52 protein-coding genes and 1 pseudogene (1 of these 53 running past the window's edge) are annotated in these 57,671 nt (G+C 46.3%); 28 read left to right on the top strand and 25 right to left on the bottom strand.

Features of this window, described 5'->3' with window-relative positions; translation table 11 throughout:
- From ltrA to QUA78_RS10890, 4 genes are all read left to right on the top strand, one after another.
- Positions 1-1,563: group II intron reverse transcriptase/maturase (gene ltrA, locus QUA78_RS10875; RefSeq protein WP_333301142.1), on the top strand; the 1,563-nt coding region annotated here is incomplete at its 5' end.
- Positions 1,564-1,611: 48 nt separating this feature from the next.
- Positions 1,612-1,824, top strand: a complete 213-nt coding sequence (locus tag QUA78_RS10880; RefSeq protein WP_333301140.1) for a hypothetical protein — start codon at positions 1,612-1,614, stop codon at positions 1,822-1,824.
- Between the two features lie 25 nt (positions 1,825-1,849).
- The gene (locus QUA78_RS10885) at positions 1,850-2,575 is read left to right on the top strand and encodes a lysophospholipid acyltransferase family protein (protein WP_333301138.1); all 726 of its coding nucleotides are present in this window, start codon (positions 1,850-1,852) and stop codon (positions 2,573-2,575) included.
- Between the two features lie 112 nt (positions 2,576-2,687).
- Positions 2,688-3,068, top strand: a complete 381-nt coding sequence (locus tag QUA78_RS10890; protein ID WP_333301136.1) for a hypothetical protein — start codon at positions 2,688-2,690, stop codon at positions 3,066-3,068.
- A gap of 171 nt (positions 3,069-3,239) precedes the next feature.
- On the opposite strand, the gene QUA78_RS10895 is transcribed toward QUA78_RS10890, so the two are convergent.
- Positions 3,240-4,004, bottom strand: coding sequence for an ABC transporter ATP-binding protein (locus tag QUA78_RS10895; protein ID WP_333301135.1), 765 nt, complete (start codon positions 4,002-4,004; stop codon positions 3,240-3,242).
- A 570-nt stretch (positions 4,005-4,574) separates the two neighbouring features.
- Here QUA78_RS10895 and QUA78_RS10900 point away from each other — a divergent pair.
- The 8 genes from QUA78_RS10900 to QUA78_RS10935 all read left to right on the top strand — a co-directional run bounded on the left by QUA78_RS10900 (position 4,575) and on the right by QUA78_RS10935 (position 11,369).
- A complete protein-coding gene (locus QUA78_RS10900) occupies positions 4,575-5,417 on the top strand; it encodes a DUF4231 domain-containing protein (protein ID WP_333301133.1) in 843 nt (280 codons plus the stop codon).
- A gap of 183 nt (positions 5,418-5,600) precedes the next feature.
- Positions 5,601-6,944 carry a glutathione-disulfide reductase gene (gene gor, locus QUA78_RS10905; RefSeq protein ID WP_333301131.1) on the top strand — a complete coding sequence of 448 codons (1,344 nt, stop codon included), beginning with the start codon at positions 5,601-5,603 and terminating at the stop codon, positions 6,942-6,944.
- Between the two features lie 159 nt (positions 6,945-7,103).
- Positions 7,104-7,640 (top strand): opioid growth factor receptor-related protein, encoded by a 537-nt coding sequence (locus QUA78_RS10910; protein ID WP_333301129.1) that lies wholly within the window; start codon positions 7,104-7,106, stop codon positions 7,638-7,640.
- 394 nt (positions 7,641-8,034) lie between these two features.
- Positions 8,035-8,625 (top strand): sigma-70 family RNA polymerase sigma factor, encoded by a 591-nt coding sequence (locus QUA78_RS10915; protein WP_333301146.1) that lies wholly within the window; start codon positions 8,035-8,037, stop codon positions 8,623-8,625.
- A complete protein-coding gene (locus tag QUA78_RS10920) occupies positions 8,622-9,068 on the top strand; it encodes a hypothetical protein (protein WP_333301128.1) in 447 nt (148 codons plus the stop codon). The genes QUA78_RS10915 and QUA78_RS10920 overlap by 4 nt, the downstream gene beginning before the upstream one ends.
- Before the next feature lie 19 nt (positions 9,069-9,087).
- Complete coding sequence (locus tag QUA78_RS10925) at positions 9,088-9,573, top strand: Spy/CpxP family protein refolding chaperone (protein WP_333301126.1); 486 nt, start codon at positions 9,088-9,090, stop codon at positions 9,571-9,573.
- Between the two features lie 363 nt (positions 9,574-9,936).
- The gene (locus QUA78_RS10930) at positions 9,937-10,629 is read left to right on the top strand and encodes a YqiA/YcfP family alpha/beta fold hydrolase (RefSeq protein WP_333301124.1); all 693 of its coding nucleotides are present in this window, start codon (positions 9,937-9,939) and stop codon (positions 10,627-10,629) included.
- A gap of 32 nt (positions 10,630-10,661) precedes the next feature.
- Positions 10,662-11,369, top strand: coding sequence for an ROK family protein (locus QUA78_RS10935; RefSeq protein ID WP_333301122.1), 708 nt, complete (start codon positions 10,662-10,664; stop codon positions 11,367-11,369).
- 154 nt (positions 11,370-11,523) lie between these two features.
- On the opposite strand, the gene QUA78_RS10940 is transcribed toward QUA78_RS10935, so the two are convergent.
- On the bottom strand, positions 11,524-11,808 hold the full coding sequence (locus QUA78_RS10940; RefSeq protein ID WP_333301120.1) for a WGxxGxxG family protein: 285 nt from the start codon (positions 11,806-11,808) through the stop codon (positions 11,524-11,526).
- Positions 11,809-11,991: 183 nt separating this feature from the next.
- Here QUA78_RS10940 and QUA78_RS10945 point away from each other — a divergent pair, with 183 nt between their 5' ends.
- The gene (locus QUA78_RS10945) at positions 11,992-13,194 is read left to right on the top strand and encodes a histidinol-phosphate transaminase (RefSeq protein ID WP_333301118.1); all 1,203 of its coding nucleotides are present in this window, start codon (positions 11,992-11,994) and stop codon (positions 13,192-13,194) included.
- A gap of 49 nt (positions 13,195-13,243) precedes the next feature.
- Here QUA78_RS10945 and QUA78_RS10950 read toward each other — a convergent pair whose 3' ends face one another.
- The gene (locus tag QUA78_RS10950; RefSeq protein ID WP_333301116.1) at positions 13,244-13,780 is read right to left on the bottom strand and encodes a hypothetical protein; all 537 of its coding nucleotides are present in this window, start codon (positions 13,778-13,780) and stop codon (positions 13,244-13,246) included.
- Positions 13,781-13,871: 91 nt separating this feature from the next.
- Between QUA78_RS10950 and QUA78_RS10955 the strand changes: the two genes are divergently transcribed.
- Both QUA78_RS10955 and QUA78_RS10960 read left to right on the top strand, forming a co-directional pair.
- A complete protein-coding gene (locus QUA78_RS10955) occupies positions 13,872-14,297 on the top strand; it encodes a DUF2358 domain-containing protein (RefSeq protein WP_333301145.1) in 426 nt (141 codons plus the stop codon).
- Positions 14,298-14,462: 165 nt separating this feature from the next.
- Positions 14,463-14,879, top strand: a complete 417-nt coding sequence (locus QUA78_RS10960; protein WP_333301115.1) for a fasciclin domain-containing protein — start codon at positions 14,463-14,465, stop codon at positions 14,877-14,879.
- 130 nt (positions 14,880-15,009) lie between these two features.
- On the opposite strand, the gene QUA78_RS10965 is transcribed toward QUA78_RS10960, so the two are convergent.
- Positions 15,010-16,476, bottom strand: coding sequence for a glycoside hydrolase family 13 protein (locus QUA78_RS10965; protein WP_333301113.1), 1,467 nt, complete (start codon positions 16,474-16,476; stop codon positions 15,010-15,012).
- Between the two features lie 282 nt (positions 16,477-16,758).
- Here QUA78_RS10965 and QUA78_RS10970 point away from each other — a divergent pair, with 282 nt between their 5' ends.
- From QUA78_RS10970 to QUA78_RS10985, 4 genes are all read left to right on the top strand, one after another.
- A complete protein-coding gene (locus QUA78_RS10970) occupies positions 16,759-16,962 on the top strand; it encodes a hypothetical protein (RefSeq protein ID WP_333301111.1) in 204 nt (67 codons plus the stop codon).
- A gap of 253 nt (positions 16,963-17,215) precedes the next feature.
- Positions 17,216-18,505 carry a glucose-1-phosphate adenylyltransferase gene (locus QUA78_RS10975; RefSeq protein ID WP_333301109.1) on the top strand — a complete coding sequence of 430 codons (1,290 nt, stop codon included), beginning with the start codon at positions 17,216-17,218 and terminating at the stop codon, positions 18,503-18,505.
- A gap of 715 nt (positions 18,506-19,220) precedes the next feature.
- A complete protein-coding gene (locus QUA78_RS10980) occupies positions 19,221-19,370 on the top strand; it encodes a hypothetical protein (RefSeq protein ID WP_333398785.1) in 150 nt (49 codons plus the stop codon).
- Between the two features lie 427 nt (positions 19,371-19,797).
- Entirely contained in the window at positions 19,798-20,808 is a 1,011-nt protein-coding gene (locus QUA78_RS10985) for a J domain-containing protein (protein WP_333301106.1), read from the top strand.
- A 168-nt stretch (positions 20,809-20,976) separates the two neighbouring features.
- Here QUA78_RS10985 and QUA78_RS10990 read toward each other — a convergent pair whose 3' ends face one another.
- The 5 genes from QUA78_RS10990 to QUA78_RS11010 all read right to left on the bottom strand — a co-directional run bounded on the left by QUA78_RS10990 (position 20,977) and on the right by QUA78_RS11010 (position 25,043).
- Positions 20,977-21,252 (bottom strand): DUF1816 domain-containing protein, encoded by a 276-nt coding sequence (locus QUA78_RS10990; protein ID WP_333301104.1) that lies wholly within the window; start codon positions 21,250-21,252, stop codon positions 20,977-20,979.
- Positions 21,253-21,533: 281 nt separating this feature from the next.
- Positions 21,534-21,824: a DUF1816 domain-containing protein gene (locus QUA78_RS10995; protein WP_333301102.1), complete on the bottom strand. Its 291-nt coding sequence runs from the start codon at positions 21,822-21,824 to the stop codon at positions 21,534-21,536.
- A gap of 241 nt (positions 21,825-22,065) precedes the next feature.
- Positions 22,066-22,821, bottom strand: coding sequence for a DUF2993 domain-containing protein (locus QUA78_RS11000; protein ID WP_333301100.1), 756 nt, complete (start codon positions 22,819-22,821; stop codon positions 22,066-22,068).
- A 128-nt stretch (positions 22,822-22,949) separates the two neighbouring features.
- Positions 22,950-23,543, bottom strand: coding sequence for a pentapeptide repeat-containing protein (locus QUA78_RS11005; RefSeq protein ID WP_333301098.1), 594 nt, complete (start codon positions 23,541-23,543; stop codon positions 22,950-22,952).
- 87 nt (positions 23,544-23,630) lie between these two features.
- On the bottom strand, positions 23,631-25,043 hold the full coding sequence (locus tag QUA78_RS11010; RefSeq protein ID WP_333301096.1) for a DICT sensory domain-containing protein: 1,413 nt from the start codon (positions 25,041-25,043) through the stop codon (positions 23,631-23,633).
- A gap of 273 nt (positions 25,044-25,316) precedes the next feature.
- Here QUA78_RS11010 and QUA78_RS11015 point away from each other — a divergent pair, with 273 nt between their 5' ends.
- A complete protein-coding gene (locus QUA78_RS11015; protein WP_333301095.1) occupies positions 25,317-26,057 on the top strand; it encodes a DUF2993 domain-containing protein in 741 nt (246 codons plus the stop codon).
- A gap of 219 nt (positions 26,058-26,276) precedes the next feature.
- On the opposite strand, the gene QUA78_RS11020 is transcribed toward QUA78_RS11015, so the two are convergent.
- Entirely contained in the window at positions 26,277-26,501 is a 225-nt protein-coding gene (locus QUA78_RS11020; RefSeq protein WP_333301093.1) for a hypothetical protein, read from the bottom strand.
- A 53-nt stretch (positions 26,502-26,554) separates the two neighbouring features.
- Between QUA78_RS11020 and QUA78_RS11025 the strand changes: the two genes are divergently transcribed.
- Both QUA78_RS11025 and QUA78_RS11030 read left to right on the top strand, forming a co-directional pair.
- Positions 26,555-26,860 carry a DUF6658 family protein gene (locus QUA78_RS11025; RefSeq protein WP_333301091.1) on the top strand — a complete coding sequence of 102 codons (306 nt, stop codon included), beginning with the start codon at positions 26,555-26,557 and terminating at the stop codon, positions 26,858-26,860.
- Between the two features lie 51 nt (positions 26,861-26,911).
- Positions 26,912-27,139, top strand: a complete 228-nt coding sequence (locus tag QUA78_RS11030) for a hypothetical protein (protein WP_333301089.1) — start codon at positions 26,912-26,914, stop codon at positions 27,137-27,139.
- 354 nt (positions 27,140-27,493) lie between these two features.
- On the opposite strand, the gene psb35 is transcribed toward QUA78_RS11030, so the two are convergent.
- Entirely contained in the window at positions 27,494-27,706 is a 213-nt protein-coding gene (gene psb35, locus QUA78_RS11035) for a photosystem II assembly protein Psb35 (RefSeq protein WP_333301143.1), read from the bottom strand.
- 211 nt (positions 27,707-27,917) lie between these two features.
- Between psb35 and QUA78_RS11040 the strand changes: the two genes are divergently transcribed.
- Entirely contained in the window at positions 27,918-30,887 is a 2,970-nt protein-coding gene (locus tag QUA78_RS11040; protein ID WP_333301087.1) for a glycerol-3-phosphate acyltransferase, read from the top strand.
- Between the two features lie 301 nt (positions 30,888-31,188).
- Here the strand turns inward: QUA78_RS11040 and QUA78_RS11045 are convergent, their stop codons facing one another.
- The 4 genes from QUA78_RS11045 to QUA78_RS11060 form a co-directional block, all read right to left on the bottom strand.
- On the bottom strand, positions 31,189-32,916 hold the full coding sequence (locus tag QUA78_RS11045) for a chemotaxis protein CheB (RefSeq protein WP_333301086.1): 1,728 nt from the start codon (positions 32,914-32,916) through the stop codon (positions 31,189-31,191).
- A 426-nt stretch (positions 32,917-33,342) separates the two neighbouring features.
- Positions 33,343-34,563, bottom strand: coding sequence for an ABC transporter permease (locus tag QUA78_RS11050; RefSeq protein WP_333301084.1), 1,221 nt, complete (start codon positions 34,561-34,563; stop codon positions 33,343-33,345).
- A gap of 110 nt (positions 34,564-34,673) precedes the next feature.
- Positions 34,674-35,891, bottom strand: coding sequence for an ABC transporter permease (locus QUA78_RS11055; RefSeq protein ID WP_333301082.1), 1,218 nt, complete (start codon positions 35,889-35,891; stop codon positions 34,674-34,676).
- Positions 35,892-36,306: 415 nt separating this feature from the next.
- Positions 36,307-38,175, bottom strand: coding sequence for an efflux RND transporter periplasmic adaptor subunit (locus tag QUA78_RS11060; RefSeq protein ID WP_333301080.1), 1,869 nt, complete (start codon positions 38,173-38,175; stop codon positions 36,307-36,309).
- 574 nt (positions 38,176-38,749) lie between these two features.
- Between QUA78_RS11060 and QUA78_RS11065 the strand changes: the two genes are divergently transcribed.
- Positions 38,750-39,160 carry a hypothetical protein gene (locus tag QUA78_RS11065; protein ID WP_172191115.1) on the top strand — a complete coding sequence of 137 codons (411 nt, stop codon included), beginning with the start codon at positions 38,750-38,752 and terminating at the stop codon, positions 39,158-39,160.
- Positions 39,161-39,171: 11 nt separating this feature from the next.
- On the opposite strand, the gene QUA78_RS11070 is transcribed toward QUA78_RS11065, so the two are convergent.
- Complete coding sequence (locus QUA78_RS11070; protein WP_333301078.1) at positions 39,172-40,182, bottom strand: ABC transporter permease; 1,011 nt, start codon at positions 40,180-40,182, stop codon at positions 39,172-39,174.
- A 274-nt stretch (positions 40,183-40,456) separates the two neighbouring features.
- On the opposite strand from QUA78_RS11070, the gene QUA78_RS11075 reads away from it, so the two are divergent.
- Positions 40,457-44,308, top strand: a complete 3,852-nt coding sequence (locus QUA78_RS11075) for a DUF4347 domain-containing protein (protein ID WP_333398786.1) — start codon at positions 40,457-40,459, stop codon at positions 44,306-44,308.
- A 52-nt stretch (positions 44,309-44,360) separates the two neighbouring features.
- On the opposite strand, the gene QUA78_RS11080 is transcribed toward QUA78_RS11075, so the two are convergent.
- A complete protein-coding gene (locus QUA78_RS11080) occupies positions 44,361-46,019 on the bottom strand; it encodes an ABC transporter substrate-binding protein (protein WP_333301074.1) in 1,659 nt (552 codons plus the stop codon).
- A 164-nt stretch (positions 46,020-46,183) separates the two neighbouring features.
- Between QUA78_RS11080 and QUA78_RS11085 the strand changes: the two are divergent.
- Positions 46,184-46,354 (top strand): annotated as a pseudogene (locus QUA78_RS11085) (saccharopine dehydrogenase-like oxidoreductase); the annotation flags it as partial.
- Positions 46,355-46,429: 75 nt separating this feature from the next.
- Here the strand turns inward: QUA78_RS11085 and QUA78_RS11090 are convergent.
- From QUA78_RS11090 to QUA78_RS11125, 8 genes are all read right to left on the bottom strand, one after another.
- Positions 46,430-47,080 carry an NAD(P)-dependent oxidoreductase gene (locus tag QUA78_RS11090; protein WP_333301073.1) on the bottom strand — a complete coding sequence of 217 codons (651 nt, stop codon included), beginning with the start codon at positions 47,078-47,080 and terminating at the stop codon, positions 46,430-46,432.
- Between the two features lie 167 nt (positions 47,081-47,247).
- Positions 47,248-48,327 (bottom strand): alpha/beta hydrolase, encoded by a 1,080-nt coding sequence (locus tag QUA78_RS11095; protein ID WP_333301071.1) that lies wholly within the window; start codon positions 48,325-48,327, stop codon positions 47,248-47,250.
- Positions 48,328-48,436: 109 nt separating this feature from the next.
- Positions 48,437-49,327, bottom strand: coding sequence for an AraC family transcriptional regulator (locus tag QUA78_RS11100; RefSeq protein WP_333301069.1), 891 nt, complete (start codon positions 49,325-49,327; stop codon positions 48,437-48,439).
- 113 nt (positions 49,328-49,440) lie between these two features.
- On the bottom strand, positions 49,441-50,055 hold the full coding sequence (locus QUA78_RS11105; protein ID WP_333301068.1) for a hypothetical protein: 615 nt from the start codon (positions 50,053-50,055) through the stop codon (positions 49,441-49,443).
- 36 nt (positions 50,056-50,091) lie between these two features.
- On the bottom strand, positions 50,092-50,244 hold the full coding sequence (locus tag QUA78_RS11110; RefSeq protein ID WP_333301066.1) for a hypothetical protein: 153 nt from the start codon (positions 50,242-50,244) through the stop codon (positions 50,092-50,094).
- A gap of 53 nt (positions 50,245-50,297) precedes the next feature.
- Positions 50,298-51,425 (bottom strand): type II secretion system F family protein, encoded by a 1,128-nt coding sequence (locus QUA78_RS11115; RefSeq protein WP_333301065.1) that lies wholly within the window; start codon positions 51,423-51,425, stop codon positions 50,298-50,300.
- A 168-nt stretch (positions 51,426-51,593) separates the two neighbouring features.
- Positions 51,594-52,691, bottom strand: a complete 1,098-nt coding sequence (locus tag QUA78_RS11120) for a type IV pilus twitching motility protein PilT (RefSeq protein ID WP_333398787.1) — start codon at positions 52,689-52,691, stop codon at positions 51,594-51,596.
- Positions 52,692-52,780: 89 nt separating this feature from the next.
- Complete coding sequence (locus QUA78_RS11125) at positions 52,781-54,790, bottom strand: GspE/PulE family protein (RefSeq protein ID WP_333398789.1); 2,010 nt, start codon at positions 54,788-54,790, stop codon at positions 52,781-52,783.
- A 1,449-nt stretch (positions 54,791-56,239) separates the two neighbouring features.
- Between QUA78_RS11125 and grpE the strand changes: the two genes are divergently transcribed.
- Entirely contained in the window at positions 56,240-57,031 is a 792-nt protein-coding gene (gene grpE / locus QUA78_RS11130) for a nucleotide exchange factor GrpE (RefSeq protein ID WP_333302551.1), read from the top strand.
- A gap of 290 nt (positions 57,032-57,321) precedes the next feature.
- Positions 57,322-57,671: the beginning of a molecular chaperone DnaK gene (dnaK, locus tag QUA78_RS11135; protein ID WP_333302552.1), read on the top strand. The gene runs 1,825 nt beyond the window's last position; the window shows 350 of its 2,175 coding nt (coding positions 1-350); the start codon lies at positions 57,322-57,324; its stop codon lies off the right edge, out of view.

A 57,671-nucleotide genomic window follows, 5' to 3' on the forward strand; every position in this document is an offset into this window, starting at 1 on the left:
GAACTAAAACTAACTGGAAAATCCAAACCGACTAGAAGAGTTTGGATACCAAAACCAGGAAGTAATGAAAAACGCCCACTGGGTATACCTGTAATGTACGACAGAGCCTTACAATCCGTAGTAAAATCCGCACTTGAGCCTTCAGGGGAGGCGAATTTTGAGCCAAACAGCTATGGTTTTAGACCCGGCAGGTCATGCCACGATGCGATTACACAGATTAAAATCTGTATTCAACATAAAGCGAAGTTTGTATTAGATGCAGACATAGCCAAGTGTTTTGACCGCATCAACCATTATGAACTACTCCAAAAGTTGAACATAAAAGGCAAAGTCAGGAGACAAGTAAAATCCTGCCTAAAATCTGGAGTAATTGACGATGGAATGTTCACTGCAACATCTGAGGGTACGCCACAGGGTGGGGTCATTTCCCCGCTACTAGCAAACATTGCCCTCCACGGTTTGGAGCAACGCATAGAAAAAGAATTTCCACATGATAAGGCAAACCACATAAGAATGTCAGTTATCAAATTTGGAAAAAAAGTAGGCAGCCCGAGCATAATTCGATATGCCGACGATTTTGTGATTCTGTGTGAAGGAAAAGCCGTAGTCCAAAGATGCCGAGATATAATCTCGGAATGGTTAGCTGGCATGGGTTTAGAATTAAAATCTGAGAAAACGAGGCTCACTCACACTTTCAAGAATGAATTAAGTGAGCAGGGTATTGCTGGTTTTGACTTTCTAGGTCATCACATCCAGCAATATCCGGCTGGAAAGCATCGGAGCAGTTTAAATCCGCACGGTGAGATATTAGGTTTTAACACACTCATTACCCCAAATAAAAAGTCAAGTAAGGCACACCAAGAGGAAATCGGAAGAATCATCAAAAAACATAGGTCATCGCCACAATGGGCGTTAATCAAAGACTTAAATCCTGTAATAAGGGGATGGACTTCTTTCTATACAAACTCTGACGCCAAAACTGTTGGAGAACTTCAAAAACAAGATTACCTCACATACCTGAAACTTCGACGTTGGGCAAAACGCCGTTGTGGAAACATCAACGCAGGACACCAACTGTATTGGCATACCATTGGCGGTAATAACTGGGTATTCTCAACCAGGGCAGAGGGAGCGAACCCCCTTCGGTTACTAACACATAGAGAATTCGAGTGTGGCAGCAACGACTATGTGAAAGTTAAAGGTGATAAAAGTCCCTACGATGGCGACCTAGTTTATTGGAGTTCAAGAATGGGAAAAAATCCTGATTTGCCGAGTAGGATATCAAAACTCCTAAAAAGGCAGAAAGGGAAATGCCCTCATTGCGAATTTATTTTCAGAAATGAAGATGTAATAGAAGTTGACCACATCGTCCCCAGAGCCATTGGAGGTAAGGATGAGTACAAAAATCTTCAACTATTGCATCGGCATTGTCACGATGTCAAAACTAAAACCGACTTGGAATTAATCAAGAAACATAACCTGGAACTTGTATCTTCAGGAAAGAAACTTCAAACAAGTCGGAAGAAGAAGAAGCCCTCAACTGACAAGAGTACACCCGAGTAGCCGTGTGCCGGGAAACTGGCAAGCACGGTTCCGAATGGGAGGGAGAAGATGGTAACATCTTCTCTCGACCCTAACTTGCCCGCTCAAGCTTTCGAGGTGGCCGACTGGTCTGTATTAATTAATGCTGTCCGGTTGGCTGAGGTTTTACCTGTTAGAGATTATCTCTTGCGGGCGCGATCGCTCGATCGGCACAATGCCAATAGCAAAACTGTCCCGATCCAAAAACTAAAGATTTGTCCAACAACTTACTTTAGACTTTAGATCTCGATAAAGCAGCTTAATTGCTATGCGCCACACCGCCACGATCGCCGTTGAGTCCAGTAAATCATCTCTAGTGAAGCCAATGCCTGCCAAGGTAGCATTTAATACCTCTCGCGTTTCTCCTTGGTTAACCTCCTTGCTCTATCCGCTAGGTCACTATGTTGTCCTACCGTTTCATTTTGGCAAGATTGAGATAACCGGACAGGAGCACTTGCCGAAAGACGGGCCTGTCATCTTAGCCCCTACGCACCGTTCCCGGTGGGATGCCCTGATGATGCCCTATTCAACCGGACAGATGGTGACTGGACGCGATTTGCGGTTTATGGTAACTGCTGATGAAGTGAAAGGACTGCAAGGTTGGTTCATCAGAAATTTGGGAGGGTTTGCTGTGGATATCAAGCATCCAGCAATTAGCAGTCTTCGTTACGGCGTGGAACTACTCCTCGACAAGCAGATGTTGGTGATTTTTCCCGAAGGCGGCATTTTTCAGGATGGCGAAGTTCACCCGATCAAGCCTGGATTGGCGCGTTTGGCAATTCAAGCAGAGTTGAGCAAACCGGGTTTAGGGGTGAAAATTGTACCGATGAGTATCCGCTATCGCCCGCGCATTCCTCAATGGGGTTCTGAGGTGAAAATTGCGATCGGTTCTCCGATTTCCGTGGCGGATTATGCCAATGGCGGCGGTAAAAAAGAAGCACCATTGTTGACGGCTCAACTCGAAAAGGCTCTTAAAAATCTTGATGAAAGTTGAGAATAAGAACCAAGAAGCAAGAAGGAATTATGATATAATGTTTTCTGGTGCTGTCGAGAGATGCAGCACTTATTTGCCTGCTTTCTTATGTCTGTATTAAGTGTGAGCATTAATGGATTGTGCTTTGAACTTTAAGCCGGGTCAAATTGTCAGTTTAGAATGTGGAGATGCGTGCCTGCATTCAGAGGTGATCCAAGTGGTTGAGGCACGTCAAGTTTGTTGGGTGCGCCCTTTAATGTTAGTTGTATTACTGTCAGGGCAGGATTTATCGGCGCAATGGTCGGAAGAATACACTTTATCCGATTTGCGGGATGGTGCTGATTTGCTTTGGCCGGGGAGTTTGTTTCGGGCGGCGCTGGATACCGAGGTAATTTCGCTGTTGAGTCAGTTGCAGTCTCTGGACTCTGAAAAAAAGGATGGTGCGATCGCATCTCGGCAACTTAGAGATTTTGTCGATCGAGTTTGGGAAGCTTTTCCGAGTGCTTTTCATTAAGCAGATATGTGGCGTTTTGTCTATTAGTCCGCCAGGGGTTTTCAACCCCTGTCTAATAGGTAAAGTCCTCTTGTATAGGAGTAATACCCTCTTGATTCTTCAGTCTCTTAGAGAAAGACGAAAGTTTGACAAAAAGCCATTGAAATCGCCGAATTTTCGGCGACTATTATACTAAAATACAGCGTGTGAAAGCTCTTCGGGGTTAAGATTATTGTGAATAACTTGACCGTCGCGGAACCAGACAACACGGCGAGTTTGGCGCGCTACTTCCGGTTCGTGCGTTACCATCACCACAGTCATGCCACTTTCGTTGAATTCGGTAAAAATATCCATTACTTCTTGAGTAGTTTTTGTATCTAATGCACCTGTAGGTTCGTCAGCCAGCAGCAACACGGGACGGTTGACAATTGCCCTGGCGATGGCTACCCGCTGCTGCTGTCCTCCTGATAGTTGATTTGGTCTGTTTTGCAGCCGACTTTCCAGGCCTACTTTCGTTAAAGCATCTACTCCCCGTTCGCGTCTTTCTGCTGCGGGAATGCCGGCATAAACCATCGGTAACATGACATTTTCTAATGCTGTCAATTGAGGCAACAGGTGAAATTGTTGGAATACAAACCCCAATTTTAAATTGCGAATTCCGGCTAATTCTGCTTCGGGCATTTGGGCGACATCTACGCCGTCTAAGTAGTAACTGCCGCTCGTAGGTCGATCGAGACAGCCGATAATATTCATAGCTGTAGATTTGCCCGAACCCGATGCGCCCATAATCGAGCAATATTCTCCTTGTCTTACCGTCAAGCTGACGCCGTTTAAGGCGCGAACTTCGAGGTCGCCAATTCCGTAAACTTTTGTTACCTCTTCCAGACCGACAACAACGGGCTTTGAGAGGACTTGCGGGTCGAAGTCTTGGTAGGTATCGGTTTGTAGTTCAGGCATTTTTTTCTGTGCGATCGACACAACTAACTACTAAGCTAACACTTCCCATCAGTATTCGCGTTCGGGGTGACCGCTGTTTCGATGCTAATGAACAGAACATCTATATTCAAGTCAGAGTGAATACTTTGACACCGACCTGGAGGTAAAGTCGGAGTGGAAAAAAAAATCGGCGTTGCTCAATTGGGTATGAAATTTGTAGGGCAATCCCCCTCGTGATTGCCCCACCGCTGACGGTGTAAGGACTTAGAATTACCCTTACAGGCAAAATCATACTTTAATTCAGCAGCGCCAAAAAATTTATACTATTTATGCACCGACTCTCTCTGTAGGGTGCTCATGGCAACCCCTGTCAAGGTACGATCGACCTGCTTTAGGTCATCCTATCGGTTGGCGATGACCAATAAACCCAGTTTATTGGTCATCAACTGTTAAACAAGGAATATTTAACGATCGCCCGCAACCAATTTTCATTGGTTTGAGGCTCTTCTTCACCACCTTGACAGAGCTTGGTTGGAATAGACACCCCAATAGGCTAAACTTGTATCCGATCGCCAAACTAACTACAAAGCAATGACTAATTCTACCGATATCAACCAGACCGAGATTTCCAATACAGTCTCATCGAGTCCACAAATGTTATCTTTCCTGAAAATTGTTGAGTATTTATCCCTGGCCGCTTTTGTGGGTGCAGGCATCCTTACCAGAGTGTTTCTAGACAATCAACTTATCGTTATTTTGGGAGCTGTTTTTCTCTCTAGTTTTATTTTTCTGTTCCTGACCAATAGACAATTAGATCGCAACTTTCGGAATAGTGCTAATCAGTTAGAGATCCGAAGAAAAGCTGAACTATATAATTATCTCTTAAACCCGAATGATGTTTCGGATAACAATCCGATCACCCCGGTGAGAGAAAAGGCTTTACGATATTGCCAGGAGTTGATTGACGACTATAAAAACACTAGAGAGACTTCGAGAAATATTTACTATACTTTCCAATTGGCAACCGTTGTTTTATCGGGAGTCACACCAATTTTAGTATTGGTAGACAAATTGGAACCAGGTCAATCGTTGCTCAAGTGGCTGCCCGTAATTTGTCCCGCTGTCGCCTCGATAGTCGCCAGTATAGTTACCTCCTTTCCTTTTCAGGAGAATTGGATTTCTGCTAACACGACTGTGGAATTGTTAGAAGCGGAACAGGAGAAATTTGTATTAGGAGTGACTGCAGCTTATCGTTGCTATGATGTAGCCGACGAAGCCCAAAATCAACAAATGACAAAAATGGCAATAGAAAACTTTATCAATCAGGTGAATGAGATTCATCTCAAGCAAATCCAAAAACCCGATGATACAGCGTCCAAGGAGCAGAATACAGAGCCAGCTCCATCTACCGAGTCCAAGCAGGGGCAGAGTTAACGAAGCTGACAATATCAGTAAGCAGGTAGGGTAGAGTGGCCCCACCTGTTTCCTCAAGTAGCTCTGTATGTAGTTCTCAAAATGTAGCGATCAAAAGTGCTCCTCAAAGGCAAAATTTTTGAGCTATCATTAAGAAAAGTTAAGCGTAAACTTGGGAAGTTGGAGATTGTTGGTAACACAATTATGACATACGATTACGACTTGTTTGTGATAGGTGCAGGTTCCGGCGGATTGGCGAGTTCCAAGCGAGCAGCATCCTACGGAGCAAAAGTGGCGATCGCCGAAAATGATTTAGTAGGCGGAACCTGCGTAATTCGCGGCTGTGTTCCCAAAAAACTGATGGTTTACGCCTCAACATTTTCGCACCTTTATGAAGATGCGATCGGCTACGGCTGGAGTCCAGTAGAAAGCAGCTTCGACTGGGAAAAACTCGTCACCACAGTAGACGCAGAAGTGCGCCGACTCAGCAAACTGCACATCAGCTTTCTCGAAAAAGCCGGAGTAGAATTAATTTCAGGATACGCCAAATTTATCGACCCCCACACCGTCGAAGTTGGTGACCGAAAAATCACCGCCGCCAAAATCTTAATTGCAGTCGGCGGAGAAGCGCAAAGAGTCCCAATTATAGGCATAGAACACGCGATTACCTCCCGCGAAATCTTCCTGCTAAAAGAGCAACCAAAACGGTTGGCAATTTGGGGTGGCGGCTACATCGGCGTCGAATTTGCTTGCATTATGAACGGATTGGGAAGCCAAGTAACTCAAATCATCCGGCGCGATCAAATTCTGCACTACTTCGACGAAGAAATTCGCGCTAACGTGCAAGAAGGAATGACTAAGCACGGAGTTGAATTTTTGACAGAAAGCTCGATCTCACAAATTGAGAAAACCCCAGAAGGTTTAAAATTAACACTGTCGGGAAAATCCGAAGGAACGCTAATAGTAGACGCGCTTTTGTCCGCTACCGGGCGCTTGCCCAACTTGGAAAAATTGGGTTTAGAAAACGCGGGAGTAGAAACCGATCAAGGTGCGATCGCAGTTACCAAAGACAGCCGCACCAGCCAGCCGCACATTTTTGCAGTGGGAGACTGCACGAACCGCATCAATTTAACGCCAATTGCGATCGCTGAAGGTCGTGCTTTTGCCGATACTGAATTTGGTAATAACCCCAGATCGATCAGTCACGAAAATGTTGCGTCAGCAGTATTTTCCCAGCCGGAAGCAGCTACAGTTGGCTTAACAGAAGAGGAGGCTAAAGCCAAGTTTCCCGAATCAATTAAGTGCTATACAGCCAAGTTTAGACCGATGTTTCATTCTTTGACAGGTGCAGATGAAAAGACTTTTGTCAAGTTAGTTGTTGAAACTAATACTGACAGAGTTTTGGGCGTGCACATGGTGGGGAAAGACGCGGGCGAGATTATTCAAGGAATGGCGATCGCTGTTAATATGGGAGCTACGAAGAAAGACTTCGATGCGACGATCGGCATTCACCCATCGACTGCTGAAGAGTTTGTTACTTTGCGGTAAAGCGGTGGAAGCCGCCAGGGGTTTCAACCCCTGGCTAATAGCTAAAGTCGGTTAAAATTCAGATATTGCACCATTTTCAAGAACAGGCAGGATGCCTGTTCCACAGGAAAGTAAAATTTTATTGTGGGGTGGGCATCCTGCCCGCCAGTGAAGGGATGAATGAGTGATTCAACTAAACAAAACAAAATTTTAGCATTCTATCTCGGTCAGCAGCCTGATTCGCAAGGTCGGGCGATCGAGGATATTTGGTCGTGGGATTACCAGAAGCTGGAATCCGTGCACAATTACATTCAATGGCTGTTTCCGCTGAGAGAAAAGAGTCGCTTTAATTCTAGTGCTCCTACTTTAAATGATGAAGTAATTCAAGCTTTTAGAACAAGTGAAGAGTTGAGAAATCGCTTACTCCATTCGTTCAAAGTCATGCTGGCGTTTTACGGGTTGGAATGCCACGAAGGGGAAAACGCAGAAATTGTAATTGCCAAATTCGAGGAATATTTGTCAAGAAAAAGAGAGTGGATTGAAAAATTTAATCACAACTACCTGCGGCTGACAAGGATTCTCACAAGTTTGACAGAGTTGGGATTGAAAAATTACGCTTTAGCTCTTTTCAAATGTTTAGATGAAATCTATAATGAAGACCAAAAAAGTATTGGTTTAGAAACTTATACTTATTGGAAAAATGCTGTAAATAGTTAGAACTCACATCTTGCACCATTGTTAAGAACGGGCAAGATGCCCGTTCCACAATAAAATTGAGTTTTGTGGAACGGGCATCTTGCCCGTTCCTAAGCAGGTAGTTGATAATGGTGCAAGATATCAATTAGAATTAATATTTTAGAATTATCGCCATAGCCAACCCTACGGCCCACAAGAAAATTAAATTTTTGTCGAACAGGCCCGAAAGCCTGTTATGGGCGGGCTAGAAGCCCACCCCAAAATAAGATTTAATTTTTGTGGAACAGGCCCGAAAGCCTGTTATCCGCCCGAAGCGGATTCATGCTCAAAATAATATTTTAAATTATTTGAACCTTTTTCGAGATCGTCCTGTCTAAACACTTCAGATAACGAACTGGTGGGGGAGACTTCACAGGTGTTAGGTGTGTCAGCCAATGTTTTAACCGATGACTGTTCCGACTCGGACTTAGTTGCTGAGTGTCTAAAGGGCGATCGCACCTGCTTTCGCCACCTTTACCAACGCTACCAACACAAAGTCAGGTCAACCCTTTACCAACTCTGCGGGCCCTCGCTGCTTGACGACTTAACGCAAGAAGTATTCCTGCGAGTGTGGAAAGGATTGCCAAAACTCAAGCACCAAGACAACTTTTCTACTTGGCTTTATCGAATCACTTGGAATGTGGCTTCTGACCAAAGACAAGCATTTGCTAAGCAACATTCTTTTGATTCCAAACTCAAAAATCAAGAACAAATGGATCGGATTGTTGTCACAGATCGTACCTCTGACTTGATGCAGTTGCACTATCAAGATTTAGTGCAGCGGGGACTGGATCAATTGAGCTTTGAACACCGCAGCGTTTTGGTGCTCCACGACTTAGAAGACATCCCGCAAAAAGAAGTAGCCCAAATTTTGGGACTGCCGGCGGGAACCGTCAAATCTCGCGTGTTTTATGCCAGAAATGCTGTGCGGCAATTTTTGCAAAAAGAAGGTGTCAGCGAGCTATGAATAACCCAAGCAGCGACCAAGAGTTAGTTAATTTCTTGAAGCAAAATCGCCCAAATATTCCTGAAGCTGCACCAGATTTAGAGCAAAAACTTCTAGCAGCAATAGAAAGTAATCGGGCGAGCGTTTTCTCTGAAACCCACCCCACAAAAACGCAATTAAGTGCGTCAGCTAAGTCTGATAACAGGTTAAAAATATCCTCTGTTTCTAAGTGGGCATTGTCCTCTGCGATTGCTGCTAGCCTGCTAGTTTTTTGGTCGGGCTACCGTCCGTTTGAGACTGCACAATTGCCAGACGAGGAAACAGCTCAGTTAGAAGCATTTTTAGTCACTAACTGGGAGGGTGTACTCCATGATTCTCCTCAAGAAAATATGACCAATCGCCCGCAAACAGAGTGGTTTAATTTCCCTGTTTCCGCTGACAGCGAACCGCCAACAAATAACTAATCTCAAAGAGGTAATTTTCATGTTAATTCGTCGCATTTCTGCCCTAGCCGTTTTAATGCTGACTCTCGGCAGCACAGCCGCAGCAATAGCAGTTCCCAATCCCCTAGAACCGGGAACAATTGCCCAAAATCAGCGACCAAATCGACCTGCTGGCAAGGAAGGGGGGATGTTTGAGAAACTTAATTTAAGCGCAGACCAAAAGCAGCAAATGCAGGCAGTTCGCGATCGGTACAAAGACCAAGTTTCCCAGCGGATGCAAGCAGTCCGCCAAGCCCGACAAGAATTGGAAACGATGATGTCCGGCACGGCAAATGCCAGCGAAATACGCGAAAAACACCGTCAAATAATCGGCCTGAGGCAGCAGTTGGAAGAGGTGCAATTTGAAAGTACACTTGCAATGCGAGAACTGCTCACGCCCGAACAGCGCAGCCAATTAGCTCAACTGATGCAGCAGCGCCGACAAACTGCTAGAAACAGGATGCAAAACGGTCAAAAACCGCAATAATTGACAAGTAGTTTTGAGTGAATCGCAGGGTGTGCAATACGCACTCTGCGATTTTCATTGTCAGCAGGTAGAGATCGATAAACACCCGCATATATAAACCCAGCTTTTATCAAATTTATGCGATTGCTTTATCTATTCATAAAAATAGTCTAAAAACGCAGCAAATTTAAATGCGTGTGAGTTCTTTATTTATTAAAAAAATAAGTCTAAAAGCACAGCGATCTTAAATGCTTCCAAGTGCTTGGTTTTTATTAAATTTTATGAGAGAAGTTGAGCTAATTAGTGTGTTATTTTTTTATTTTTTTATTGAATAACACATATGAAGTTAAAATAATTATTTGGAAGTCTCATAAAATTTTCTGGATGAATCTACAGAACGATTCGAGTTACATTTATTTACACGGATTTGCTTCAAGTCCGGATTCAGCTAAGGCTAAATATTTCCGAGATCGCTTTTCTTACCTAGGCATTGACCTGAAAACTCCCGATTTCAATCAAAACGATTTTTCGGGGCTCACTCTCACCCGTCAATTAAACCAAATAGAAACAGAATTTTTGCACGCCCAATCCTCCCAATCTCCTACACAAAATGTAAAAAATCTAGGGGGAGTTACCATAATTGGGTCGAGTTTTGGGGGACTGACAGCGGCTTGGTTGGCCCAGCGACAATTGTCAGTAAAGCAAATAGTTTTGTTAGCACCGGCTTTTGAATTTATCTCCCACTGGCTGCCAATGTTGGGACAGCAACAGTTAGAAAAGTGGCAGTCTGAGAACTATTTGCCGGTTTACCACTACGGCGAACAGCGTTATCTGCCACTGAATTATCAGTTTTTGGCAGATATGGCTCAATACCCTGAAGAAAAATTAATGCGGTCAGTCCCTACGTTAATTCTTCACGGCAAGCATGATACAATAATACCGATTCAAGCTAGCAGAAATTTTGCCGCTAACCGTCCCTGGGTGCAATTAATCGAATTAGAAGACGATCATGCTTTGGGCAATGTCCTAGCGGAAATTTGGGAAGCGATCCAAAAGTTTTGCCAATTCAAAAATTAAAATTTGACCAACTTCCAAGTCTCAACAATCAAATGAGTGAACAAGATCGATCGACTCGCACCTTAGCCGTTGACATTGGCGGAAGCGGCATCAAAGTTATGGTTTTGGACGATGAAGGCCAACCCCAAACAGAACGCAGCCGTTTAGAAACGCCTCAACCGCCAAAACCGGAACCCGTACTAGAGGCGATCGCCTCTTTAGCCAGCGGACAAGGGGAATTTGACCGAGTATCCGTCGGTTTTCCCGGCGTCGTCTGTGGCGGCGTCATCAAAACCGCAGTGAATTTAGATCCGTCTTGGATAGATTTTGACCTAGAAACTACCCTCAAAGATCGCTTGGGAAAACCTGTGCGAGTGGCTAACGATGCGGATATTCAAGGATTGGGAGCAATTGCTGGAACGGGGGTAGAATTAGTAATTACCCTTGGCACCGGTTTCGGTTCTGCCTTATTTGTCGATGGTATTTTGGTGCCAAATCTAGAATTGGGACATCACCCGTTTCGCAAAGGGGAAACTTACGAACAGCAATTAGGGCGATCGGCATTAGATACAGTGGGTTCCAAAAGATGGAATCGCCGTCTGGAAAAAGCGATCGCCTCTCTGCAAAATCTCTTTAACTGCGATCGCATTTACATCGGCGGCGGCAATACTAAGAAGATTGTTGTTGATTTACCGCCGCAGGTTAAAATAGTACCCAATGTGAGCGGTTTGTTGGGCGGCATTGCTTTGTGGCGCGATTGAATAAGCTGGGTGTTCAAAATGCCTACCACTATCACAGAAACCGAGTTTTTTGCCCGGATTAAAGGCAATAATCCAGTTTTTTCGTAAAAAACCCGGTTTCTAAATCGAGGACAGTTGATTTGGTTTTTGGCTGGTGCGAGATCCGTTTAAAAAATTATTCGCCCATCGGATCGCGGTAGCGTTTTGGTTCATCCTTGCGAAACAGATTCGCTAAACCGAGGATGCCCAACAAACCCAAAGCACCCCAATGATTGTTGTCGTTTTTGCTTTCTTGAAAGGGAGTTCTGTCTAGAACAACTCCATTAGAATCAGTATTGTTCTGGGCAGGAGCTGACTCCGTTTGAGCTGAGGCAGGCATAGCCGAAGGGAGAACAGCCAAACTCAAAGCTATCAGGGTAGCAGCGGTATTTTTAGATATATCGGAAGGCTTGACTTTCATACTCGGTCTCCAAATATCACCAGTTACTTTATCAAAATAATCAATTTGCCGCAGCCGACGCATCAATCGATCGACAGAAACTACATCCCCCCTCTCCTCTTGCTTTCGAGATAGAACAAGCTCTATGCTAAGTTCAGATGCTTCTAAGCAGATTATCTAAAATAAAAAGTCGTAAACTATACCATGCTTCCCTTTATCCGAAAAGATTTAGCCGAACTTACCGCCTACACTCCCCATCCGGGCGGCGCGTCAGGAGAACCAGCGCACTCGGAAAGTGCGATCGATCGCCTCGATACCAACGAATGCCCCTACGACTTGCCCGAGGAATTAAAAAAAAAGCTTGCTTGGACTTACCAGCAGTTAATTGAGACAAATCGCTATCCCGACGGAGGCCACGCAGCACTGAAAGAGGCGATCGCCCAATACGTCAATGAATCCCTAAATGTCCCCCCTCTTAACAAGGGGGGGCAGGGGGGGGTTACACTGCCAAAAACAGCCATTACAGCCGACAATATTTCTGTTGGCAACGGTTCCGACGAACTAATTCGATCGCTCTTAATAGCTACTTGTTTAGGCGGGCAAGGCTCTATTTTGGTAGCGAATCCCACCTTTTCTATGTATGGAATAATCGCCCAAACTCTCGGCATTCCCGTTGTGAGTGTTCAGCGGAAAGAGGAGAATTTTGAAATCGATATCGAGGCGGCTAAAAGGGCGATCCTCTCCGAGGGCTGCGCTAACGACCAAAATCCAAATCCCCCCGTGCGCGCCGTCTTTGTCGTTCATCCCAATTCACCCACAGCTAATGCTTTAACAACTGATGAAATAGAATGGTTGTCAAGTTTGCCGGAACAGATATTAGTAGTAATAGACGAAGCTTATTTTGAATTCAGCCAAAATACTTTAGCCGATCAATTGCACCAGCATCGGAATTGGATAATTTTGCGGACATTTTCCAAAGCATTTCGACTAGCATCAATGAGAGTCGGATATGCGATCGCCCATCCCGAACTCGCAGCCACCTTAGAAAAAATCCGCCTCCCCTACAACCTTCCCAGTTTTTGCCAAGTAGCAGCAGAATTAGCCCTAGCACAGCGGCAGTTATTGCTAGCAGTAATTCCCGAAATTATAGCAGAGCGATCCCAATTAATTGCAGCGCTAACTCAGCATCAAAAATTACAAGTTTGGCCGAGTGCGGCTAACTTCGTTTACCTTCGGGTAAAAGCCGGTGAGGAGGAATCCTCTCAACAGGAACACCAACAAATCATGCAGCAGCTAAAAGAGCGAGGTACTTTAATTCGGCATACTGGGGGAGGTTTGCGAATTACGGTGGGCAGTCCCGAGGAAAATCAGCGAACAGTCGATCGAATCGCAGCGATTTTGACTTGATAACAACCCTTAAAAATGGTGTGAAGTGAAGCAAATTACCATGCCATTTTTAATTATCAATCTGTCGCGCCGCGCGCATAGTTTGGGAAAATACGCCTACTAAAAGTGCCAAAGCTTCATCGGGAATTTGTGCTACTGTTTCCCCATCAAAATATTGTTCAAACTGAGTTAAAATCATTTGTGCGCGTTCCAAAGCTGCCGGCTTTGCCGTTAACTGTTCCGTTAACCGCACCCAATGCCGCCGAATTCCAAAAGCTTTCTGTCTTTCTTCGGGAGATTGAGGGCAAACCAAACAAAAATCGCCCACGGGAATCGCCTGCTGAGAGTCAACATCAAAAGCACCCCCAACGGCAGCCCCAGGCCCGGCAAACTCCGCGTGGAAGCGTTTAATCAAAATTAGACCGTTCCGGCGACGGCTATCTACCATCAACAGCTTGCCGCTGTTGATTTCTGCGAGAATGTCAGAGGAGTGGGGGTGTTCTGTCAAATCTGTGCCAAGGTGTCGATTTCGCAAGTCCGGGTCAGCATAAAAGCCGGCGCGGATAAATATCGCTAGAGTTAAAATCAGAACTGAATGAAGTATCAAATCTGCGATACTTCAGCGATCGAGATTATTCATTTAAAGTTATAAATTAATACTGTCACAAGGTGGTAGCGTGAGCGCGCTCAAATATCAAATGCAGGTAGAACAAGCAGTAGACACCCTGAAAGCGGATCTCCCGACGCTTTTTGAAAAAGACATCTCCTACGAGATATACACAAAAGATGTTTATTTTCAAGACCCTGTTAACAAATTTAAAGGAAAAATCAACTATCGCATTATCTTTTGGACTTTGCGATTTCACGGACAGCTATTCTTTCGCGAGATTTACTTCGACCTGCACGGGGTAAGTCAGACTGCCCCTGATACTATTGTGGCAAATTGGACTGTTCGCGGCATCCTGCGGGTTCCCTGGAAAGCTCGGATTTTTTTTAACGGCTACTCTACTTATAAACTGGATAAAGACGGCTTAATTTACGAACATATCGACACCTGGGACAGAGAGCCCGGAGAAATTTTAAAGCAGTTTTTCCGCAAGGGGGAGGATGCCAGCCCAGGATAAGTCAAAAAGGTCGATCGGGCTTTACCATCTGGGCCGGCCACCCAAGTAACTTATAATGAGTAAAATAATCATCAGCCCTCCGATTCATTTTATGCTATTTGTAAATTGCTAAAATGCTCGTCGCCCCAGATTTATTTTCTGCTATTTGCACTCCTGAAAAACATCATGGCTGATATTGTCGAGACTGCCACCAATGCCGGCTCTTTCAAAACACTCGTAACGGTTATTGAAGCGGCTGGTTTGTTAGATTTATTGCAAAGTCCGGGCCCTTATACCGTCTTAGCACCAACTGATCAGGCGTTTGCCAAAATTCCTACGAACACTATTGCCTCTTGGCTGGAAGACATACCCAAGCTCAAAAAAATTCTGACCTATCACATTCTGTTTGGCGAGGTACTAACTGAGAACTTGCTTGAGTTAAGTTCTGCTGAAACAGTGGAAGGTTCTGTTGTGGGGATTGATACTTCTGACGGCATTAAAGTGAATGATGCTAAAGTTCTCACTTCAGATATTCTTGCCGACAATGGCGTCATTCATATCATTGATGTGGTGCTAACACCAGCACTGCTTGCAACATACTAAAACTTGTGCTTTTACCGATAAATGTAAGGTGCGCAATGCGCACCTTAAGCCTATAATAAATTTAGGATGAGCGGGGAAAATCACCGATAAATGTCGGGTGCGCACGGAGCACATTACCCTACATTTTAAACTACTTACCCGAACCTAAAATCAACCCCGATCGCGCCGGCAGCATCAATTCTAAATGTCGAGTTTCCCCTTCACCTTTCCAAACAAACTCGCCTTTCCCAAACAGCAACTTATCGTGAGGAGATTTCAAATTAGCTGTCTCAAAGCTAATATTAGCTTCTTCTGTCGCGACATTGACAGCAACAACTATTTCTTCATCCCCCAAAATTCTGGCAAAAACGTAAACCGTTCCCTCAGCAAACAGAATTTGGTAAGCTCCAGTGCGGAGGGCAGCGTATTTGTGGCGCAAAGCTATCAACTGTTTGTGATAATCTAAAACATCAAGTTCCCAGCGAGATTCTAAGGGAAAACCGCGGCGAGAATCGGGATCTAGAGCACCGGGCAAACCAACTTCATCACCGTAGTAAATGCTAGGAGCTCCGGGAAAAGTTAACAGTAGCAAAGTAGCAAGTTCGACGCTAGCTTTATCGCCCCCAGCAATTGAGAGCAACCTAGCTGTATCGTGACTAGCCAACAAATTCAGTTGAGTTAGCTGTATCGGCCACGGGTACAGTTCCAAAACGTGCTGAATTTTGTCCCCGTACTCTTTAGCAAAAAGCGGCGGATAGGGATGGTAAGAACGGCCTTCAATTTGAGCTAAATCTACCCTGTCGCCCGCTGCAAAAGCAATAGTCGGCGCAGCAAAAAGATAATTCATCACCCCGTCAAATTGACTGCCGTCGAGCCATTCTCTCGCATCTTCCCAAACTTCGCCGACAATGTAAGCTTCGGGATTAATTGCTTTAACTCGTTCTCGAAATTCCTGCCAAAATCCCGGGGTTTTAATTTCAAAAGGAACATCGAGCCGCCAGCCGTCGATGCCGAATTTAATCCAATATTCGGCGATTTCCATGATGTATTCTCGCACTTCTGGATTGTCGTGATTAAATTCAGGAAGTGCTCGATTCCCGTCCCAACCGGCATAGTTAGCAGGAAAATTGCCGTCGTAGGCCGATAGCGGCCAGCCTTCAATTTTAAACCAATCCAGCCAAGGAGAATGGGGGCCGTTTTCGAGGATGTCGTGAAAGAAGAAAAAGCCGCGGCTGGCGTGGTTGAATACGCCGTCGAGGACGATTTTGATGTTGCGATCGTGAGCGGCATCTAAAAGTTCTTTAAAAGCCGGATTGCCGCCCAACATCGGATCGACTTGATAGTAGTCGTGGGTATGGTAGCGGTGATTGCTGGCAGACTGAAATATGGGCGTGAAGTAAATTGCGTTAATGCCTAAGTCTTGCAAGTAGTCTAGCTGTTCCATCACGCCCCACAAGTCCCCGCCTTTGTAGCCTTGGAGGGTGGGGATTTCGTGCCATTCTTCCCACATGAAGTTTTGCAGCAGGCGTTTGCGGGGCTGTTTGCTTTTGGCGAAGCGATCGGGGAATATTTGGTAGAATACCGCGTGTTTAACCCAGTCCGGCGTTTGAATTTGCATACATTTTTTCTAGCTTTTAGGGCTTAGGCTACAGTAGCAGAGGTTTCTAGCGGATCTAGCTTTTGGTAGAGAATAGACATTTTATCCAATTTTGTCGATCGACAAATTGTAAAATCTTACACAAATTTGCAGTCAATCTAAGATTGAAAACTGACTCTACCTAGAAATTTATCGTCCCGGCAGGTGGCGCTTCCTGACTGCTGTGGAGTCGGACAAACTCACAGAACAGGAACGCCAGCAACAAGAACGAGCTCAAACCCAAGCTCAAAGCGCGCTTTGTGCGTGACAGAGCGCGATCGACCAGCCTTGAAAAAGGACAACAGCGCCATGAGCCTGGATGGAGAAATTGCGAAAAGCGGGAATTTACCCAAAAAACTTGTTATTAACAGCCAAAACCCCGCACCTTATTCTTTCCTTAAACAGCCCTTATTTATTGAGCGGTATTTTAACTCACAACTCAAAACTTTTTTAAATATCCATTATTGATTGATGGGTATTTTAACTCACAACTCAAAACTCCTAACTCCAGTCCCGGACGCACTCCAACTCTCATAAACTGGGTTTTTTAACTTTTATTGAAGGTTTGAAGAAGTATTTGGATTAAATAACCCGGTTTCTGCGTAAGCGACTCAACTCATAACTCAAAACTCAAAACTTCCTTGCTCCCCCCCCTTGTCAAGAAGCCCTCACCATCCGACACTGTACTTGGAGAGTTAATCGACCCTAGGGAGAAAGTTCCTTGAAAAAAGTCTTAGCCATCATCCTCGGTGGCGGTGTAGGCACCCGCCTTTACCCCCTAACCAAACTGCGAGCCAAACCCGCAGTTCCCCTCGCAGGCAAATATCGCCTCATCGATATTCCTGTCAGCAACTGCATCAACTCGGAAATAGTCAAAATCTACGTCCTCACTCAATTCAACTCGGCATCCCTCAACCGCCACATCGCTCGCACCTACCAGTTTTCCGGCTTCACCGACGGATTTGCAGAGGTGCTCGCCGCGCAGCAAACTCAGGAAAACCCCAACTGGTTTCAAGGGACAGCCGACGCAGTTCGCCAATATCTCTGGCTGCTAGAAGAGTGGGACGTTGACGAATACTTGATTCTTTCAGGCGACCACCTCTACCGCATGGACTACCAGAAGTTTGTGCAGAGACACCGCGAAACCAACGCCGATATCACCCTCTCAGTTTTGCCAATGGACGAGAAGCGGGCCTCGGATTTTGGTTTGATGAAAATCGACGACAACGGCCGCATTGTTTCTTTCAGCGAAAAGCCAAAAGGCGATGCGCTCAAACAAATGCAGGTGGATACTACTAAACTGGGACTGACAGCGCAGCAGGCTCAGGAAAGTCCTTACATTGCTTCGATGGGGATTTACGTCTTCAAAAAAGAAGTTCTGATTAAACTCCTGAAAGAATCTCCAAACCAAACTGATTTTGGTAAAGAGATTATTCCGAATAATGCAAAAGACCACAACGTTCAAGCTTATTTGTTTGACGATTACTGGGAAGATATCGGAACCATTGAGGCTTTTTACGATGCTAACTTGGCGCTGACAAAACAGCCTCAGCCTCCTTTCAGTTTCTACGATGAAAAGGCGCCTATTTACACTCGCCCGCGTTTCTTGCCGCCGACTAAGCTTTTAGATACTCACGTCACGGAATCGATTATTGCTGAAGGCTGCATTCTCAAAAAGTGTCGGATCGACCATTCTGTGTTGGGAGTTCGATCGCGCATTGAAGCTGGATGTACGATTCAAGACACTCTGGTCATGGGTGCTGACTTTTACGAACCGGACGCCGAACGGCATTCGAGTGTGGACAACGGCGGCGTCGCCCTCGGTATCGGTGCAGATACTACAATTCGCCGCGCGATTGTGGATAAAAATGCCCGCATCGGCCACAATGTTCAAATAATTAATAAAGACCGAGTGGAAGAAGCCAACCGCGAAAACCTTGGTTTTTACATCCGCAGCGGCATTATCGTAGTCCTGAAAAATGCCACGATTCCTGATGGAACTATCATTTAGTTATTAGTCATTAGTCATTAGTCGTCAGTCATTAGTTTTTTAAGTTAAAATCTGTTACCTGCTTTTCAAGTGACAGATGATAAATAACTAAATTAGTGACAGATAACCAATGACCGATGACTGATGACTGATGACGAAATTAAATTTTTTTATCTTATTATTAATGGAAACCGCTGATTTAGGTTGTCTAAATACTTCGCTTTATTCACAGCATTGCACATTAATAAGGGATAGTCTCTGTTAGGGCCTGCGGTGATACAGATATGTTCGCTCGCCGGCGTCTGGCGAATAGCTTCTGATTCTTGTATTTGCGATCGTAGCACGACTGACAAATGCGCTGCCCGTTTCTTAGTACAACACAACTCTCGGAACTATCTTTCCAATCGTCGCAGCAGCCGCAAGGCCAACTTAGCAAATAATTCATAATGTTAGCACTCTCGTAGCGTTAAAAGCTTATCGCTCTACTATTTTATCTTAAATTTTTTAAATGTGTGTGTTCTAGTTAACAGACATCGGAGAGATTATGTTATATTACTTTGACTTAAATGTATTCAGATAGTGAAAAAATAAGATTGTATAGCACCGCTCTGAGGTGAGGGAAAATTATCTCGAAAGATTGTGGAATTACTGCGCGTTTTAGGGTATAAGTTCGCGACAATTCAGCCAGGAGATTCGACCAGAGTTGCTGATGAGAACTTTCTAGGATTTGCATCGGGTGAAAAGCTCAGATCGAGAAGTTCGATCGCACCGCGCCACAAAAAAAGTGCAAAAAAAGAGCGATCGTCCGCGCCAGTCAACCCTCCTAGCCTCGCGCCATCAACAGCAGCAGCTTTCCCCGGTTCGTTTCAACCGGGTAGCAGCCTAAAGCTCTCGCCGCCTCCCGAAAGCCCGAAGGCGCACAACTCTTCAAAACTGATCGTGGCAAGAGTTTCACCGTCTAAAAGCTCAAAGGTATAGTAACCGCCCATAGGGTGAGGACGTTCTTAATTGATGAAACCATTGTTTTTCTTGTCGAATGCCAAAAGCATAACAGAGCCGGCTGCTCCGGCTGCCTTCAGCACAAGAGAGCCGAATGCTATAAAATCTCAAACAGCAGCGGAGTGCGGAAATTGCGATCGAACGCCAAGCAACAACCGAACTCGATCGAGTCCAAACCTTTGATAACCTATAATTTGAATGAGATGCCGCAGGCACTTTTGCCACTGGCATCCAGCTAATTCGCCATCCTGCTAATTTGGGATTTATTCTTTCTAACAACTAACAACTAACAACTAATAAAGAGGGATTGCTTAATGGCTGCAACAGATTTTAAAGACTATTACGCTATTTTGGGACTCAACAAAACTGCCACTTCTGACGAAATTAAAAAAACTTTCCGCAAACTAGCCCGGAAATATCACCCGGACATGAACCCCGGGAACAAAGAAGCCGAAGCTCGTTTTAAAGAAGTAAACGAAGCTTACGAAGTGCTCTCAGACCCAGAAAAACGCAAAAAATACGACCAATACGGTCAATACTGGAAGCAAGCTGCCACAACTCCAGGCGGATGGCCGGGCGGGGGCGCTACGAATGTAGACTTTGGCGGGGTTGACTTCAGCGAGTACGGCAGTTTTGACGAATTTATCAATGCCTTGCTAGGCCGCGCAGGTAGCAGTGCGGGTAGTGGGCGCACCGGCAAGTGGAATTACAGCAACTACCGCACCAGCAGTGGCGGGCCCACCGGTTTTGGCGGATTTGAAGATTTCGCGGGGTACGAAAACCGCACCGCAGGAAGCTCTCTCGACACCGAGGTCGCCATTTCCCTGACTTTGGGGGAAGCCTTTCGGGGTACTTCCAAGCGTGTCGCCACAGGCGAAGTTTCGATTCCTGCTGGAGTGAAAACTGGCAGCAAAATTCGGATAAAAGGCAAAGGTCAAGTTGACCCGTACACGAAGCAGCAGGGAGATTTGTACCTAAAATTAGAAGTTTTGCCTCACCCTTTCTTCCAGTTTGAGGGAGAGAATTTGGTCTGCGAAGTGCCGATAACTCCCGACGAAGCGGTGTTGGGAGCTTCAATTGAAGTGCCTGCACCAGAAGGTATGATTACTGTCAAGTTTCCGGCGGGGATTCGCTCTGGTCAGTCTTTGCGGTTGCGGGGCAAAGGATGGCCGAAACCGAAGAAAGACGAACGGACTGATTTGTTGGTCAAAGTGGCGATCGTGCCGCCGAAAGAAATTAGCACTGTAGAACGCGAATGCTATGAAAAAATCAAAGGAAATCGCACTTTTAATCCCCGGAGCAATTTAAACCAAGCGCTACTTTGAACAAACTTGCATTGCCCGTATCAAACAAAATCACCAAGGAAAGTGAATCATCCCTCGGGTTGAGGCGGGTTTACAAATATCCTAGAGCTGAAGTCATCGATATTGGTGAACCCGCGCCCGAGCGGATTTAGCTCGATCGACCTATTCATAGTTGAGCATTCCACTTTCTCAAGACTCTTCGCTAGCTTTTAGCTGACTGGGTTGGCGACCTTGCTTGATGTTGATGCTAATGTTTTTAGCTCCTTTCTTTTCCAAGTCTGTGATGTAGGCGTTAGTGTTATTAGAAGCTTCATCCTTGCTGTCGTAGGGGCCAAAGTAATAGGTGTGCTTGGGCGAATCTGTGTCAACTTCCACCCACCACTGGCGACCTCTACCGCTGGTCATCGGTTGAGTCAGTATCGAAACCGCCGCAAGGAACATACCGAACATATAAAGTTCAAACATAATTCACCTCTGCAACAAGTTAAGTAGTTTTTACTCTTCTCAACTTATCCGGGCAAATAACTCGATCGGCTCGTCCTCAGTGCTGATTTGACGCAAGTAATTTTTGAGAGTTGCTGCTGTCTAAAATCAGCATTTCGGTGGAGAAGAGTTTTAGGCTGGGAGACTCTAAGTCCCTGCTATACACACAAAGTCTGCAAGTACAAAGTCCGCAAGGCAAGGACTAGGAGAAGAGCGTGTTTATATTATTGTTGAGGTTTGAGTTAACTCAAAACTCAAAGTCATTAAATCGCCAAACTTTCTGAGACTTCATCTTCACAAATTGTGAGATCCGAAGGCTGACACCGTTTGATGCGGATGCTAACCCTTTTGGCTCCCTCGCTTTCCAAGTCTTCTATGTAGCCTGGAGTATTGCTGGAAGCTTCTTTGTCGGTGTCGAAGGGACCAAAATAGTAGGTACAGTGGGGCAAATCGGTGACAATTTCTACCCACCATTTCTCAGACCGACGGTGACCCGGCCCCGAAAACACGGACAAGACTGCGACGTAGATACAAAATAAATAAAATCCGAGCATCTTTATTCTTGAGGGTGATTTAATTTATTATTTAAATCTATCAAAATAATTTGCCCCATCGAATCAACCTCAGTGCTGATTTTGAGTCGATCGAACTGAGATGGTAGATTTTAGATTTTAGATTTTAGATTTTCCTCCCATCTAAAATCCAAAGCAAAACCCGCCGGTGCGGGTTGTTTGCTAACTGAAAAATTCTGTTTTTCCGAACTAGAGGGCTGGGCCAACCTCAGCCTGCTGAGGTTTAGCGCTTGCCTTTGGGGAACTGTTCGATACCAGCCCAACCGTAGAAAACCAGCTCGTCGTTCTGAACTCGGCAGCGGTCTACTCGCAGTTGAGTGCCCTCTAAGGCAAATTTGTCTAAGTCTAGCAAGTTATTTACGTGGGCAATTATAGCTTGACCCAAGTCTACTGCTTGCCCGTCACCGCCGTAAGTAACGCTGACAAATTGGATTTTGCGTCGGTCTTCTACTTGCAATTGAGCTGTAATATCTATGTTGACGGGTTCGCTGGCATCGCCTACGGTTATTTCGGACTTAAGCCGAATGGATTTGTCGGCTCCGAAGCTGACTTCAGTGTTTTGAAAGTGCAGAGATTGCTCTTGGTACTTCAGCTTCTGGAGTTTTTCAACTACAAAAGGTGTATTGAATGAGGTGGTTAAATCCGATCGAGTTAAGACTACTCGCATATTTGCCTGGGTAGGCTGCCGCAATTTCACTTGACCTGCAAAAATCGCCCCAAAATCAATGGAGAGTGCTTGCAGGTAGAGTTCCATCACTTCTATGCGGAGACCGTTGTACATCAACATACCTTTGCCAACGAAGTCGAAACCGTCGATGCTTCCCTGCAAGAGTTTGGCTACTGGTTCGACTCGGATGTTGGCCTCGGCCTTTTCAGAACGCTTGAATAAGGCTGCGATCGCAGCTCCTGCTACTTTACTAACAAGGCGATCGCCACTTTGACCTTGAAAGGATGTACTGCTAAACAAAGCTGCTACCATTTATTCGTTTGCTCATCTACAGTCGCCATTATAACCCTATATTAAGAAATGTAAAAATCGCTTGTGCTTATTCACTTCATAAGCAGATCTTGTTTTTTTGTCTGTCTTCAAAACAACATTGTTGAAATTTAAAGGCTCAGGGGGGTGCCTTGGAGACAGGCGCGATCGAGCAAGGCTCCATCCCAAACGGTTTGTTCGATCGTGGCGCAAAGTAAATTAGCCCCCGTCAGGTTAGCGCCGCGCAGTACGGCTCCATTCAGGATCGCTTCTTCCAAGTCAGCTCCCGACAAATCAGCGCCGGACAAATTGGCATGGCTCAAATCGGCGGAGTGCAAAATTGCCCGAGCCAAATTCGCGCCCCGCAAATCGGCCCCGCGAAAATCGACACCGCTCAAATCCAAATTGCCAATGGAGGCCCCCGTCAAAAAAGCACCCCCAAAACTTGCGTCGCGGACTAAAGCGTTAGCGAAGGAAGCTCCCCGCAAATCGGCATTGCGAAAATCTGCGCCTCGCAAGTCAGCGCCGCTCAAGTCAGCGCCGCGGAGGTTGGCTCGCAATACGGCCCGCTGCAAGTTAGCGCCGGCGAGATTAGCTCCACTCAAGTTGGCTTGAGACAAGTTAGCACCGACGAGATCGGCTCCCGCTAAGTCTTTGCCGGCTAAATCAGTGCCGGCCAACATCAGAATTTTGCCTTTGCGTATGGCTTCGAGGTCATTAGTCATTAGTCAGTTGTCTGTTGTTGGTTGTCAGTTGTTGGTTAACAGTCAACTGTCAACTGTCAACTGTCAACAGTCAACAGTCCAGTTATTTTACAATGCCGGAGCAGTCGCGGTCGTTCGATCGCCCAAATCCTCCAACCATACATTCGGCAGTTGACTCGGGCGGCTCGGTAACTCCATCAAACCCATTTCTGCCAGCCTGACGACGTTGCTGAGAGTTTCCACCAAAGCCGGATCGAAGCGAATGCCGCACAGTTCCCGGCACTCTTCTAAAGCTTCGCTCAAACTCAAAGCCGGACGATCGCCACGCGGTTGAGTCAATTCTTGAAAATGAGCGACCAACCCCAAAATCCGCGAAGCAACGGGTATTGTTTCGGATCGCAAACCCTCTGGCCTGCCGCTGCCGTCCCAATATTCGAGTTGGTGCTTGACAATTTCCGCCACAGGTGCTAATTCCGGCATTGCTTGGAGCAGTTGGGAACCAATGAAACTGCGATCGCGCCAAAATGCTAGAGTTGCTTGGTCAAAAGCATCGGGAGTGCGATCGAACACCTCATTCGGGGCCGAAACTAAGCCGACTCGAAACAGCAATCCAGCCAGCCGCAGCCTGCGCAACTGCAAAGCCGGCAAATCGAGCAGTTGACCCAAAGTTTCCGACAAAGCCGCCACCTGCAAAGACGCTGTAGGATTTGACGTATCTCGTTCGTCCACGCGCTGGGCCATCCGCAGAAAAGCTTGAAGTTTGTTAGCGTTCAAATTGCGGCTGATACGCAAAGCTTGACCTTCCAATTCCCACAACTCGCGGGTTTGGCGGTTAATTGCTACCATTTGCTGCTGAGAACTTTGCAGGTAAGTGACGATCCGCGATACGACGCCGCTAATGTCGGCCAAAGGCGGGCCTTTAGTTGCCAGGATTTCGTGGTACATTTCCAGCAAACTGTCGGCCAGGGGAGAGTTGTAATGTCGCGTCTGTTCTATAAAAATTTCTGCCGCAGCCGACACCAAAGACTGGTCAAACGACCACAAACCGTAGAACTTTCGCTCTGTATCTACTTCTGGCTTGCCCTCGGGCAAGTATTCCTCGGCTGAAAGTTCGCGGCAAAGCACCATTGCTTTGTATGTCGGGGCGAGGATGATTAAATTCCATTCTTGGATTAGCGGGTCGATCTCATCAAGATTTATTAAAGATACATTTTCTAATTGACCCGTTTTGTGGGTAGCGAAACCGCTGTCGGCTACTGCACCGATGACAACGCGCCGAGAGGCATTAGCAATATCTAGGTAGCGATCGGCTTCCTGTAAATACCATTTACCCTGCTGAAACGTCACCAAAACTAGGGGTTTGAGTTCGATATTTTCCCCGCCGCTGGTTTGCAAAATGTGGTCTTCTAGGGCGTGACACAGGGCTACTAGGGTGTTTTTGAAGTAAACCCCGTAGCTAGAAGGCAGTTTTCCGTCGGGAAGTGTAGCTTGTAGTCTGGCGAGAGTTGATTCTGGATTCATTACAAAAGGCGGTGCCGGCTTTTATTTATTGTAGCGGGCGATCGAACTTATCGAAAAAACTTTTGGCAAAAATCCGAGTTTTTGATTTTTCACCGCTTGGCAACCGAGTCAATGTAGAGTGCGCAATGCGCACTTTACTAATTTTAGCAACTTTGTAGAAACCCTCTGTCTTTGGCTGAGTTTTTTTAAGACCGGAAACCTGCCGAGAGGAAGACGCTAACTAAATTAAGTATTAACTACTATTTTTAAACAATATTATTAGGAATTCTGAGCGTGCTTCAAGAAAATAGGAGTTTAGGGGAACAGGCGATCGACAAAGTAGCCGAAATTGCTATTGCTAGCAAATTAGACGAATCGGAAACTTTGTCTGTCACAGTCAACACCGATCCGGGCCAGCTAGCCCAAGGAGCAGTAGAGGCCGTTGCGGTTGAGGGCAAAGGATTGGTAATGCAACAAGATTTGCGCGTGGAAGATTTGCAAATTCACGTCAAAGATATTGCTGTCAATCCCCTAACCGCTATGTTTGGCAAAATTGAACTGAACGGCCCTGCCTTCGGTACGGCACGCGCAGTTTTAACAGAAAGCGATATCAACCGCGCTTTTAATTCCGAATACATCAGCCGCAAACTGAACAACTTAAAAGTAACTGTTGACGGCAAACTGCTAACAATAGACGTTCAAACTATGGAGTGCCAGTTGCTGCAAACCGGAAAAATCGCTGTAAATGCTGAGGTATTGGTGCGGGAAACTGCCTCAACTGAAAACATTTATTTTACAGCAAAACCTCAGATCGAAGCGGGCGGTTGGGCAATTTCTCTTCAGGATGTCGAGTATCCCGACAACAAGGAATTTTCGCCTGAGTTTACTGCTGCTTTGGCGGACAAAGCTGGTGAAGTTTTAAACTTGCGAAATTTTGAACTTGAGGGAATGTCCCTGCGAATTCAGCAGCTAAATGTGGAAGCTGGTGTGCTGACTTTGCAAGCTGAAGCGAAAGTCGAACAATTCCCAAATTAGCAGTAGCGTTCTGAGGTTATTAGCTAGTAGGGCGCGTCAGTGGATTGGAGATTTTAGAGGTTAGATTTACTCCACAGATGAATCTGGTCTCTTGAACAAGAGTCTAAAATTTTTACATCTCCACGACATGAGTCGTTTGCAAGTATGCGTTTGTGGGCGGGGTCAAAAACCGAAAAGCTTTTGACATCTAGCAATTATTGGAACGGACGCACCCGAAGACTATGCTTTGAAACTACCTCCGCCCTTTTCTGATTTTTCGGGTACGAGCTTCTCAACCGAACTTACTCTAGAAACCCGGTTTTTTACCGGGTTTCTAGATACCCGCGCGTAAGTCCTACCAAAAATAATCTCTCGAAGGCGATCGCACTTTTTAAATCCCTCTAAAGTTATAAAAAAATCGATAGCAATCCGCAGCAAAATATCACCGCCGTTAGAGGCAGGCATGGGGAGTTTATTTTTACTCTTAACCAGTAGTAGTAAAAATTTGGAAAAATTTTGTGAACACTGTAACTGCTTTTTTTAAAAGACTGGGTATCGGTCAATTTTTGACTCAATTTTTGACTGTATTTATGGCAGGTTTGCTGCTATTTACCAGCACCGCTTGCAATGCGGGCGATGTTCAAGGTGCTCGACCCAATAATCCTCCCGTTCAAGCTGGAGGAATGAATAACCCTCACAAGGCTGGCGGTGATGGATACACGAATTATAAAAAATCCACCGATCCTAAAGTAAATCAGTCGCCTGCTCAAGCAGAAAAGAATCGGGCTGATTTGTCGATTATGGGCGATCGGCTCCTGGCCTGAACTACCGCTAAATCTAATTCCTCAAAACTGCTCGCTCCGGGTTGGGAACCGATGGAAACTGACAAGTTCGACCCGGAACTCGGCGGAGATAAAGCTTTGTTAGAAGCGCGAGACGGACAGCAGACTCAAGGTCAGCAGCTATTCGATCACAGCAAGACCGATGCCAATATTTTAGAGAGAGTAGAGGCAGCCGTTAAGGATGCTTCTGCTTTCTTGAAAAATAGCGCTGAAGATGCCAAGGAAAGATCCTCAATCCGCTGCAAAACTTGCGCGGTATAGCCGATTTGTAGGGGCTTTTTCTGAATTGTCCCTACACAATATTCACAAGACTTACCCAGAACTTCTATATCAGTCTTAGACGCAGCACCTGTAGGTGCACTGGGCGCACCTTGCGCTATATGTATCGTCGTCTAAAACTACTTTTTAGCCTTAGTCCTGTCTATGTAGGGTGCTTAGGGGCGCACCTTATTGTAGATTTTAGATTGGGATTTGAAATTTCTAGGACTTGCGCAAAAAATGGAAAAATGAACCATTGAAATTGCCGCGCTCCGGCCGGTAATGACAAACTCGCAATGACCGGGTTTTCTCATTAATGCACAAGTCCTGCTTTTATTCCTCTAAAGAAACTTTGTTTTATTTACGTTTCGAGTCAGAAACATCAGCAATCAAATCGTCTTTATCAACTTTCGGTACAAAATCAGGGCGTTCTTTGGATTCCCAACCGGGGGGGCGCTTGGAGTTGTACCAGGCGATCGAGCCGATCGTAACTGCGGCAATAAAGCCAGCAACAAGAACTAATATTGGAGTGGTCAAGCTGACACTTGATTCCGGCACTGGCTGCTGCATCAGCAGATCGATCGTTACTCGCTTGATGGGTGCAACAAGAACTGCCATGGGAGTGGTCAAGCTGATATCTATCATTAGGCCAAATCCTTATCTACTCTACTTTTACATTATCTTAAGTGCTAATGCCGTTTGGTTGATATATCGGAAGACAGAAAAATTGACAGAATTGCCGTCATAATGTTTAGAGGTTGAAAATAGGAGAGCTGATTTTATGCCGTTGGGGACAATAGCATTGCTGTTGGCTGCTAGTTTCAGCCTGGGTGCTTTACCGCTAACGGGATGGGCGGTGCGAGTGTTTGGCCGCCGAGATTTGAGGGCGCTGGGTACGGGGAATGTGGGGGTGTCGGCAGCTTTCGTTCACGGGGGGAAATTAGCGGGAATTGCTGCGGTGTTGGCGGAAATTGCCAGGGGTATTGCGCCGGTTTTGGCGGGGCGATTTTGGTTTCCGGATGCACCTGCGATCGCGATCGCCCTGTTAATTCCTCTAGTTGCGGGCAGATATGCGATCGCCCGAGGTGGAGGCGTGACCAACGCTGTTTGGGGTCTTTTTGTATTTTCGCCGCCGATGGCTGTATCATCGGGCATGTTGGGGCTGCTGGTGTGGGGTTTGGCACAGCGGTGGTGGGGTGAGGGCGATCGGGCGAGACTCTTTGCTTCCCGTTGCGGGTGTCTGTGCACGCCAATTTGGGTTTGGGTGTGGCGACAATCAATGCCCGAATTTTTAGCAGCAGCAGGATTAGCTGTTTTGTTAGCAGCAATTAATTTCAGTCAGGGTGATGATATGGCTTTATCTAAATCAGAGCAATTGTTTTCTCTTGATGACTCGTTAGATGCTGCAATCTGCGGCGATAAAGCTGCTAAATTGTCTCAACTCAAACGCGCAGGTTTTAACGTACCTGCTGGTTTTATATTGCCATCGAAGGAAGAAGAAAGTTCGGCAACGGATTATGTAACGGATGTAACGGATGGAACCAAGAAGGAAGAAGTCCGATGGAAGAAGGAAGAAGGAAGAGGGGAAAAGAAAAATGCCGAGCATTTGTCAAGTATTGATGTTTTAATCGCAAAGATAAAATCTAAAATTCGCGATCGTATAATTGTTCGCTCTTCTGCTGCGGGAGAAGACGGGGATCTTAGTTCAGCGGCTGGACAATATCAAACCATTGGGCCTGTTTCAACTAAGGCAGAATTGCTCGATGCAATTAATCGCTGTCGCCAGTCTTATTGGACTTCTGAAGCTGTGGCTTACCGCCGACAGCGACAGTTGCCCGATACCCAAATGGCAGTATTAATTCAGCCTTATATTGACAGCCAATTTGCGGGAGTCATGTTCAGCCGCAATCCTTTAGATGGCGGTTCTCAGATTATTATTGAAGCTGTGCCGGGAGGGGCTAAATCTGTTGTCGGCGGACAAGTTACTCCGGTTCATTTAGAAATAAATTTTAGTACACTTGAATCATTAGAAAAAAGTTTAAGTCAAATTAAAAATAATTCTATTATTGAGAAATCGATTATAGCAGAATTAGTCAAACAAGCGCAAGCAATCGAAGCTTTTTTTCACGGCATACCGCAGGATATTGAATGGACTTGGGACGGGGAAAAAGTTTGGATTTTGCAAAGCCGCCCGATTACAAATTTGCAGCCGTTTTGGACGCGAACTATTGCAGCCGAAGTGATTCCTGGTGCAATTCGCCCCCTAACTTGGTCGATTAACCGGCCCCTGACTTGCGGGGTTTGGGGAGAGATTTTTCAGGTGGTTTTGGGCGATCGCGCGATCGGCTTAAACTTTAATGAAACCGCAACTTTGCTGGGTTCTCACGCCTATTTTAATGCGACTTTGTTGGGCGAAATTTTTCGGATGATGGGATTGCCGGAGCAGGGTTTAGAATTTTTGCTCAGAGGGCAAAAAATGGGCAAGCCGCCTTTGGGGAAGATTTTGCCAAATTTGCCTGGTTTGTGGCGTCTGGTGCAGCGGGAGAGGGCGCTCAATGCAGAATTTAAGGGCGATCGCACTTCTATTTTCCTCCCAGCACTCCAAAGTCTGGAGAAAAAAGAGGGAAGTTCGGCAACGGATTTAACGGAATTGTTGGAGAGAGCGGAGCAAATTCAGGAGTGGCTGAAACCGATTACTTACTACAATATATTAGGGCCGATCGGGCTGGCAATTCGCAAAGCAATTTTTCGCCTGGCTGATGAATGGCTGGACAATGAGAGCGCTCCTGAAATTGCTTCTGTGCGAGCTTTACAGCAGTTGGCTCAGAAATTGCGACAAGCTGCTGTTTCGCAGTCTGAAGAAACTATTTCAGGAGCAGATTTAGCACATATATTTGCCGAAAGTCCGGCTTTACAAGCTAATTTTGAAAAGTGGCTTGATATTTACGGATATTTGAGCGAAGTGGGAACTGATATCGCTGTTCCTACTTGGCGAGAACAGCCAAAAATTTACCAAAAACTGCTAATAACTATGGCTCAAAAAGCCGAAACTAATTTAGTAGAAAAGCGGAAATTAGACTTAAATTTTGGGCAGAAGTGGCGGCTAGATAAATGTCAGGAAAGAGCGATAGTCAAAAACGAAATTAGCGAAATTTACGCGCGGTTGTTGGCTCACCTGCGCTGGACTTTTTTGGAGATAGAAGCTTGCGGATTGGCAATGCAGGTGTTTCAGGAAAGCGGGGATATTTTTTATCTGGAATTTGGAGAAATTCAGCAGTGGATTCGCAGCGGCGCGAGTGTTTCTTTTCAGGATACAATTAGCCAAAGGCGCGATGGCCTGTTAGCCGATCGCGATCGTCCGATTCCCCCTGTCGTCTACGGCAATTTGCTGCCAAATTCTCAGAAAAGGGCGATCGAACTTGCAACATCTGCAACTAATATCATCCAGGGAATTCCCGCAAGTATTGGCCGTGTCGAAGGCTTTGTCAAGATTTGCCGCACCGCGAGCACGGATTTAGGAGAAAATGCGATCGCAGTAGTTCCTTACACCGATGCAGGTTGGGCACCGCTGCTATTAGGAGCAACAGCAATTATCGCTGAAGTTGGCGGCCAATTGTCTCACGGAGCAATCATCGCTCGCGAGTACAAAATTCCCGCAGTCATGAATATTTCTGAAGCTACCACTCGCTTGCGAGACGGTCAAAAAGTCCGAGTAGACGGATATCTCGGCACTGTAGAATTGCTCGAATAAACGGAAAGAAAAATGTAACCCACATTCCGCACCCTGGGGTGTCACACAGCATAATTACGCAGAAAACTCTATTTTAAAGGTAATAAATTATGCTTTTGAAAAGTTTTTTATCTGTCAATATACTGTATGAAGGTATAATTTATAGCTTTATTGCTTGCTAAAAATCAGTAAAAACCGATTGTGACAGTTGAGGGTGCGGAATGTGGGATGTAAAAACTTGTTTGTAGGTAGGGACACGGCACTGCCGTGTCCCTACGGCTTCATAAACGTGGAATCTGCTGTATCTCCGAGCCCTACTTTCCTAGACTAAGAAATTCTCGACAACATAGTTCCCCACATTTCTACCCACACTTAAACCATTGACGTTAGCACTCATGAAATGAATGCCTCCGTAAAGGCGACTAAGGCCCGATTCGTCGGCCGCTTGACTGAAGTTTTCAAAGGTTCGCAAACTGTTGACAGTCCTGTCTCCTCTATCTGCAAAGCCAAAATCCGAACCAAACACAGAACTCATCACTGCATCTGCCGCACCGCTAAAGGTACTGTGGCCCGACGTGTACTCAGGGAACGGCGGAGTAGTTATCAGCGGAGTCCACAGGGGGTCGGCCGTCGTGTTCGGGTTGTTGTCCGTGTCAGCTTGGCGAATAGCTGTAACCGGCCGCCACAAGTTGTACTGATACTTGGCATCCCAGCAACTAATAGCTGCATCGGCTTCGGCAATATTCAGCAGGGCGAACAAGCGGGCGTTATCTTCCAGGGAGTTACCCCCCAGGGCCGATGCATCTTGGGCGATTTGGTTCCAGTGACCCGGAGGGGTAAACGTACCTGCGCCGTTGGCCCAGAATTTGGCGATGGCTGTTTGGTCGGGAGTCCGGGTGAGGCTGTCACTTTTGCCGATTTCTTTGACATAGTTAACTTCCTCTGCGTACTTGGCGCTGTCAAGCGCGGGCGGGCCGGGCGGGCGGAACTGAGAACCGCTAGTCATCGCAAAAGGAGTCACGTCCCGCCACTGTGGCGCCAGCGCGGCGGCAAGGGCAGGGGGAGTCGGCACCCAACTGCCTGGGTCGGTTTTGGGGGTGTACTGCACTACTTTCGTGATGCCGTCTGTATTCCGCGAACTAATAATTTGGTCGGCAACTTGCTGTCCGAGGGCGATACCGTCTTGTTTGGCTTTGCCGTCGGGAATTTTTGCTAGAGATGATTGCAATGCTGCGTCGAATTTACCTGCTTGTGCCGGGTAGAGGCTGACTAGGGTGCGGTGGGCTGCGGCTGCTGTGGCGGCTTCTTCTGATGCCCCTGCTGGTGCATCTATGCTGACGCGGTAAGGGCTGTATTTTTTGCTAATAGAGTTAACAGAGTCGTAAATGGCTGCGTGAACCATTGCCATGTTGCGGGAGGCGAGGGGAGGCGCGGTGCTGGCTGTCCGCACGGCGTCGAGTAAGGTGGTGTTCCAGTCTGTGACTGGGTTTCCCGATCGATGAGTGGTGAAGTTGTCGCTGTTGATGCTGCTGCTGTTGACTCCTGGCAATACTGCTAAATATTCGCCTGTTAGTTTGTCTTGAATTACGGTGCTGTTGCTGTTGGCGTCTGTGCCTTGCTGGATATTTAAGTCTTCAAATGTGAGGCCATCTAGCAATCGAATTTTGTCATTGCCGTTGCCGAAATCGGCGATGTAGTCGGCTGTGGCTACAGTTGGGCCGCCGCTGCCTTTAGCAATGGCAAATATATCATCGCCTGTGCCGCCGGTCACGGTATCGCTACCTGCGCCCCCGTAGATGAGATCGTTGCCGGAATCGCCACCAATTAGGTCGCTGCCTTTGCCTCCCCAGAGGATGTCGTCGTCTGCACCACCTAAAATATTATCGTTGCCTTGGTCGCCGCAGATTTTGTCTTTGCCTTGGTCACCTTCAAGAAAGTCGTCTCCGCTGTTGGCATAAATTATGTCGTTGCCATCCAAGGCGTTAAATCTGTCAGCTTGGGTGGTTCCTTCGAGATAGTCAAATTTAGGACTAGGGGTCAGGGATGCCATGTTTATTTATTGGATATTTTGATTAAATCGCAATGGTTTGTACCGTCTGTAGATGCTTAGGTCTGTTTACCCCTGAGCTAATATTATTAAACTTTCTGGTTGGGAAGTAAACACCACAACAAAAGTTTATTGGCTGTTTAATATTTAACGGGCTTTTTATGAACTTTTGCGGTCAGAAGCTACGTAAAAATACAGTCATTAAAACTGCTTCAAATACTACAACTTTGTTAAGTATTTTCAAAAAAAATTAGTATTGAGAGCAAAAAAAAATTGCCATCATAAAATGAGCGGATTGTATACCGGAGTAAGTAAATACAGCGTATCCCATAGGTTTATGAAGTGCAGTAAAGACAAGGCAATGTCTTGTCCCTACGGGAATTGATCGATCGGGGGTTTACCTCATAGGTCTGCTATATGCTGTATTTATTAAGCACTTCTCAAAGCTGCGATCGGGTCTAGTTTGGCGGCTTGGCGGGCGGGGACAACGCCGAAAAAGAGGCCGACTGCACCGGATACACTGACAGCAAGAGCGATCGCCACAGGCGAAATACCAGCTTGCAAGGGCGTGAAATTACCTATAAGCAAGATACCGCCGATACCTACGCAAGTACCGACTATCCCTCCGGCGGCTGATAAAATTACAGCTTCGACAATAAATTGAAATAAGATATCTTGTTGGGATGCGCCGATCGCCTTTCTGAGCCCAATTTCCTGAGTGCGTTCGCTGACGGACACCAGCATAATGTTCATAATCCCAATGCCGCCTACTAATAGGGAAATGCTGGCAACAGCAGTTAACATAAGTGTTAGAGCCCCGGAAATCGCACCCATTGTTGCCATTAAATCTTTTTGATTTCTCACTGTAAAGTCATCTTCGGTGGTAACTTTGTGCCGCAGTCTCAGCAAGTTTTCTACCTGAAATTGCGCCGCGTCCATTAGCAACTCATCTTTAATAGAAATATACATCGAGGTGACAGCTAAACCGTAGGGAGATTTCCGCCCGACAATGCGGTTTGCCATTGTGGCGATCGGCACTGCGGCCGAGTTATCGTAATTCGTACCAAAAGATGTCCCTTTGGGTGCCAATACTCCAATTACTTTGAGGCTGACATTTTGGATACGCACCTGTTCGCCCAAGGGATTTGTATTGCCAAAAAGTTTCTCCGCTAATTCTGAACCGAGAACCACAACTTGGTTACTTTGCTTAACATCTAGTTCGGTCAAAAACTGCCCTTTTGCCATTTCAAAGCTTCTGACTTCTAGAAATTCTGGAATTGTGCCGAAAATTAGAGCCGAAACATTTTTGTTGCTGTAGCGAACAATCTCTGAACTGTTAAGTTCGGCTGACACGCCTTGAACGGAGGGGACTTGAGTTGCGATCGCCTTTGCGTCTGGCAATACGAGAGTTTGAGGCACATTTGTCAGAGAACTTCGCCTCGCGTTGGGAACTCCCGGTCTCACGATTAATACGTTTGTACCCAGGGATTGGACTTGTCCTGCTACAAATTTTTGAGCTCCTTCTCCAATTCCAATCATGGCAATTACTGAGGCGTTGCCGACAATCATGCCAATCATTGTTAAACTGCTGCGAGTTTTGTTGGCTAGCAGTGTTTGGCCTGCCATTTTGACGCTTTCAAGAAAATTCATACTTTGTTATGAGTTATTAGTTATTAGTTATGAGTTATTTTTATAACAGCCAACAGTCAACAGTCAACAGTCAACAGCCAACAGCCAACCGTCAACAGTCAACAAACTAATTAAGCACTTCTCAATGCCACAATCGGGTCTAATTTAGCAGCTTGTTTTGCAGGTACGATGCCGAAAAATAAGCCGATACTGCCGGAAACACCGACTGCAAGTGAGATCGCCATTGGGGAAACACTAGCTTGCAGAGGAGTAAAAGCAGCTACTAAAAGCACGCCGCCGATACCGAATCCAGTGCCGATCGCCCCGCCTGCTGCTGACAAAATCACAGACTCGATCATAAACTGAATTAGGATATCTTGTTGAGATGCTCCGATCGCCTTTCTCAGTCCAATTTCCTTCGTGCGTTCGGTAACAGAAACCAGCATGATATTCATAATCCCGATGCCGCCGACAAACAGCGAAATTGCCGCCACAAAAGCCAACATCAATGTCAAAGCACCAGTAATACTGCCCAACGTCTTCATCAAATCTTTCTGATTTCGGACAGTAAAATCATCCTCCTTAGTAATTTTATGACGCAATCTGAGCAGATTTTCTATTTGAAATTGGGCTGCCTGCATCATAGTTTCATCCTTGATGGCAACCGAAATAAATGTTACTTTTGTACCGTAGGGAGACGATCTACCTACGATGCGATTGGCCATTGTTGTCAGCGGCAAATAAACATTCATATCTTGATTGTCGCCAAAACTAGAACCCTTAGCCTGCATGACTCCAATCACTTGAAATGTCGAGTTTTTGATGCGAATGTATTGACCTACTGGCTGTGTATTGCCAAATAATTGTTCGGCTGCTTCCGATCCTAAAGCAACAACATTTTCTTGTCTTTCTAAATCTAATTTGCTTAAAAAACGACCTTGACCAACATCAAAGCTTCTGACTGTCAGAAATTCTGGGGTAGTTCCGACAATGGAAGATGAGACATTTTTGTTGCGGTAAGTAACGAGTTGACTGTCATTGAGAGTTGGTGCGACTTCTTGGACAGAAGCAACTTGAGATGCGATCGCCTCTGCATCTTCCACTACTAAAGTCTGGGGCGGAATCACCGGGCGGGTTTGCGCTTCAGGACTGCCGGGAATAATAAATAGCAAGTTTGAACCCAGAGAGTTAACTTGTCCCTCGATAAATGTTTGAGCTCCTTCGCCGATACCGATCATAGAAATTACCGAAGCATTGCCGATGATAATTCCTAACATCGTCAAGGTGCTGCGAAGCTTGTTTGCCATCAAAGTTGTGACGGCCATTTTGACACTTTCAACAATATCCATAATTCGATTTTAGATTTTAGATTTTAGATTTTAGATTGGGAATTATTCGATTTTAGATTTTAGATTTTAGATTTTAGATTGGGGATTATTCGATTGGGGATTGGCGATTGGGGATTATTCGATTGGGGATTGGCGATTGGGGATTGGGATTATTCGATTGGGGATTTGGGATTTGGATTATTGGTGTCAAATTAATATTTAAACCTATAATAAATCTCGCTTGTAGTCTAGTCTATATCCCCCTAAATTCCCCTTAATAAGGGGGACTTTGAATACTGTTGTCCCCCCCTTGTTAAGAGGGACTTTGACTGCTCTTGTCCCCCCCTTAAGAAGGGGAGTTAGGAGGGATCTCCGGGTTGGGAAACACCCTAGAGCGATCGAGATAAATAATGCCCCATGCCCTATTCCCCATGCCCTACTTTTGATTCTTGATAATATCCTCTAATTTTTTACCTTGAGGAAGTTCGGTAAAAACGCGATCGCCCGCTTTTGCACCCTCCAAAATCTGAATCTTGTTGCCAATAGTCGAGCCAACCGTAACAGGCTTAAACTTCGGCTGTTGTTTCTCATCAGGAACTAGCACACCCGTTTGACCTTTATTAGTCACAATTGCCACCGTCGGCACAACTAAAGCATTGCTCAGCTTTTGACCCACAAATCTCAAATCTACATTCATCCCCGATTGCAGCGACTCTTTGCCCGTGTCGATTGCAACTCGCACTTGAAATAGCGTCACATCCCGTTCCTTAACAGCTTCCGGCGCAATTAATTTAACGCGGCCTTTAAACACTTTATCTGGATAAGCATCGGCGACTATTTCAACTTCTTGACCCGGTTTAATTTGACTGATATCAGCCTCCGGGACTTTCGCCAAAACTTCCACATCTCTAGCTAAAGCGACAATCGATGTCGAAGTTGCCGAAGTAGCTTCCGAGGCCGAAGTTGCAGGAGTTACAAAAGCTCCTTGGATGGCGTATCTTTGGGTAATAATTCCCGCAAAAGGAGCGCGAACTTTCGTATCTTCTAACTGCACTTCTTGAAAGCGGACTTGAGCTTGAGCTTCCTCTAATTCAGCTTTAGCTTGAGCTATTTCTTCCGGGCGAGAACCGTTTTCTTGTGCGGCCAATTGGCTTTTTGCTTCAGCAACTGCTGCTTCGGCTTTGGCGATTTCTTCTGGACGGTTGCCGTTTTCTACTTGCGCTAATTTGCTTTTTGCTTCGGCAACTTCTGCTTCGGCTTTGGCAATTTCTTCCGAGCGCGTGCCGTTTTGCAATTGCTTCAATGCTTGCTGCTCGACTTGCACAGCAGCTTGCAGTTGCTGAATTTGCGACTCCCGACTTTCTTGCAGTTGTTGCAGGCGTCTTTGAGATTCTATTAATTTAGCTTGGGCAGTACGATTTTCTTTAATTAATTCATCGAGTTTATCTTTAGCCAGAGCACCTTCTTCCACTAGCGGGCGATTGCGTTCCACCCGTTGAGCGGTTAGTTCGGCTTGGGCTTTACTCGAGTCAATTTGCGTTTGTGCTTGGGCAATTTCTTGTTTGACACTGCCGGTTTGAGCATCTGCTAAACGAGCTTGAGCTTGGGCTAAACGAGCTCGCCCTTGGCTGACTTCTTCAACGCGGCTGCCGGCTCGCAGTTGCTGCAAGCCGGCTTGAGTTTGCTGCAAGCGGGCTCTGGCTCCTGCAACTTCTTCCACGCGACTGCCGGCTTGGACTTGCGCGAGACTGGCTTCGGCTTGCTCTAAGCGCGCTCGGGCGCTGGCGATGTCTTCCGATCGATTCCCGGCTTCGATTTTGGCAAGTTTGGCTCGCGCGCTGGCTTCGCGGGCTTTAGCTTGAGCGAGTTGAGCTTCTACATCGCGGCTTTCCATGCGGGCAACAATCTGTCCTGCTTCCACTTTATCGCCCTGTTCGACAAACAATTCTGCTATGCGCCCCGAGCCTTTGGGGCTGAGATTCACGCGCTGTACCGGCTGCACCGTGCCGCTCGACGTGATCCGCACCGTGAGGTTTTGCGCTTCCACCGGCACTGTCATAGTGGCGATCGCATCTACTTTGGGCTGCGATCGACTTTTTGCTATATATATAGTGGTCGGTACAGCTAGCAACCCGGCTGCAACCAACCCAATCGCCCACCGCTGCGGTTTGCGCGCGGGTTTCTTTGGAGACTGCTTTTGGGCGGTTTTGTTATCTGCAATTTTGGTCTCTGCGGCCTTGGTGTCTACAGTCTGAGTATCTTCCACCTTGACCTGAGCAGTTTCCTTTTTAGGGCTAACGATCATACCGACTCACCTAATTTAATCTCAGGATTACCTTTAAAGGTAAAATTTTTGCTGATGCTTGGCATCGTCTTTCAGACTCATCCGATCGGGTGAATTTAAAAAAGTTCCCCAATCAGCACCTGTAAACAATTATAGCTAATCTTTGCAAATTATTAAATAATGTTAAGTTTTTTCAGCTAAAAGAGGTGGGTCTAAACAGAATCGCTCTTGGCTGCTGGCAAATAAAAATATATTTTAGTAAATAATATCATTTTTGGGATCTAGGAACGCTCTCCTCACCAGCGATCGCAGTGGGATATGACAGCGGGCGATCGACCGTCACTAGGTCATTGCGGACTCGCGATCCCATCGCTGCGATCGCATCTAGCAGTGCGAAGCTCGTAACGACACAGTATTAACACGCTTACTCTCATAAACCCGGCTTCTGCGACAAATAACAGGTTTGTCCGCGAAGAATCCGCGCAGAAACCCGGTTTCACGGGTAGCGGTGCGTAAATCCTGAATACATATCCGCCCTGTGCCCACAACAGGTTAAAATATTTTTCAAATCCGTTAAAAATGGAAAATCAAAATAATGAATCGTCCTCAAAGCGTTACAGTTCTGGCAATTTTGCAGCTAATTAGCGGCGTATTCAGCCTCCTTGACGGCTTGTTCATCTTACTTTTTGCCGGCCTTTTTGGCGGTCTCGGTGCGGCAGTCGGCGGGGCGAAAGTTGGCACTGTAATCGGCAGCTTCATTGCAATTTTTGCGGCGCTCAGTTTTATTTTAGGCCTCCTCTCCTTACTCTTAGCTTGGGGTTTGTTTCAACTCAAAAAATGGGCTTGGACGGGAACGTTAATTGTCCACATCATCGCCACCATCGCGCAAATTGTCAAAATGTTGGGTAGCGGCGGTACAGCAGTCAATTTTTTAACTTTGGGTTTTGCAGCGGCTAGCATTTACTACCTGTTGCGGCCGGATGTTAAACAAGCATTTCGTGTCTGATTTCTTTTTCATTAACGGTACTGAATTCTCGGATCTAAAAAAGCATAGGAAATATCAACCGCCAGATTAATCAGTACAAAAGTCACAGACACAAAAATTACTCCGCCTTGGACAATTGGGTAATCCCGCGTCAGAATACCAGTGTAAATCCAAGAACCAATTCCCGGCCACGAGAAAATCGTTTCGGTCAGAATAGCGCCGCTTAAAAGAGTGCCGAACTGCAAACCTATAGTTGTGACGATCGGCAAAAACGCATTTTTCAAAGCGTGTTTCAAAATCACCCAATATTCCGGCAATCCCTTAGCCCTCGCAGTGCGGATGTAATCTTGAGAAAGCACTTCCAGCATCGCAGAACGGGTGATGCGAGCGATAATAGCCAGCGGAATAGTTCCTAAAGTCAAAGCTGGCAGGATTAAATGGGCGATCGCATCTCGCAAAGCCGCCAAATCCCACCTCAGCAAAGAATCCAAAACATAAACACCCGTAATCGACTTAAAACCAAACCCCAAATCTACACTAATCCGCCCGCTAGGAGGCAGCCATTTCAGATAAACAGCAAACAAATAAATCAACATCAATCCCAACCAATACACCGGCAAAGATACGCCAATTAACGAACCGCTCATCGCGAGATTGTCCAGCCAGCTATTTTTCCGAACAGCAGCCAAAATCCCCGCCGGAATTCCGATAAGAAGTGCCACCAACATCCCCACAACAGACAGTTCAAAAGTTGCAGGCCAGCGAGTTCTAATTTCATCAATTATCGGAATACCGCTAATAATGCTATTTCCCAAGTCAAAGCGAAGTAAACTCCATAAAAAAGCCAAATATTGCAAAGGTAAAGGCTGATTCAAACCTAATCTCGCTCTCAAAATTTCCACCTGTTCGGGAGTTCCCCGTTCTCCCAAAAGCACTGTAGCTGGGTCTCCCGGTATCAAATGCAAAAATATAAATACTAGCAGAGTGATTCCGAAAAGGACTGGCAATAGTCCCAGCAAACGTTTAACAATATATTTAGCCATAATTAGATTTGAGATTTGAGATTTGAGATTTGAGAACAAAAATATGAATCAAAAAGTAAATTTATGTAAAGTATGAGGAACTAAAGAGAAGATATTTTGATCGACAGTTACATACTTACGCACATACTTACGCAGACATAGGCTGTTGTAAGATTGATTTTCTTTTGGGGTAAATCTTGCCGGCGATCGCACTAGCAGCAGACAAAAACGAGCGCTCGCACATTTAACTGCAATCTACGCATTTTGTGACATAAATTAATTTGTGAGGTGTATTATGCCTTCCTCAAGAATATCAGCACGCGCGATCGCCTTTATCGACACTCAAGTAGAAGATTATCAAAGTCTAGTTGCAGGAGTAAAACCAGGAACAGAGGTGGTGGTTCTGGAAACAAGAGGAGATGCGATCGCGCAAATCACTCGAGTCTTAGCAACTCACACCAATATAGACAGTATTCATCTAATTTCCCACGGCAGTCCAGGCAATTTGCAACTGGGCAAAATAAGACTGTGTTTGGATAACCTCAAAACTTATGAACACCAATTGCAGCAATGGCGGCACGCTTTAACTATAGATGCAGACATCCTGATTTACGGTTGCAGGGTAGCATCTGACCTCACCCCTAATCCCTTCCTCCAACGCATTGCCGCCCTCACAGGTGCAAATATCGCCGCATCTGGCAATCCCACCGGGAGTGCAGCCAAAGGCGGCGACTGGGAACTGGAAGTTACCACAGGGAAAATTAAAGCACCCACAGTGTTTAAGCCAGATGTCATGGCAGCTTACAGCCACGTCCTCTCTCTCTTCTCACCTCCGACCAGCTATAGCGTAGGGTCCTATCCACACTCATTATATCCAAGCTTAGATAGACAAGTCTCAGTTGCAATAGGGGACTTCAATAACGATACTTTCTCCGACTTAGCTGTGACGAATTCTGACTCCAACATCGTCTCAATTTTGCTGGGAGATGGTACAGGTAGTTTTGGTATTCCGAGCAACTATAGCGCTGGGTCATCTCCACACTCAGTTGCAGTGGGGGACTTCAATAACGATACGTTCTCCGACTTGGTTTTGGTGAATAATGGCGCCAACAACGTCTCAATTTTGCTGGGAGATGGTACAGGTAGCTTTGGTACTCCGAGCAACTATAGCGCTGGGTCATCTCCACAATCAGTTGCAATAGGGGACTTCAATAACGATACCTTCCCGGACTTGGCTGTGGCGAATAGTTACTCCAACAACGTCTCAATTTTGCTGGGAGATGGTACGGGTAGCTTTGGTACTGCTACCAAATATAGCACTGGGTACCGTCCCCATTCAGTTGCAATAGGCGACTTCAATAACGATACCTTCTCCGACTTGGTTGTGACAGATACTAATAGCTCCAAAAACGTCTCAATTTTGCTGGGAAATGGTACGGGTAGCTTTGGTACTGCTGCCAATTTTACCGCAGGTTACAGTCCCGGTTCAGTTGCAATAGGGGACTTCAATAACGATACCTTCTCCGACTTGGCTGTGGCGAATGATTCCTTGATCAGCGTTTACTCGAACAACGTCTCAATTTTGCTGGGAGATGGTACGGGTAGCTTTGGTACTGCTACCAAATATAGCACTGGGTACGGTCCCGATTCAGTTGCAATAGGGGACTTCAATAACGATACCTTCTCCGACTTGGCTGTGGCGAGTGTTGACTTCAACAAAGTCTCAATTCTGCTTGGCAGCACATCTGTTGACGTAAATTTCGGGGCTCCCACCTACAGGGAAAATGAAGGAACCCAAGATACAGCAATTAATATTCCTGTCACTCTCAACAAGGCTCCACTGATTGACGTAACCGTACCAATTGTCATCAACCCCAACAGTACCGCCACTCAAGGTGCTGACCAAGATTACACCCTTTCTACTACTGTTACATTTCCCGCAGGTGCTTCCGGTACTGCCCTTACTCAGAATATTGCAGTCACCATCAAACCTGACAACCCCCCTGAGAACGATGAAACAGTCATTTTAGGCTTTGGCCCGATCGCAGGTGCCGTTGCAGGTACAATCCCTGAAACCACACTGACTATTGGAAAACCAGCACCTAACTTGGAATGGTTCAAGCAATTCGGCACACCTATTTACAATAGCTTCAGGAGCACAGCATTTGACAGTGCAGGCAATCTCTATCTGACAGGAGATACCTATAACCCTGTGAGTGGAACGAATCCAAGTAGAAATGCCTGGGTAGCCAAATATGACAGCAGTGGCAGTCAGTTGTTGCTCAAGCAGTTAGAGATTGGCAGTGATTATTTAGAAGGAATAGAGAAGAGTGTAGTGGATAGTGCTGGTAATGTCTACCTGATAGGAAGAGCGCAGTTTAACGACGTTTGGGTAGCTAAGTATGACAGCATTAGCAGCCAGTTGTGGCTTAAGCCGTTCGTCAGTAACTCCCCCAGAACCTCTGATCTTAAAGACTATCCCTCAGACCTAGCTGTGGATAGTGCTGGCAATGTCTACATTTCAGGAACAAGGGCCCTTAATATCCGTTCAGGTCAAACATTTCCAAAGGCCTGGGTAGCCAAGTATGACCACAGCGGCAACCAGTTGTGGTCGAAGGATGTCAATTCTGACACCTACGATTTCTCCTCCGGTGGCATAAAAGTGGATAGCAGTGGCAATGTCTACCTGACGGCCACAAACTATAACTGGTCAAAAGGTTATCCATCGGATTTGGACACCTGGGCAGCTAAGTATGACAGCAATGGCAATCAGTTGTGGCTGAATCAATTCGGGACTACTGACGTTGACTTGGCAGCAACAAAAGTGTTAGCAGCACTCGATAGCGGTGGCAATCTCTACCTCACGCGACAAACCGAGAGCGGTTTGGGAGGCCCCAATGCAGGGGGTCTAGATATTGTGACAACTAAGTACGACAGCAATGGCAACCAGTTGTGGCTGAAGCAATTCGGGACTGCTGACTCTGACTCCCCCTCAGAGTTAGCAATCGATAGCGCTGGCAATCTCTACCTGATGGGAGAAACCAAGGTCATAAATTCAGAGCGTCTAGATACTTGGGCAACTAAGTACGACAGCAATGGCAACCAGTTGTGGCTGAAGCAATTCCTGACTATCAACTCTAGCTTCCTCTCAGACTCCGTTTCAGACTCAGCAGTTGATAGCGCTGGCAATGTCTACCTGATGGGAGAAACTAACGGCTCTTTGGTAGGCCAAAATGCAGGTGGTCTAGATATTTGGGCAACTAAGTACGACAGCAATGGTAACCAGTTGTGGCTGAAGCAATTCGGGACTGCTAACTTTGAATTAGCCTCAGAGTTAGCACTCGATGGCGCTGGCAATGTCTACCTGATGGGAGAAACCAGTGGAGATATTTGGGTTGCTAAACTCGGCACAATCACAGAGGTAGTCACACCAACTCCTACGACAACACCAACGCCATCTGTCACGCCAACGCCCAATCCGACATCAACACCAACGCCATCTGTCACGCCAACGCCCAATCCGACATCAACACCAACGCCATCTGTCACACCGACACCAACGCAGAACTCTTCTCCAATTATCGGTACTGATGGCGACGATTTCCTTGCAGGCGATCGCAGCAACGATACCATTAGCGGTAAACAGGGATACGATACCCTCAGCGGTCTTGATGGCAATGATTGGATGTATGGTCATCAAGGTAATGATTTTCTCGAAGGTGGCAACGGGGATGATACCCTTTACGGTGGCAAGGGAAATGATACCCTGATTGGCAATAACGGTGAGGATGTTTTGAGGGGCGATCGCGCTTCTGACAGTCTCATTGGCGGTGAAGGGAATGATACTCTCTACGGCGGTAAGGGCAATGATACTTTATTTGGCAGCTTGGGAAATGATTGTTTGATTGGAGGTTTGGAGAGCGATCGATTCCTCTTAGGACTTGATGCTGGAACGGATACTATTTTTGACTTTGAAGACGACAAAGATTTGCTGATACTTGCTAGCGGTATCACCTTCTCCCAATTGGCAATTACTCAAAGTAACAGTGCAACTTTAATCCGGTTTGTCCCTACCGGGGCAATCTTGGCATCTCTAAGCGCGATATCGGCGAGTCAAATTAATGCTACCGATTTCACTTTCCTCTAAAACATGACTTACGCATAAACTCTATCTGTAGGGTACATCTCGCTCTAACTTCTCAATTTTTGCTCACTTCCTCAAAAGACTCCGACCCCAAAGGGCTCGGAATCCAACCTTGAATATTCTTGCGTTTCCCTAAAAGCGGCTGCGAATGTACGATCGGCAAACGCACAGCTTCCCCATGCAAAATCTCGCTAACTTCCGCATAAATTTTCGCCCTAGCTGCTTTATCCCCACTCGCCCTCCCCCGATCCAAAAGTTCCAGAACTTTCGGATTTTTCCAATTTCCCAAATCCGCCGTCGAACCCGGCCCGAAGTGAGGATAATAAAAATTGTCGGGATCGCCATAATCTCCAGTCCAACCCATCATAAAAGATTGAAATCCGGGAGGTTTGAGCCGATCGGCTAAATAAGCAGACCAATCCTTTGTCAGCAATTTGACCCGAATCCCGATCGCGCTCAAATCCGCCGCAAAAGCCTCAGCAATCGGCTTCGGCGTGGGAAAATAGGGACGGCTGACGGGCATATACCACAAATCCAAATCAAAACCGTTCGGATAACCGGCTTTCGCGAGGATTGCTTTAGCTTGCTGCGGGTTAAATTCATAATCTTTAACTCGATCGGACTTCGCCAAATTCAGCGAAGGCGGGATAAATTCCGAGTCGTGTTTTCCGAGTTCTCCCCAGAAAGCTTTGACTATTGCTGGCTTGTTAATTGTTTGGGCGATCGCCCGCCTGACTTCCGGTTTTGACAAAGGTTCGTAACTGGGATTTAAGGCTAAATAACCGACATTAAAAGAAGGTCGCACAACAACTTCTAAATTAGGATCTCCTTGAACCTCTTTCAATTGATCCGGCGTTAAATCTACCGTAAAATCAAGTTGTCCTGCTCTCAATTGAGCCAATCTCGCCGCCGGATCGTCAACAAAACGAATTACCAATTGATTGACTTTTGGCGTGCCAGTTTTCCAATAATTTGGATTTTTTGCTAAGATAATGTGATCGCCCGATCGCCATTCCTGAAACACAAAAGGCCCCGTACCCACCGCCAGCGACCCCGGAGTGCCGTATTTAGCACCCGCTTTTTTCACCGCCGCCGGACTCGCCATCCCGAAATAACCAGACCCAATCGCCGAGGGAAAAGCAGCAAAAGGTCGATTTAAAACAAACTTAATTGTAGACTTATCAACAACTGCCACCTCTTTTACCAGGGAATTTTTATCTCCCTTAAAGCCACCAAAAAAATCCTTCCAAATTTGATAAGTTTTACCAGATTCTCGATAACCGTTAGGATTTTTCGCATCCCACCAGCGCTCCACATTAAACTTAACAGCTTCCGCATCAAAATCCGTGCCGTCGTGAAATTTTACCCCGGAACGCAACTTAAAAGTCCAAGTTTTACCATCTGTAGAACTTGACCATTCAGTAGCCAGACTCGGTTCAATTTCCACAGTTCCCGGTTTAAAATCAGTCAAGCGATTGTAAATTTGGTCGATCGCAATCACCGAATTACCATCCGTAATATTTCCCGGTTCCAGATTGATCGGCGGCCCACCCGCACCGTATACTAAAGCTTCCGGTGGTACTGCGGCGGGAGTTGTCGGAGTTGGAGAATTATTGCTAACCGTATTTGAGGTAGTGCTGCAATTTGAGAGAATTACAGCCATCCCAAAAACTAAACCTAATAAAACTAAACGCCAGGATTTCAACAATCTCATTTCCATAGCTCCGGTTTAATATAAAATTGTACTCACATAAATTTTTAACTAATTTGCTCTTCCTCTCCCCTCTGCGAACTCTGCGCTCTCTGCGGTTCATTGAGTAAATTATATATTAAATTTAAATTTAATTAACAAACAAAATAGAGCAAGCTGATGATATCACCTTCGAGGGCAAAATCTCAACTCACACATTTACTTTAGGCGACGCAACCAGCATGGCAGCCAACCTTTGCTGCCATGCTAGAGGCTATCTCAAAACCGATGCAAGGCTTCACAAAAAAGGCATTCACGGTTTATTCACTGCCGAAATCAGACCCCAACTTGTCCGGTAACAGCTAAAATCAAGTCCGCGTCAATAAACACAAATCCTGTACGGCGAGCTCGGATATTTGTCAACCCGCCGCGACTCAATAGGCAACAGTCATGCGCCTGCGAATAAACTGAGGCTGCTCAACTTCATCCAGCAGGGCGATCGCAAAATCCTCAGCCGAAATCCGGCTTTTACCCTGTTCGTCAACAACTAACATATCGCTTCCTAACCGAAATTTACCAGTCCGATCGCCCGCTTCAAATTCCGCAGCCGGACTGATAAAAGTCCAATCCAAATCAGCAGTTTTGTAAACAGCAAGTGCCTCCCGATGAGCGAGGGAGGCCGCACGATACTGTTCTGGAAAATCAGGAGTATCGACAAGTTGAACGCCCGGAGTTATTTCGAGACTACCTGCACCGCCAAGCACAACCAAGCGATTAACACCGGTACGAGATAAGCCGTCAATCAAAGAATAAGCTGCTTTCACAATGTCTTTAGCTAAAATCGGGTTATTAGCAGTAGCAGCACCGGGTCCGGCGGCGCTGATAACGGCATCGTGTCCTCTGACAATTTCAGCCACACTATCAGCATCGAGAACGTTACCCACAACCACGGTTAGGCGATCGCCAGAAATAGAAAAACGCGACGCATCTCGGACGATCGCTGTTACATCGTGTCCCCGCATCAACGCTTCAGAAACAATGCGACTGCCAGCCATGCCACTTGCACCAAATAATGCCAATTTCATTAAAAGTCTCCTGTTTTTTTGCTGAAATTACTCACTAATTGGTATTACCAATCAGCAGTTATATCTAGTCAGGAAAATTGACCGTAATTCCTGTAATAGCAGGCCTGTAGAGCTGGTTCACCAGTATCTATGACTCACATCCAGAGTATCGGTAAACCCGCTCTTACTTAAACATGGCGATTAAACCATTCACAAACATTACCAACTGCCAAATCGATCGTTTCAGGCTCTTCATAAAATTGAAACTGCACCCGATCGCCCAACCAAACAAGATGCTTATCTGTAGCTGCAATCAGCTCAAATAACTTTTTAGGCAAAACTGAACCGCTCGCGGCTCTGTCAGCGTGTACCATTAACAGCGGCAAATTCAATTTTTTGACAGTTTCATCAACCCGATAAGTCCATAATTCCGCTTCGCTCATCGCAGCCACTCGGTTTTCCCATTTGCCCAAAAAATCCCAAGCAGGGCCGCGCTCAGCCCAGCGGATGTACCACTGATAAATCGGTTTTGGCAGCAGCAAAGCGTTAGGATCGTTCAAGCTGACAATTGGAATATAATCAACTTCACCGGTTTTTTCATATTTAGTTCGCGCTTGACTAGCTCGTTCAATTCGTTCCCGAGTTTTCTCCTCGCCGCCGCTGTATTCATCAATCGTTTCTCGTCGGGTGAGATAATGACCCGCCACGAGCGCTAATGCCTTAATTCTAGTGTCCTCTACTGCTGCCTGAATAGTCCAATTTACACCTTGGCATACACCTAGCAAATACACTCTATTTTTATCCACTTCTGGGCGGCTGAGCAAATAACTAACTGCGGATTTCAAATCAGAAACTTTGGCTTGCGGACTTTCATAGCGGCGGGGTTCACCGCCGCTTTCCCCGTGAAAAGAAGGGTCAAAAGTCAAAGTTACAAAACCCGATGAAGCCATGCGGGTAGCATATTGGATAGGCGATTGTTCTTTAACAAACGCTACCGGGCCTAGAATCGGCACAGCAGGCGCTGGTTTGGCAAGATTGGTGGGAATATATAGATTTCCCACCAATTCAACACCGTTGCTGTTAAAGGTAACGCGCTCCATTTTGTAGGAACCGCGAGCCGATTGTATGTCTGTATTTTGCATATTTTCCTGTTGGGCGCTACTCGCTCTAGGTATCAGGCTCAGCAAGAAGCCGCTAACTCCGGCTGCACCCGCTTTGATTAACTTTCTGCGTGAAGCATTCGATCGGTTTACTTGGACTGCAAACATCGCTTTAACCTGTAGGTTTCTGCATAAAAAGCAGCATAAGTCAATTGCGTCTGCCAAATCTTGTAAATTCTCCCGATAAATTGCAAAATCTGGCGATACTGGCTTCGCCTCACAGCCGATCGCGATACTGTCGCGGAGTCAGACTGGTATAGCGGCGAAAAACATTAGTAAAGTGGCTTTGATCGCAGAAACCGACAGATTGACTAATATCAGCAAGGGTGAATTTTGGATTAGAGAGCAATTGTTTTGATCGCTCAATGCGGCACTGCAATACATATTGATGGGGAGAGAGTCCCGTACTTTGTTTAAAGAGTTTTCCAAAGTGATGAGAACTCATCTGCACAACGATCGCCAGTTCTGCCAAACCCATATCGCGATCGAGATTATCTTGAATGTAATCCAGAATCTGCTGCAATTTGGATGGAGATAGTTTTCCTAATTTAGGAGAATTGGTAATTTTTACTGTACAGTGATGTCGCAGCAGATGCACTGCTAGCAAAGTTTGCACAGATTCCATATAAAGGCGATCGCAATAATCTCCGCTGCGCTCCACTTCCGCGCTGAGGGTAAGAGCAAGCTGTTCGAGAAGCGGGTCGCGAATGGCGAAGCGATCGATTAATTCGATTGTTTTAGGGGCCCGATTTCTTCCGCAAGATCCGCTAACGCAACTTTCAATCGCAATCCGTTCTAACACCGCAGCCGGCAAATAGATATCTAATATTTCAACAGCAGAATCCCAAAACCACTCAGGTTCTCGAAAAGCAGGTACAAAAGTGAATAAACCAGGCAATGTTAGCCGCTCAATCAACTTCCCACCGTCTAGCCGCCGTTCTAAACGCCGTTCTAAATTACCTGGATTCGCAATGTGGAGGCTGAGGCAGTGGTCTGGTATTCCAGGGTCGGCAATTCGCTCTCCCGGTGCAGCATAAACTGTGCGTTCGGCACGCAAACCATCTTTAAATATCGGCATATAACAACCCGATTCGGAATTTGCAAACATCAATATTTCTCTTTTTTTTCTTTCTCTGTACCCAGAGGGTTCTCTGCGGTTCGTTGAAAAAAAATTTAGTTTACTTCAAGAAATAGGATTGCTATATGCGATCGCACCCACGCCTACAACTCATAACTCTCTTCACCCATACTCCCCTGTTCCCCGTTTCCTCTAAACTCTTGCTCTTGTGCTTCCTCAACCGCAGACTCAAAACGTTCTACTACAAACGGCAAACCAGCACCCATCAAACCGCGTTGAATTCGATCGGGCGTTTCGTCAAACAAAACAAATAGCGGATGAACAGCCTCAGCTTCATCGCTGTAAATATGTCTGTAGCGGTACGGCATCACCCATTCGTAACCTTTATCCAGCCAAACCTGAGACTGCCGCCACCGGCCGAGCAACTCAGAAAATTCCTCGCCCGGACGATGAATGAAAATCAAAATTTCCACTCCAATTTTAACTTTCCACTCGGGATCGCACATCAAAATTGCCAAATCGCAGGGCAAACAAACTGCCTGTCCGGGCGATATGCTAGTGCCGCGGCTTCCCGCATAAGAAACTCCGTCCCGCAAGCGCGCAATTGGCAAAGGAATGGTAATTAAACTATCATGGGCGCGGCGGATACTCGGAATCATTTCCATGTAAAGCCGATATTTTTTCAGCAGGGCGATCGCGGCGGAAGATTCGCTGTACTCTGCTAGTAAAGCCTCGTAATGTGATTGTTTAACAGACATTTTCAAACCAAAGAATTAAGTAATTACTAATTGCTGCTAATTGCTAATCGATCGCTTCTCGTTACCAGGAAGACCCTGATAATGAAGATTTGGAGGCAGAGCCTCCAAATCCTTTTCTCCTTTTAATCGAGGCTGTGCCTCCTCCAAAGGCATTCCCCAGCTCTGCCTGGGAACGAGTAAAATAGTCATTGGTCATGCGTTAATTGCTGTTAACTAATAACTAATAACTAATTAGCCCTTTTTTACAGCTTCTGGAACACTGCGAACATCGGCAGATACATCGACAGCAAAATCGAACCTACGATACCACCGACGACCACAATCATCAGAGGTTCTAGCATACTGGTAAGTCCTTTTACTGCTTCTTCCACTTCCGTTTCGTAGAAAGCGCCAACTTTCATTAGCATCTTGTCAAGTTCCCCAGTTTCCTCGCCAATTGCCATCATTTGAATAGCCAAAGACGGGAAAACTTGCTGTTCTTGCAAAGCAATACTGATCATGCCGCCGCTTTGAATTTCCTGTCTCGCATATTCAATCGCATTAGATATCGCCTGATTCCCCGCAACATCTCGCACAATTTCCAAAGAGTTGAGAATCGGCACGCCCGATCGCGTCAGCGACCCAAATATGACGCAAAACCGAGCCACAGCAGATTTTTCGATCAAATCTCCAAAAATCGGCAACTTCATCGCAATCCTATCAATTTGGAGGTGACCTATTGGAGTTTTGTAGTACATATCGAAGGCTATTTTGAGCGCTATAATTACCCCAATAACTGTCACCTGTTGGATCGGAGGCCAAGCCGTACAAAATGAACTAATTGCCAACATCATCACCGTAAAAGCCGGCAAATCTGCACCAATATCCTTAAAAATCTTAGCGAAAGTTGGCAGCAAGAATATAGTCATTGCGAAAAAAATCACGATCGCGATAAAGAACACAGTCTTCGGATAAGACATCGCCGAATTAATTTCAGCCTCCGTTTTGTGATTTTTTTCCATCATCACCGCCAGACGGTCTAGGGTTTCATCGAGCACACCACCGACTTCTCCAGCCGCCACCATACTGATAAACAGTTGGTCAAAAACATCAGGAAACTTAGCCATCGCCTCTGCCAAGTTTATCCCCTCCTGCACGTCAGCATTCATGCTTCTGAGCGCTCGCTTCAACTTAGCATTAGAACACTGCTCGTGGAGCACGGACAGGCATCTAACGATCGCCACCCCTGCATTAAACATAGCCGCAAACTGACGAGCAAAAATAGCCATATCCTTAACAGTAAGACTGGTAAGGTTATACTCGATTTGCTCCTGAATCTTACTGAAATCAAAGCCACCTTTCGGTTTTTCGCGGATAACGTTGGTAGCCACAGCTCACCTCTGAAAATTTATTAAAAATTAGTTGTCAGTTGTCAGGTGTCAGTTGTCAGGTGTCAGTTGTTAGTTGTTAGTTGTTACCCATAATTAATGACTAATGACTAATGACTAATGACTAATGACTAATGACTAATGACTAATGACTAATGACTGCTGACTGAATTAATGAGCTCCTACCTTAGGGCCACCAACAGGTGCCGGGCCGATCAAGCGTTCGAGTTCGTCAGCCTTAGAAGCCTTGGCCATTGCGGATTCCCAAGTGACTTTACCGCTCTTGTAAAGTTCAGCGAGAGCCATTTCCATCGTCCTCATGCCCAATTTTGCCCCCATTTGGATTTGGGAGTAAATCATTGGAGTTTTGCCCTCCCGGATCAAGTTAGCCATAGCTGGAGTATTCACCATGATTTCCATAGCGCAGCAGCGGCCGCCCCCAACTTTTATTACCAAATTTTGGCTGCAAATTCCCACCAAAGAGTTAGACACTTGGGCGCGAACCTGGGGTTGTTGAATGGGCGGGAACACGTCCAAAATCCGATCGATCGTTGCAGCCGCCGAATTAGTGTGCAGCGTTCCCATCACCATGTGACCCGTTTCTGCTGCCGAAATTGCCAGACCGATCGTTTCCAAGTCCCGCATTTCCCCCACCAGAATTACATCAGGATCTTCGCGCAACGCAGCTTTCAGCGCATTAGCAAAGCTCTTAGTATCTTCGCCCTTTTGGCGCTGGTGAAACAAACTCTTGATATTAGGAAACACATATTCGATCGGATCTTCAACTGTGAGAATGTGTTCCGCCCGCGTCCGGTTGACCAGATCCAACAAAGCCGCCATCGTAGTAGTTTTCCCGGAACCTGTTTGTCCCGTCACCAACAGCATACCCCTGGGTCTTTCCGTCAGATCCCGCAAAATCTGCGGCACGCCTAAAGCATCGGCGTTAGGAATCTTAGAAGCCAGAGCCCGCATACAAGCAGCCCAAGCACCCCGCTCCCGGTAGACATTGACGCGAAACCGAGCCAATCCCCGAACGCCGTAAGCGCAGTCGAGTTCCCACTCCATTTCCAACTGCTTGCGCTGCATATTGTTGAGCATTTGGAAAATTAGGATCTGCACTTCCTCTGCAGACAGAATGTCGCCGTATTGCGTCTGAGGAGTTAGTTTACCGCTGACTCGGAAGAATATAGGCGCGCCCGCTTGGATGTGTATGTCCGAACCCCCTTGCTCTACCAGGGACTCCAGTACGTCTTCAATCATCAGACCCATAGATACCTCTCCTCGATCGAGTTGATAGTTATTGACCAATCTAGCTCAGTTAACAGTCAACAGTTAATAGTCAACAGTTAACTGCTGAATCAATCCAAAAAGCGTGGCGTCAAGCAGTACGGACAATCCAACATCTCCGGCTTCAATTCCGCCCGACAAGTTTTGCAGGTAAGTCCCTGCTTGCGTTTGGCTTTCATTTCCGCCTCTAGGCCAGAGTCAGTAAATGTCACCCGCTCGACTTCTTCAAAAGTAGTCGCGCCTTCCCGCACCAACTGCAAGCTGTAAGCCAACAACGTTTTCATCCCTTCTTCTACTGCTGCTTCCTTAATTTGCTCTGTGGGAGCTCCTTGAGTGATCAGAGTTTGAAGCCGCTCAGTATTTTTCAGGAACTCGTAAACCCCTACCCGTCCTTTGTAGCCTAGGCCGCCGCACTTCCGACAAAGTTCCTCGCGTTCTGCGAGTTCCTTCCTTTGCTCCACCGGTACGGTGTTGGCTTTGTAAACAGTCAGATCGATTTCTTGAGAAGCCGACAGACCGTACTTGCCGAGTTCTGCGGCAGTAGGCTGGTAAGGAGTGCAGCATTTGTCGCAAACGCGCCGCATCAGACGCTGAGCCAACACGCCCAACAGAGCGGCCGAAACCATGAACGGTTCTACGCCCATTTCCGCCAAACGCGCGACCGCCCCAGCCGCGTCGTTCGTGTGCAGCGTCGTCAGCACCAAGTGTCCCGTCAAAGCAGCTTCCAGAGCAGTTTTGGCCGTTTCCTTGTCCCGCGTTTCCCCCACCAGCATCACGTCAGGGTCTTGCCGCAAAAATGCCCGCAGAATGTTGGAAAAAGTCAAGTCTTTTTCCCTAATTACTTGACATTGGGTAATTCCTGGCAAAGCATATTCGATCGGGTCTTCCGCCGTACTGATATTAACCCCCGGATCGTTCCGTTCCGCCAGAATCGAGTACAGAGTAGTTGACTTGCCCGAACCCGTCGGCCCCGTCACCAAAATCAGTCCGAACGGACGGCTAGCACTCTCTCGCACTAAAGCCAAAGTTTCTTCGTCGGAGATTAACAAACCCAAACCCAACTGAGTGCTGGAACTGTCCAAAATCCGCAGCACGATTTTTTCGCCGTACCGGGAAGGCAAGCTGTTCACCCGGAAATCCACCGTGCGTCCCTCAAATACCCGGCGGATGCGCCCGTCTTGAGCTTGTCGGCGTTCGGCAATATCCAGGTTGGCAATAATCTTGAAACGAGCGGTAATCGATGCGACTACCTGCTTAGGAAACCGGAAATACTCTTGCAGTACCCCGTCTTTCCGCATCCGAATCCGCATGAACTCTTCTTGAGGTTCTACGTGGATGTCAGACACCTTTTCCGACAAAGCTTTAGCCAAAATAATATTGACGGCCTTAATTACCGGAGCCGCCTCAGCATCGTCCAAGGTGTTAGCTAGGTCTTCTTGATCGGCACTCTCCTCTTCTAGCGAGAGCTCGCCAAAATCTCCCTCCCCTAAATCCATCTTTCTCTGCTTTTCGGCTGCTGCTATTTTGGCTGCTACCTTAACTTGGTCGTCTTGATAAGCCGAAGTTATGTCCTGATAGTCGTCTGGCGTAATCACCCGTCGCTGCAAAGCCAAGCCGTGAGGCTGTAAAATCCGCCGCAAATCTTCTATGGCGTTGAGGTTGTCGGGATCTACCATTGCCACTAAAACCGCCGCAGGCTCAGTTTCAGTCTTCGCTACGGGTAAAAACCGACCTTGGTGACAAATGTCGATCGAAATCTTCAACCCGTCGAGCATAACTCCGAGTTGCTCGTTAGACATTTCGCTCATCTCCGGGTCAAATGCTTCAACCCCGTAGACAATCTTCCGTTCAAACATCTGCTGCTTCTTGTAAAGCCGCAGCAATTCTGGGGGCAACGGCTGCCCGGTAAGGGCTTCTAATACCTCAGTCAACCGCTTACCCGACTTCTGGCTTTCAATTTGAGCTTGCTTCAGTTGGTCGCCGTTGACGTAACCCGACTGAATCATCTTGGTGAGAGCCGGAGTAAAAGTGCCCACAGAAACTATCGATGTGGAGCGAAACCCCTGGGATGTGTTAGTCATAAAAAACACTCAATAGGTGGGAAACTCAGTCACAAAGAGTGCTGAGAGGAAAACCAACGCGGGGTTTTAACCCCCGTATTCTTTGTTTATGGATCAGCTATCACGTTCTTGCTCAATCCCTATCTGTCAAGTGTAAGCTCGCAGTCCCCTCTAAGCTTCGTCCACAAATTGACGAGACGTTGGAGGGATTTGCCAGTGCTTGCAATCAGATCTTGTTCGTTAAGTGCTAAGTTGCTTACTTACCTGATTAACTTGCGGGATACTCTCGTTATAGCGTCCGGGCACATCACTTGGGGATTACCTGTACTGGGAGAAAAAAAGCGTGGTGGGGTGTGTCGCCTTCGCACGCTCATTCTATTTTCCCAAATTGTTTGCTCAAATCACAGCGCCCGTGGCGGCGCGGTTAGCTGTAATAAATTAAAGATGAGCTATGTTGTGTGATGATGATAACTTTTACGAAAGTCTCGATCGGTCTTTTGAAATATATTTTGATGAATTATCTGCGATCGGGCACTGCCCGATCACCTACATGAGTCTCCAGCACAGATTTTGAGGATATCTAGTTTTTTGTCAGCCAATATTAATGTGATTCTACCCGGGTGTCCGAATCTTTGTCACCCCGCCCGAAAACGGATACAAGTTTCCGACAGGAGTCGCCAGCCCCCAAAATTTTCGACTCTTGTTCAAAATCCCAGATTCATCTGTGGGGTAAATCTCAAATCATTCGGCTCCGCGATCGCGGGGAAGTGTCAAATCTCACCTCGGCTGACGTAAGATTGACGGTTCACAAATCTTGGAAATAGGCAAATTAGATATCAATCGTATCTACAGACGATCGCCTCCGCGAAACCAGCTAATGTCTCTCCTTTGGCTGGTAACAATTCGAGACTTCAAGGGACTTCGGCGGTATCGAATCCGAAAAACAACAGCCCCAATCCGCATCAAGATTAACAACCTAGTATCTGAGTTACACAAGGACACAGCTAGCTACTTATCACTAAATACAAATTCCTCTTTCTCCAGACTTGGGAAACTGAGAAAATGGTAAAAAATGCAAGCGTCAGCTTGCGAATAAAACAGCCAGACCGATGATAACTTTAAGTCACTATCGTTGTTTTAAGCAAACGTTAAAAAATTCAGCCTCCTAATTCGGAAATGTTTTAGTAGACGTAATAGCAGAATATTTTTAATAAAACCTGTTATGAATGCGATCGCGTTAAGCGAAAAATAGGAAGCAACAAACGTTTAATTGCCCCCAACTGCAGTCATACTATAGGTAAATATCTAAACTGCCCTTTGAATATTTTCTTGAAACCTTTGAGATATGCCTCCACAGCAGGCGAGATTTCCTCATTTCAGATTGTGCCATACACAGTAAATTCGAGCACTCTAGATTTACCGGGTTAAACGTATCTGCTAGAATTGATAGGGTTCTGTCGCGCAGCTTTTATGATTGACGAGGAAAAACAGCAAGATCAAGATCCTAACTCAACTGGGGAAACCCCAGAGGGTTCGCCAATGGCAAGCGAAAATCCGCCGGCACCAGAAAACTCGAACGGATCAGCAGATTGGGAGCTCGAACTTGCTCGAGCTTATCAAAGTGCTCAGGGCGATCGCTCGCCAGCAAACGCATCCGGGCCTACCGTCACCGGCAGTTCAACCAACAGTCCGACTGCAGACGCGGCGGAGCCTTGGAAGAAGGAACTGGCGCAGGTAACCGATGAAAAAGAGGCTTTAAAAACTCAGGTGCAAGCCGCATCCGCTCAACTAGAAGAGCTGAAAAATCAAAATCTCCGCCTAGCAGCAGATTTTGAGAACTTCCGCAGGCGCACCCAAAAGGAAAAAGAAGAGCTAGATTTACAGGCAAGGTGTCTCACGATCAAACCCCTGTTGCCGGTAATTGACAATTTCGAGCGCGCTCGATCGCACATCAAGCCGCAAACCGATGGCGAAATGAACATTCACAAAAGCTACCAAAGCGTTTACAAGCAAATGGTAGACGGCCTCAAGCAAATCGGGGTTTCTCCGATGCGCCCCGAAGGCGAACAGTTTGACCCCAACCTCCACGAAGCTCTGCTCAGCGAGCCAACTGACGAACACGAGGAAGGAACAATTATCCAAGAACTAGAACGCGGCTACATTCTGGGCGATCGCGTCTTGCGGCACGCCAAAGTGAAAGTTGCAGCGGCTGGGCTATCTGTGGTAGCCTCAGATGAAAATCCCGATAGTTCGGAAAGTTAATCGGGATACAAGCTACTGCATTCCTCAAAGTCACTGACCCCCGAATTCGATTCGGGGGCCCCAAGGCGGCAGATTAACCAAATTCTTAATTCATGACTAAAAGCAGGTCAGCGCTTTCTCAAAAAATTCGGAAAAATGTTTTTACCCGTCTTTGATATTGCCTTAGGACATCTAGTTTATTTCCTACAAATCTGGTCGGGTGATGCTTGTTTGAACAAGCTGAGTCGTTTTTCCTCCCCCAACTTGTAGTTGGAGGTTACCAAACATCCCACAAAGTTTTATGAGGCGCTATGGGAAAAATTATTGGAATTGACTTAGGCACGACTAACAGTTGCGTAGCTGTGTTAGAGGGCGGTAAACCCGTCGTGATCGCCAATTCCGAGGGCGGCCGCACAACTCCGAGTATAGTAGGATTTGGCAAGGCGGGCGATCGCTTAGTAGGTCAATTGGCCAAGCGACAAGCTGTAACTAATGCTGTAAATACTGTCTACAGCATCAAACGATTTATCGGTCGGCGGTGGGACGACACGGAAGAAGAACGAGCCCGGACTCCCTATACCTGCATAAAAGGCAAAGACGACACCGTTAACGTCCAAATTCGGAACAAGGTTCACACTCCCCAGGAAATCTCGGCAATGGT

The organism is Microcoleus sp. K4-B3 (assembly GCF_036704615.1).
Classification (GTDB): Bacteria; Cyanobacteriota; Cyanobacteriia; order Cyanobacteriales; family Microcoleaceae; genus Microcoleus.

Bases quoted from the DNA above. Each gene is read 5' to 3' on its own strand.
- QUA78_RS10920 (WP_333301128.1), top strand. From the start codon at position 8,622: ATGAATAACCCAAGCAGCGACCAAGAGTTAGTTAATTTCTTGAAGCAA.
- QUA78_RS11070 (WP_333301078.1), bottom strand. From the start codon at position 40,182: ATGGCTAAATATATTGTTAAACGTTTGCTGGGACTATTGCCAGTCCTT.
- QUA78_RS10925 (WP_333301126.1), top strand. From the start codon at position 9,088: ATGTTAATTCGTCGCATTTCTGCCCTAGCCGTTTTAATGCTGACTCTC.
- QUA78_RS10985 (WP_333301106.1), top strand. From the start codon at position 19,798: ATGGCTGCAACAGATTTTAAAGACTATTACGCTATTTTGGGACTCAAC.
- QUA78_RS10890 (WP_333301136.1), top strand. From the start codon at position 2,688: ATGGATTGTGCTTTGAACTTTAAGCCGGGTCAAATTGTCAGTTTAGAA.
- QUA78_RS10940 (WP_333301120.1), bottom strand. From the start codon at position 11,808: ATGAAAGTCAAGCCTTCCGATATATCTAAAAATACCGCTGCTACCCTG.
- QUA78_RS11120 (WP_333398787.1), bottom strand. From the start codon at position 52,691: ATGGGTCTGATGATTGAAGACGTACTGGAGTCCCTGGTAGAGCAAGGG.
- QUA78_RS10910 (WP_333301129.1), top strand. From the start codon at position 7,104: ATGAGTGATTCAACTAAACAAAACAAAATTTTAGCATTCTATCTCGGT.
- QUA78_RS10895 (WP_333301135.1), bottom strand. From the start codon at position 4,004: ATGCCTGAACTACAAACCGATACCTACCAAGACTTCGACCCGCAAGTC.
- QUA78_RS11055 (WP_333301082.1), bottom strand. From the start codon at position 35,891: ATGGATATTGTTGAAAGTGTCAAAATGGCCGTCACAACTTTGATGGCA.
- QUA78_RS11100 (WP_333301069.1), bottom strand. From the start codon at position 49,327: ATGTTTGCAAATTCCGAATCGGGTTGTTATATGCCGATATTTAAAGAT.
- QUA78_RS11090 (WP_333301073.1), bottom strand. From the start codon at position 47,080: ATGAAATTGGCATTATTTGGTGCAAGTGGCATGGCTGGCAGTCGCATT.
- QUA78_RS11110 (WP_333301066.1), bottom strand. From the start codon at position 50,244: ATGACTATTTTACTCGTTCCCAGGCAGAGCTGGGGAATGCCTTTGGAG.
- QUA78_RS11045 (WP_333301086.1), bottom strand. From the start codon at position 32,916: ATGGCATCCCTGACCCCTAGTCCTAAATTTGACTATCTCGAAGGAACC.
- QUA78_RS11050 (WP_333301084.1), bottom strand. From the start codon at position 34,563: ATGAATTTTCTTGAAAGCGTCAAAATGGCAGGCCAAACACTGCTAGCC.
- QUA78_RS10935 (WP_333301122.1), top strand. From the start codon at position 10,662: ATGAGTGAACAAGATCGATCGACTCGCACCTTAGCCGTTGACATTGGC.
- QUA78_RS11095 (WP_333301071.1), bottom strand. From the start codon at position 48,327: ATGTTTGCAGTCCAAGTAAACCGATCGAATGCTTCACGCAGAAAGTTA.
- QUA78_RS11030 (WP_333301089.1), top strand. From the start codon at position 26,912: ATGGAAACTGACAAGTTCGACCCGGAACTCGGCGGAGATAAAGCTTTG.
- QUA78_RS11010 (WP_333301096.1), bottom strand. From the start codon at position 25,043: ATGAATCCAGAATCAACTCTCGCCAGACTACAAGCTACACTTCCCGAC.
- QUA78_RS11000 (WP_333301100.1), bottom strand. From the start codon at position 22,821: ATGGTAGCAGCTTTGTTTAGCAGTACATCCTTTCAAGGTCAAAGTGGC.
- QUA78_RS10880 (WP_333301140.1), top strand. From the start codon at position 1,612: ATGGTAACATCTTCTCTCGACCCTAACTTGCCCGCTCAAGCTTTCGAG.
- QUA78_RS11060 (WP_333301080.1), bottom strand. From the start codon at position 38,175: ATGATCGTTAGCCCTAAAAAGGAAACTGCTCAGGTCAAGGTGGAAGAT.
- QUA78_RS10930 (WP_333301124.1), top strand. From the start codon at position 9,937: ATGAATCTACAGAACGATTCGAGTTACATTTATTTACACGGATTTGCT.
- QUA78_RS11065 (WP_172191115.1), top strand. From the start codon at position 38,750: ATGAATCGTCCTCAAAGCGTTACAGTTCTGGCAATTTTGCAGCTAATT.
- QUA78_RS11040 (WP_333301087.1), top strand. From the start codon at position 27,918: ATGCCGTTGGGGACAATAGCATTGCTGTTGGCTGCTAGTTTCAGCCTG.
- QUA78_RS11105 (WP_333301068.1), bottom strand. From the start codon at position 50,055: ATGTCTGTTAAACAATCACATTACGAGGCTTTACTAGCAGAGTACAGC.
- QUA78_RS11075 (WP_333398786.1), top strand. From the start codon at position 40,457: ATGCCTTCCTCAAGAATATCAGCACGCGCGATCGCCTTTATCGACACT.
- QUA78_RS10965 (WP_333301113.1), bottom strand. From the start codon at position 16,476: ATGCAAATTCAAACGCCGGACTGGGTTAAACACGCGGTATTCTACCAA.
- QUA78_RS10995 (WP_333301102.1), bottom strand. From the start codon at position 21,824: ATGCTCGGATTTTATTTATTTTGTATCTACGTCGCAGTCTTGTCCGTG.
- gor (WP_333301131.1), top strand. From the start codon at position 5,601: ATGACATACGATTACGACTTGTTTGTGATAGGTGCAGGTTCCGGCGGA.
- grpE (WP_333302551.1), top strand. From the start codon at position 56,240: ATGATTGACGAGGAAAAACAGCAAGATCAAGATCCTAACTCAACTGGG.
- QUA78_RS11125 (WP_333398789.1), bottom strand. From the start codon at position 54,790: ATGACTAACACATCCCAGGGGTTTCGCTCCACATCGATAGTTTCTGTG.
- QUA78_RS11020 (WP_333301093.1), bottom strand. From the start codon at position 26,501: ATGCCTGCCTCTAACGGCGGTGATATTTTGCTGCGGATTGCTATCGAT.
- QUA78_RS10900 (WP_333301133.1), top strand. From the start codon at position 4,575: ATGACTAATTCTACCGATATCAACCAGACCGAGATTTCCAATACAGTC.
- QUA78_RS11080 (WP_333301074.1), bottom strand. From the start codon at position 46,019: ATGAGATTGTTGAAATCCTGGCGTTTAGTTTTATTAGGTTTAGTTTTT.
- QUA78_RS10945 (WP_333301118.1), top strand. From the start codon at position 11,992: ATGCTTCCCTTTATCCGAAAAGATTTAGCCGAACTTACCGCCTACACT.
- QUA78_RS10885 (WP_333301138.1), top strand. From the start codon at position 1,850: ATGCGCCACACCGCCACGATCGCCGTTGAGTCCAGTAAATCATCTCTA.
- psb35 (WP_333301143.1), bottom strand. From the start codon at position 27,706: ATGCAGCAGCCAGTGCCGGAATCAAGTGTCAGCTTGACCACTCCAATA.
- QUA78_RS10960 (WP_333301115.1), top strand. From the start codon at position 14,463: ATGGCTGATATTGTCGAGACTGCCACCAATGCCGGCTCTTTCAAAACA.
- QUA78_RS10955 (WP_333301145.1), top strand. From the start codon at position 13,872: ATGCAGGTAGAACAAGCAGTAGACACCCTGAAAGCGGATCTCCCGACG.
- QUA78_RS11005 (WP_333301098.1), bottom strand. From the start codon at position 23,543: ATGACTAATGACCTCGAAGCCATACGCAAAGGCAAAATTCTGATGTTG.
- QUA78_RS10990 (WP_333301104.1), bottom strand. From the start codon at position 21,252: ATGTTTGAACTTTATATGTTCGGTATGTTCCTTGCGGCGGTTTCGATA.